Origin of the sequence: Rhizobium sp. R635 (genome assembly GCF_002211285.1) — a bacterium.
GTDB lineage: Bacteria > Pseudomonadota > Alphaproteobacteria > Rhizobiales > Rhizobiaceae > Rhizobium.
In genome coordinates, this window is the sequence record NZ_LOKX01000010.1 from 1 (window position 1) to 57,671 (window position 57,671).

General features: G+C 62.4%; 48 protein-coding genes, 3 pseudogenes and 1 riboswitch (1 of these 52 running past the window's edge). Of the genes and pseudogenes, 16 read left to right on the forward strand and 35 right to left on the reverse strand.

Annotation, left to right across the window (positions count from 1 at the left end; genetic code table 11):
• Window positions 1–187: pseudogene (locus ATY78_RS09530) on the reverse strand (5-aminolevulinate synthase); the annotation flags it as partial.
• A gap of 325 nt (window positions 188–512) precedes the next feature.
• Here ATY78_RS09530 and ATY78_RS09535 point away from each other — a divergent pair.
• The 3 genes from ATY78_RS09535 to ATY78_RS09545 all read left to right on the forward strand — a co-directional run bounded on the left by ATY78_RS09535 (window position 513) and on the right by ATY78_RS09545 (window position 9,033).
• A complete protein-coding gene (locus tag ATY78_RS09535; protein WP_088682102.1) occupies window positions 513–770 on the forward strand; it encodes a YMGG-like glycine zipper-containing protein in 258 nt (85 codons plus the stop codon).
• A gap of 170 nt (window positions 771–940) precedes the next feature.
• On the forward strand, window positions 941–2,869 hold the full coding sequence (locus ATY78_RS09540; RefSeq protein ID WP_190237427.1) for an autotransporter assembly complex family protein: 1,929 nt from the start codon (window positions 941–943) through the stop codon (window positions 2,867–2,869).
• 62 nt (window positions 2,870–2,931) lie between these two features.
• Window positions 2,932–9,033 (forward strand): translocation/assembly module TamB domain-containing protein, encoded by a 6,102-nt coding sequence (locus ATY78_RS09545; protein WP_088682207.1) that lies wholly within the window; start codon window positions 2,932–2,934, stop codon window positions 9,031–9,033.
• Between the two features lie 6 nt (window positions 9,034–9,039).
• Here the strand turns inward: ATY78_RS09545 and ATY78_RS09550 are convergent, their stop codons facing one another.
• Window positions 9,040–9,477, reverse strand: coding sequence for an Lrp/AsnC family transcriptional regulator (locus tag ATY78_RS09550; RefSeq protein WP_170960055.1), 438 nt, complete (start codon window positions 9,475–9,477; stop codon window positions 9,040–9,042).
• Window positions 9,478–9,599: 122 nt separating this feature from the next.
• Between ATY78_RS09550 and rocF the strand changes: the two genes are divergently transcribed.
• From rocF to ATY78_RS09570, 4 genes are all read left to right on the forward strand, one after another.
• On the forward strand, window positions 9,600–10,535 hold the full coding sequence (rocF, locus tag ATY78_RS09555) for an arginase (RefSeq protein WP_088682103.1): 936 nt from the start codon (window positions 9,600–9,602) through the stop codon (window positions 10,533–10,535).
• 15 nt (window positions 10,536–10,550) lie between these two features.
• On the forward strand, window positions 10,551–11,750 hold the full coding sequence (gene rocD / locus ATY78_RS09560; protein WP_088682104.1) for an ornithine--oxo-acid transaminase: 1,200 nt from the start codon (window positions 10,551–10,553) through the stop codon (window positions 11,748–11,750).
• Window positions 11,751–11,892: 142 nt separating this feature from the next.
• Window positions 11,893–12,369, forward strand: a complete 477-nt coding sequence (locus ATY78_RS09565) for a chemotaxis protein CheW (RefSeq protein ID WP_088682105.1) — start codon at window positions 11,893–11,895, stop codon at window positions 12,367–12,369.
• A gap of 296 nt (window positions 12,370–12,665) precedes the next feature.
• Window positions 12,666–14,426 carry a PAS domain-containing methyl-accepting chemotaxis protein gene (locus ATY78_RS09570; protein WP_088682106.1) on the forward strand — a complete coding sequence of 587 codons (1,761 nt, stop codon included), beginning with the start codon at window positions 12,666–12,668 and terminating at the stop codon, window positions 14,424–14,426.
• Window positions 14,427–14,497: 71 nt separating this feature from the next.
• Here ATY78_RS09570 and ATY78_RS09575 read toward each other — a convergent pair whose 3' ends face one another.
• From ATY78_RS09575 to soxR, 10 genes are all read right to left on the reverse strand, one after another.
• On the reverse strand, window positions 14,498–16,156 hold the full coding sequence (locus ATY78_RS09575) for an OFA family MFS transporter (RefSeq protein ID WP_088682107.1): 1,659 nt from the start codon (window positions 16,154–16,156) through the stop codon (window positions 14,498–14,500).
• A 184-nt stretch (window positions 16,157–16,340) separates the two neighbouring features.
• Window positions 16,341–16,586: a formate dehydrogenase subunit delta gene (locus tag ATY78_RS09580; RefSeq protein ID WP_088682108.1), complete on the reverse strand. Its 246-nt coding sequence runs from the start codon at window positions 16,584–16,586 to the stop codon at window positions 16,341–16,343.
• Entirely contained in the window at window positions 16,576–17,400 is an 825-nt protein-coding gene (gene fdhD / locus ATY78_RS09585; protein ID WP_088682109.1) for a formate dehydrogenase accessory sulfurtransferase FdhD, read from the reverse strand. The genes ATY78_RS09580 and fdhD overlap by 11 nt, the downstream gene beginning before the upstream one ends.
• Before the next feature lie 74 nt (window positions 17,401–17,474).
• Window positions 17,475–20,354: a formate dehydrogenase subunit alpha gene (gene fdhF / locus ATY78_RS09590; protein ID WP_088682110.1), complete on the reverse strand. Its 2,880-nt coding sequence runs from the start codon at window positions 20,352–20,354 to the stop codon at window positions 17,475–17,477.
• Between the two features lie 66 nt (window positions 20,355–20,420).
• Window positions 20,421–21,977: an NADH-quinone oxidoreductase subunit NuoF gene (locus ATY78_RS09595; protein ID WP_088682111.1), complete on the reverse strand. Its 1,557-nt coding sequence runs from the start codon at window positions 21,975–21,977 to the stop codon at window positions 20,421–20,423.
• Window positions 21,974–22,453 (reverse strand): formate dehydrogenase subunit gamma, encoded by a 480-nt coding sequence (locus tag ATY78_RS09600; protein ID WP_088682112.1) that lies wholly within the window; start codon window positions 22,451–22,453, stop codon window positions 21,974–21,976. The genes ATY78_RS09595 and ATY78_RS09600 overlap by 4 nt, the downstream gene beginning before the upstream one ends.
• Window positions 22,454–22,582: 129 nt before the next feature.
• A complete protein-coding gene (locus tag ATY78_RS09605; RefSeq protein ID WP_088682113.1) occupies window positions 22,583–23,479 on the reverse strand; it encodes a LysR family transcriptional regulator in 897 nt (298 codons plus the stop codon).
• 44 nt (window positions 23,480–23,523) lie between these two features.
• On the reverse strand, window positions 23,524–23,865 hold the full coding sequence (locus ATY78_RS09610; protein WP_088682114.1) for a metalloregulator ArsR/SmtB family transcription factor: 342 nt from the start codon (window positions 23,863–23,865) through the stop codon (window positions 23,524–23,526).
• 103 nt (window positions 23,866–23,968) lie between these two features.
• Window positions 23,969–24,739 carry an SDR family oxidoreductase gene (locus ATY78_RS09615; protein ID WP_088682115.1) on the reverse strand — a complete coding sequence of 257 codons (771 nt, stop codon included), beginning with the start codon at window positions 24,737–24,739 and terminating at the stop codon, window positions 23,969–23,971.
• Window positions 24,740–24,856: 117 nt separating this feature from the next.
• Complete coding sequence (soxR, locus tag ATY78_RS09620) at window positions 24,857–25,321, reverse strand: redox-sensitive transcriptional activator SoxR (RefSeq protein ID WP_088682116.1); 465 nt, start codon at window positions 25,319–25,321, stop codon at window positions 24,857–24,859.
• 239 nt (window positions 25,322–25,560) lie between these two features.
• Window positions 25,561–25,674, forward strand: a riboswitch (TPP riboswitch).
• Here soxR and ATY78_RS28970 point away from each other — a divergent pair.
• The 6 genes and pseudogenes from ATY78_RS28970 to ATY78_RS09645 form a co-directional block, all read left to right on the forward strand.
• Window positions 25,664–25,777: pseudogene (locus ATY78_RS28970) on the forward strand (HMP/thiamine-binding protein); the annotation flags it as partial. It overlaps the preceding riboswitch by 11 nt.
• Window positions 25,778–25,791: 14 nt before the next feature.
• Window positions 25,792–26,598, forward strand: a complete 807-nt coding sequence (locus ATY78_RS09625) for an ABC transporter permease (RefSeq protein ID WP_088682117.1) — start codon at window positions 25,792–25,794, stop codon at window positions 26,596–26,598.
• A pseudogene (locus ATY78_RS09630) lies at window positions 26,595–27,406 on the forward strand (ABC transporter ATP-binding protein). The gene ATY78_RS09625 and the pseudogene ATY78_RS09630 overlap by 4 nt, the downstream one beginning before the upstream one ends.
• Window positions 27,407–27,422: 16 nt before the next feature.
• Window positions 27,423–28,433, forward strand: coding sequence for an ABC transporter substrate-binding protein (locus ATY78_RS09635; RefSeq protein ID WP_088682118.1), 1,011 nt, complete (start codon window positions 27,423–27,425; stop codon window positions 28,431–28,433).
• A 194-nt stretch (window positions 28,434–28,627) separates the two neighbouring features.
• A complete protein-coding gene (locus tag ATY78_RS09640) occupies window positions 28,628–29,848 on the forward strand; it encodes an acyltransferase (RefSeq protein WP_088682208.1) in 1,221 nt (406 codons plus the stop codon).
• A gap of 167 nt (window positions 29,849–30,015) precedes the next feature.
• Window positions 30,016–30,753: a sugar transferase gene (locus tag ATY78_RS09645; protein WP_088682119.1), complete on the forward strand. Its 738-nt coding sequence runs from the start codon at window positions 30,016–30,018 to the stop codon at window positions 30,751–30,753.
• 152 nt (window positions 30,754–30,905) lie between these two features.
• On the opposite strand, the gene ATY78_RS09650 is transcribed toward ATY78_RS09645, so the two are convergent.
• The 8 genes from ATY78_RS09650 to ATY78_RS09685 all read right to left on the reverse strand — a co-directional run bounded on the left by ATY78_RS09650 (window position 30,906) and on the right by ATY78_RS09685 (window position 38,983).
• The gene (locus tag ATY78_RS09650) at window positions 30,906–31,313 is read right to left on the reverse strand and encodes a F0F1 ATP synthase subunit epsilon (protein WP_088682120.1); all 408 of its coding nucleotides are present in this window, start codon (window positions 31,311–31,313) and stop codon (window positions 30,906–30,908) included.
• Window positions 31,313–31,552: a hypothetical protein gene (locus ATY78_RS09655; RefSeq protein ID WP_088682121.1), complete on the reverse strand. Its 240-nt coding sequence runs from the start codon at window positions 31,550–31,552 to the stop codon at window positions 31,313–31,315. The genes ATY78_RS09650 and ATY78_RS09655 overlap by 1 nt, the downstream gene beginning before the upstream one ends.
• Window positions 31,552–32,979 carry a F0F1 ATP synthase subunit beta gene (gene atpD, locus ATY78_RS09660; RefSeq protein ID WP_088682122.1) on the reverse strand — a complete coding sequence of 476 codons (1,428 nt, stop codon included), beginning with the start codon at window positions 32,977–32,979 and terminating at the stop codon, window positions 31,552–31,554. Before atpD ends, ATY78_RS09655 begins: the two co-directional genes overlap by 1 nt.
• A gap of 22 nt (window positions 32,980–33,001) precedes the next feature.
• Entirely contained in the window at window positions 33,002–33,886 is an 885-nt protein-coding gene (locus ATY78_RS09665) for a F0F1 ATP synthase subunit gamma (RefSeq protein ID WP_088682123.1), read from the reverse strand.
• Between the two features lie 26 nt (window positions 33,887–33,912).
• Window positions 33,913–35,442 carry a F0F1 ATP synthase subunit alpha gene (atpA, locus tag ATY78_RS09670; protein WP_088682124.1) on the reverse strand — a complete coding sequence of 510 codons (1,530 nt, stop codon included), beginning with the start codon at window positions 35,440–35,442 and terminating at the stop codon, window positions 33,913–33,915.
• The gene (locus ATY78_RS09675) at window positions 35,442–36,008 is read right to left on the reverse strand and encodes a F0F1 ATP synthase subunit delta (RefSeq protein ID WP_088682125.1); all 567 of its coding nucleotides are present in this window, start codon (window positions 36,006–36,008) and stop codon (window positions 35,442–35,444) included. Before ATY78_RS09675 ends, atpA begins: the two co-directional genes overlap by 1 nt.
• A gap of 255 nt (window positions 36,009–36,263) precedes the next feature.
• A complete protein-coding gene (locus ATY78_RS09680) occupies window positions 36,264–36,653 on the reverse strand; it encodes a DUF4345 domain-containing protein (protein WP_088682126.1) in 390 nt (129 codons plus the stop codon).
• 113 nt (window positions 36,654–36,766) lie between these two features.
• Window positions 36,767–38,983, reverse strand: a complete 2,217-nt coding sequence (locus ATY78_RS09685; RefSeq protein ID WP_088682127.1) for a primosomal protein N' — start codon at window positions 38,981–38,983, stop codon at window positions 36,767–36,769.
• Between the two features lie 153 nt (window positions 38,984–39,136).
• On the opposite strand from ATY78_RS09685, the gene ATY78_RS09690 reads away from it, so the two are divergent.
• The gene (locus tag ATY78_RS09690) at window positions 39,137–40,069 is read left to right on the forward strand and encodes a dihydrodipicolinate synthase family protein (protein ID WP_088682128.1); all 933 of its coding nucleotides are present in this window, start codon (window positions 39,137–39,139) and stop codon (window positions 40,067–40,069) included.
• Between the two features lie 63 nt (window positions 40,070–40,132).
• Here ATY78_RS09690 and ATY78_RS09695 read toward each other — a convergent pair whose 3' ends face one another.
• Complete coding sequence (locus tag ATY78_RS09695) at window positions 40,133–41,086, reverse strand: 1-acyl-sn-glycerol-3-phosphate acyltransferase (RefSeq protein ID WP_088682129.1); 954 nt, start codon at window positions 41,084–41,086, stop codon at window positions 40,133–40,135.
• A 140-nt stretch (window positions 41,087–41,226) separates the two neighbouring features.
• Between ATY78_RS09695 and ATY78_RS09700 the strand changes: the two genes are divergently transcribed.
• Together ATY78_RS09700 and ATY78_RS09705 are read left to right on the forward strand one after the other, a co-directional pair.
• Complete coding sequence (locus tag ATY78_RS09700) at window positions 41,227–42,162, forward strand: tyrosine recombinase XerC (RefSeq protein ID WP_088682130.1); 936 nt, start codon at window positions 41,227–41,229, stop codon at window positions 42,160–42,162.
• A gap of 143 nt (window positions 42,163–42,305) precedes the next feature.
• Window positions 42,306–43,382: a TraB/GumN family protein gene (locus ATY78_RS09705; protein ID WP_088682131.1), complete on the forward strand. Its 1,077-nt coding sequence runs from the start codon at window positions 42,306–42,308 to the stop codon at window positions 43,380–43,382.
• Between the two features lie 12 nt (window positions 43,383–43,394).
• On the opposite strand, the gene ATY78_RS09710 is transcribed toward ATY78_RS09705, so the two are convergent.
• From ATY78_RS09710 to ATY78_RS09775, 14 genes are all read right to left on the reverse strand, one after another.
• Window positions 43,395–43,895, reverse strand: coding sequence for a cytochrome b/b6 domain-containing protein (locus ATY78_RS09710; protein WP_088682132.1), 501 nt, complete (start codon window positions 43,893–43,895; stop codon window positions 43,395–43,397).
• A 103-nt stretch (window positions 43,896–43,998) separates the two neighbouring features.
• Entirely contained in the window at window positions 43,999–45,405 is a 1,407-nt protein-coding gene (gene lpdA, locus ATY78_RS09715; RefSeq protein WP_088682133.1) for a dihydrolipoyl dehydrogenase, read from the reverse strand.
• Between the two features lie 24 nt (window positions 45,406–45,429).
• Window positions 45,430–46,068 carry a LysE family transporter gene (locus tag ATY78_RS09720; protein WP_088682134.1) on the reverse strand — a complete coding sequence of 213 codons (639 nt, stop codon included), beginning with the start codon at window positions 46,066–46,068 and terminating at the stop codon, window positions 45,430–45,432.
• 20 nt (window positions 46,069–46,088) lie between these two features.
• Window positions 46,089–46,841: an SDR family oxidoreductase gene (locus ATY78_RS09725; protein ID WP_088682135.1), complete on the reverse strand. Its 753-nt coding sequence runs from the start codon at window positions 46,839–46,841 to the stop codon at window positions 46,089–46,091.
• Complete coding sequence (locus ATY78_RS09730; protein ID WP_088682136.1) at window positions 46,838–47,368, reverse strand: hypothetical protein; 531 nt, start codon at window positions 47,366–47,368, stop codon at window positions 46,838–46,840. Before ATY78_RS09730 ends, ATY78_RS09725 begins: the two co-directional genes overlap by 4 nt.
• A complete protein-coding gene (locus ATY78_RS09735; RefSeq protein ID WP_088682137.1) occupies window positions 47,365–48,114 on the reverse strand; it encodes a DUF4241 domain-containing protein in 750 nt (249 codons plus the stop codon). Before ATY78_RS09735 ends, ATY78_RS09730 begins: the two co-directional genes overlap by 4 nt.
• Before the next feature lie 13 nt (window positions 48,115–48,127).
• Entirely contained in the window at window positions 48,128–49,378 is a 1,251-nt protein-coding gene (gene odhB, locus ATY78_RS09740; protein WP_088682138.1) for a 2-oxoglutarate dehydrogenase complex dihydrolipoyllysine-residue succinyltransferase, read from the reverse strand.
• A 39-nt stretch (window positions 49,379–49,417) separates the two neighbouring features.
• Window positions 49,418–49,726, reverse strand: a complete 309-nt coding sequence (locus tag ATY78_RS09745) for a YciI family protein (RefSeq protein ID WP_088682139.1) — start codon at window positions 49,724–49,726, stop codon at window positions 49,418–49,420.
• A gap of 15 nt (window positions 49,727–49,741) precedes the next feature.
• Window positions 49,742–52,726 (reverse strand): 2-oxoglutarate dehydrogenase E1 component, encoded by a 2,985-nt coding sequence (locus ATY78_RS09750; RefSeq protein ID WP_088682209.1) that lies wholly within the window; start codon window positions 52,724–52,726, stop codon window positions 49,742–49,744.
• Window positions 52,727–52,894: 168 nt separating this feature from the next.
• Entirely contained in the window at window positions 52,895–53,797 is a 903-nt protein-coding gene (gene sucD, locus ATY78_RS09755; RefSeq protein WP_008528022.1) for a succinate--CoA ligase subunit alpha, read from the reverse strand.
• A gap of 18 nt (window positions 53,798–53,815) precedes the next feature.
• Window positions 53,816–55,009, reverse strand: coding sequence for an ADP-forming succinate--CoA ligase subunit beta (sucC, locus tag ATY78_RS09760; RefSeq protein WP_088682140.1), 1,194 nt, complete (start codon window positions 55,007–55,009; stop codon window positions 53,816–53,818).
• 35 nt (window positions 55,010–55,044) lie between these two features.
• Window positions 55,045–56,007 (reverse strand): malate dehydrogenase, encoded by a 963-nt coding sequence (mdh, locus tag ATY78_RS09765; RefSeq protein ID WP_010034465.1) that lies wholly within the window; start codon window positions 56,005–56,007, stop codon window positions 55,045–55,047.
• Between the two features lie 174 nt (window positions 56,008–56,181).
• Entirely contained in the window at window positions 56,182–57,345 is a 1,164-nt protein-coding gene (gene zapE, locus ATY78_RS09770) for a cell division protein ZapE (RefSeq protein WP_088682141.1), read from the reverse strand.
• 78 nt (window positions 57,346–57,423) lie between these two features.
• Window positions 57,424–57,671: the final stretch of a protease inhibitor Inh/omp19 family protein gene (locus ATY78_RS09775; RefSeq protein WP_088682142.1), read on the reverse strand. Its footprint extends 268 nt past the window's final position; only the last 248 of its 516 coding nucleotides appear in the window; its start codon lies off the right edge, out of view; the stop codon is at window positions 57,424–57,426.

Genomic DNA, 57,671 nt, shown 5'->3' on the forward strand with positions numbered 1-57,671 from the left:
TGGGATTCTGGCCCATGCCGAGATAGTCGTTGGAGCACCAGACCGTGACGTCCTTTTCGCCATCGGCCGTATGGCGCGTCGCACGCGGGAAGTGGCCGCGGTGACGCTCGAGATCGGCAAAAACGCGGTAACGGCCCTCGGCATGAAGCCCGTCCAGCTCGTTTTTGAAAAATGCTTCGAAATCCATCATATGCTCCAGTATCGCGCGGCCGTTCTTGCCGACCGGACGTCCGCGCGTCAATGCTTACCCTTTGCTTTAACATCAACTGCGGCAAAAGGCCCAGTTTTTTGAATGATTCCAGATAAAAAATATGCGTGCGATCATCCATGAGTTCGATAGGACGCATGCCGATGGAAAGTCGCAAAACCGCGGCCCCGCGACGACGCCAGTCTTGCAAAAAAATCGGGGCAAAGGTGGACAACCCTTTCTTCCGACATAGTTTTCGGGCTAGCGTGCCAAAAAAACAATAGGGACGGCCTATGCCCATTGGGCGACAACCCAGGAGAAAGTAATGAAGAAAGCTGTCATACTCGCATTGATCGGCCTGTCGATCGCAAGCTGCACGCCGACCCAGCAGGGCGCCGGCATCGGCGCTGCATCTGGTGCCGTCATCGGCGGCGTCGCCACTGGCAATGTCCGTGGCGCGGCGGTCGGCGCCGCGATTGGCGGCGTCTCCGGCGCCCTCATCGGCAGCGTCGCCGAACAGCCCGGCCAGTGCTACTATCGCGACCGCTACGGCCGCCGCTACATCGACACTTGCCCGCGCTGAGCGTGCTCGCAAACCGGCAAAATCAGGAAATCCCGGACACACATCCGGGATTTTTTGTGCTAAATTAGCGCGTTGGCAATTTAAAATGGTACACCCCGCGCGATTTTGTCGCTAAGCTGTTCACGGCTGGGCAACGAAGCTTCATTGTAGGCGTAAACCAAAAGCGGCGGATGCGGATCAGAGGGACAGGCCCGAAAACAGGTACTGCGTATCGGCGAACAGGCACCATGATGGTGGTCGCAGCGGCGGCTGCATTCTCACCGGTCCTGATCGGCGATGCTTACGCCTTTAAGCTTTTCGGCATCACCATCTTCGGCAAAGAGGAAGACGAAGGCGAACAGGTCCCCGATCCTGTGCGCTATCACGTCGACCTCAAGGCCGAGACCGCCGACCCCGACCTCAAGGAAGCGCTGGAAAACAGTTCCCGTCTCATCAGCGACCAGAAGCAGCCGGTTTCCGGCGATCTCGGCGTCGTCGTCAAGGCGCGCGACGACCGCGAACGGCTGATCGCCACACTGTATGAAAAAGCCCGCTACGGCGGCGTGGTGACGATCACCATTGACGGCAAGAACATCGACGACCTGCCCCCCAATCCGACATTCGACCGCTCCGGCCCCATCCCGGTCACCGTCGATATCACTCCCGGCCCCGTCTTCAGGGTCAAGGAGGTGCAGTTCGGCGGCGACGCCGCCAGCCGCAATCCCGCCGACTACGATCTCGCCCCGGGCGCTGAGGCCGGCTCGCTCGCCATCATCAAGGCCGGCGACAGGATCGTCGAACAGTTGAAGAGCGAAGGCAGGCCCTTCGCCAAATTGACGGAGCGCAAGGTCGTCGCCGATCACAGGAACGATACGGTCGATATCGTCCTTGCCGCAGAAGGCGGTCCCGTCGCCCCGATCGGCGATGTCGGCGTCACCGGTGAAAAAACCGTCAAGCCTGCGTTCATCCAGCGCTATTCCCGGCTGAACAAGGGCGAGGCCTACTCCCCCGAAGCGCTGAAGAAGGCCGGCGATCGCCTTCGCGCCCTCGGCGTCTTTTCGAGCGTCACCATCCATGAAGGTGACGCGCTGGCGCCGGATGGCACCTTGCCGATGACGATCGAAGTGTCGGAAGGCAAGAGGCGTTATTTCGGCGTCGGCGCACAATATTCCACCATCGACGGCTTCGGCGTTCAGGGCTATTGGGGCCACCGCAATCTGTTCGGCGAAGCCGAGACGCTGAGGATCGAGGGATCGGTTTCGCGGCTCGGCGAAACGACGGATGTCGGCAATCTCGACTATTCCGCCGGCATCCTCTTCACCAAGCCCGGCGCCTTCTTCCCCGCCGCCACGCTGAAGGCCGGCATCATCGCCAAGACCGAAAACCCGGATGCCTATAATGCGACGCTCGTCACCGCCTCGCTCGGCCTTTCCTACGAACTGACCGACCAGGACACGATCTCGGCGAGCGGCGAGGTCAGCTGGGAGCGCGACGACGACGCCTTCGGTACGAACGACTATCTGACGGTCGCCCTGCCGATCCAGTATGACCGCGATGCGCGCAACGACAAGTTCAACCCGACGGAAGGCTATCGCGCCACACTTTCGGCAAAGCCCGGCTACGAGATCTTCAACGCCACCCCTTACGCGGCGTTCGAAGGCTCGGTCTCCGGCTACCTGCCGTTCGGCGCCGAAGACCGTCTTGTGCTAGCCGGCAAGGTCGCCGCGGGTGTGTTGATCGGCGGCGGCGGGATCGAAGACATTCCCGCTACACAGCGCTTTTTCGCCGGCGGCGGCGGCTCCGTGCGCGGATACGGCTACCAGGAAATCTCGCCCTATAACGACGATGGCGAGGCCACCGGCGGCCGCTCTTATGTGACCGGTTCGCTGGAAGCCCGCATCCAGATTACCGAGACGATCGGCATCGTGCCCTTCGTCGATGTCGGTACGGTATCGGACAGCACCTTCCCGGGTTTTTCCGATATCCGCGCCGGCGCCGGCGCAGGAATACGATATGCCACGCCTTTCGGCCCGCTGCGGCTTGATTTTGCCGTGCCGCTGAACAAGTACGAAGATGGCACAGATTATGGAATTTATGCCGGCATCGGCCAATCCTTCTAGGATTGCCGATTCCGGTTCGTTCCGATCCATGGCCGCATGAAAACGGGGTAGTGTCCGCGCTGATGCAAACGCTGGCAAAAATCGTCAACTGGATCATACGGCTCACCGGCTATGCCGTGGGCGTCACCTTGATTCTCGCTGTCGCAGCACTTGCGATCTTCGGCTTCACGAGTTTCGGCGCCCGCATCGTCACCGAAAGGATCGCCTCCACCCTTTCCAACCGCGACATGACGATCGAGGTTCGCGAACCGGAAGGCCTTTTGACCGGTGGGCTTCGCGCCGCCGAGATCTCCCTCTCCGATACCAAAGGCGTCTTCGCCGAAATTCACGGCATCGCCATCGACTGGAATCCGCTGGCGCTGCTGACCGGAACCTTCCACGCCAAACGCTTCGAGATCGATGCGATCAGCGTGCTGCGCAAGCCGGTGCGCACCCTGCCCTCGCGGCCCGCCGCTGAAAATTCCGGCGGCTTCGGCCTTCCGATCAAGATCGATATAGACCATGTCGCCCTGCCCGATATCAAACTGGCCGAACCCTTGGCCGGGCGCGCCTTCGCGCTTGCCGCGGAAGGAAGCCTGTCGGCGAATGCCGACGGCGGCGAGGCCGTCGTCAACGTCAGCCGCCACGCCGTCCCGGATGCCAAGCTTGCCGCCGACATCGCCTATGCGCCGGCCGAAAACCGGCTGCAACTGAAAGCTGCGCTTTCCGAGCCGAAGGGCGGGCTGGTGGCGGGCCTTCTCGGCCTGCCGGGCGAGCCTGCGGTCAAAATCGATCTCAACGGTCAGGGGCCCATATCCGACTGGACGGGTAAACTGCAGGCCGCGCTCGACGGACAGCAGCGCGCCGCGATCGAGGGCCGGCATGCCATCAGCGCAGACGGGCTCCACCACCTCGATCTCAAGGGCGGCGGCGACCTCAGCTCGCTCCTTCCGTCGGCGTTCCGGCCGCTTTTTGCCGGCCAGACCAATATCGATCTCGCCGCCACCTTCGACAACCGCGGCAAGATCGATATCCAGACCGGCAACCTTGCCACCGGCAGCGTCGTGATCGCCGCATCGGGCACGCTCGATCCGGCCGGCAACAACAGCCTCAACGCCAATCTGCTCGGAACATCCGGCCCGGTCGATTTTCGCTGGCCGCTCGCCGAGGGCGACGCGCGCTTCCTGATATCGGGCCTCAATCTGGCCCTGACAGGCGATGCGCAGGCGGCCCGGCTGAACGTCAGCGGCTCGCTCGATTCCGCCACCCTCCCGCAGGCCAATATCGGCAATGTCAAGCTGACGGCAAAGAGCGACGCCTTCAATCTGGCGGCTCGTTCCGGCAGCGTTCAGCTGCGCCTCGTTGCGGGCGACGCGACCTTTACCGATCCCAACCTCAATCGCGCGGTCCAGGCCCCTGTCACGATCGCCGCGCCCCTGCAGGTCTCGCCCGACACCATCGGCTTCAACGGCACAACCGTCGAAAGCGCCAATATCAACGGCAGTCTCAACGGCTCCTATCGGCTGGCGGACCAAGCGCTGACGGGCAACGTCAAGCTCACCATCGAACCGGCTGCGCTGCCGGCTGCGGTGACCGGCAAATTCGACGGGCCGATCTCGCTCGAAAGCCAGGTGGCCGGCACCATCCCGTCGAAATTCGCCTTCAGCAACATCGTCCTGACATCGGGTACGCTCGAAGCCGCCGGCAATGTCGCGCTCGACGGCACCGCGTTGAACGCCGATCTCTCCGGCCGGCTGCCGGATGTCGGCAAGCTCATGGCGGGCGCGAGCGGCGCGGCAGGTTATGCATTGAGAATAGGCGGCGAGCTGCCGGCCATCTCAGTGACCGCCAATCTCAAGGCCCCCAGCCTTGCGATGGCCGACCGCGAGCTCGCCAACCTCAATGTCGACCTGTCGGGTGTCGTTGATCCCAAGGCGCCGCAGGGCAAGATCGCCGCCACCGGCACGATCGACGGCCAGCCGATCGGCATCAACGGCGACGTCCTCTCGAAGGACGGCAAGATCAGTATTCCGGCACTGACCGCCGATATCGGCGGCAACCGGCTGACGGGCAATCTGGAACTGTCGCCCTCTCTGGAGCCGGCAGGCGCGTTGACGTTCGATTTCCCCAATATCGGCTTGCTCGCCGCTCTCGGCGGGCAGAAGGCCGAAGGCGATCTCAAGGGTTCGCTCGGCATCAGCAGCGACAGCGGCAGGATCGGGCTTAAACTGCTTGCATCAGGCAGCTCGGTCCGCCGCGATACGCTTGCGATCGTCAAGCCGGATATCGATGTCACGATCAGCGATCTCGCCGCCCTTGCTGCAAACGGCACGGTCAAGGCCGAAGAGTTGAGCGCCGGAACCAACAGGCTTGCCGGCCTTTCGCTCGCCTTTACCAAACAGCAGGACCGCACCGACTTCGACCTCGATGCCGCCTATGACGGCAATCCCGTAATGGCGGACGGCAATGTCGAGACTTCTGGCGGCAATATTGGCCTCAACCTCGATCGGTTCTCGGCAAGCCCCCGCAACATTCCGATCGAGCTTGCCGCCCCGACGCGGGTCACAGTCACCGGCGGCGCCGCCAATCTGGACGGACTGACATTGAAGACCGGGGCCGGTTCGGTGTCGGTCACCGGCTCTGCCGGCGAGACGCTGAAAATCGATGCCGATATCCACGAGCTGCCTGCAGCCCTCGCCAATGGTTTCGTACCGAACCTTTCGGCCGGCGGCACGATTTCCGGAAAGATTGCCATAACCGGAACGCCGGCGGCGCCCGTGGCCGACTTCAAGCTCGACTGGAAGGATGCGACGACAGGTCAGATCAAGGGCGCGGGCCTTGGGCCGCTCGGCATCACCGCCGGCGGCAAATTCGCCGACAAGAGGCTCGATTTCGACACGGCGGTCCGCGGTGAAGAGGGCCTTTCGCTCAAGGCTGCCGGCAATGTCGGGCTCGCCGACCCTGCAGCCCCGGTTCTCGCTGTCAACGCCGATATCCTCAACCTGCCGGCCCGCCTCGCCAACGGCTTCGTTCCCGATCTCGCCGCCGAAGGCGTGATAACGGGAAAAGTGACCGCCTCCGGCTCAGTAAACGCTCCAGCCGCCGATTTCGATCTCGATTGGAAAAGCGCTGCGACAAGCCACACACGGCGCGCCGGCCTCGCCGATCTCGCTTTGAAGGCATCGGGACGATTCGCCGACAGCAAGCTCGATTTCAACGCGGCGATAACGGGCGCCGAGAAACTCTCATTGAAAGCAGCCGGCAATGTCGCCGTCACAGGCACGACGATCGGCAACGTCAAGGTCGATGCGACGCTGGCGAATGTTCCGGCAAGCATCGCAAACAGCTTCGTTCCCGATCTTGCCGCCGAAGGCGCGATCTCAGGAAAGCTCTCGGCCGCAGGCTCGCTTTCCGGCCCGACCGCGAATTTCGACCTCGATTGGAAAAACGCTGCGGTCAGCCACACCAAGCGCGCCGGCCTTGCCGGCCTCGGCGTGACCGCGTCCGGAAAATTCGCCGACAATAAGCTTGATTTCAACGCGGCGGCAAATGGCGACAAGGGCCTGTCGCTCAAGGCTGTCGGCAATGTCGCCCTTGCCGGCACGGCTGTCGACAGCATGAAAGTCGATGCCGAGATCGCCAATATTCCCGCCGGCCTCGCAAACGCCTTCGTTCCGGATCTCGCCGCCGGCGGCACGATTTCGGGCACCTTATCGGCCTCCGGCACCCCTGCCGCACCGACCGCCGACTTCAAGCTCGGCTGGGCCGATGCCGCGACCAGCCACACGAGAAGCGCTCATCTCTCGGATCTCACGCTGGCCACATCGGGACGCTTCGCCGATAACCGGCTCGATTTCAGTGCCGATCTCGGCGGCGGGGGCGGTCTCTCCCTGAAGGCCACCGGCAATGTCGCCGTGGAGGGCGCCTCGGTTCGCAACCTCGACGTCAAGGCCGATCTTGCCAATCTGCCCGCGGCCCTTGCCAACGGTTTCGTGCCGGGCCTTGCCGCAGAAGGCACGGTATCCGGAACGGCATCCGCCTCAGGAACGCTTCCGAAACCTGCCGTCGATTTCAAGCTCGACTGGAAGAACGCCGCAACCGCACAGACCAGGAGCAGCGGCCTTTCGGACCTCACTGCCGCGGCATCCGGGAAATTCGTCAATGACAGGGTCGATTTCGATGCCAATCTGGCCGGCAAGGACGGCGTGCTGGCGAAAGCGAAGGGCGGTGTGACGATCGCGGGAGCGGCCATTCGTGATCTTTCGATCAATGCCGATATCCCCGCCCTGCCGGCAAATCTCGCAAATGCCTTCGTCCCCGGTCTCGGCGCCGAAGGCACGCTTTCGGCAAGCGCGATCACCTCCGGCACGCCGGCCGATCCGATCGTCGATTTCAAGCTCGACTGGAAGGATGCCGCGACCAGTCATACCAAGGCTGCCGGCCTTTCCCGCCTTACACTGGTGGCATCGGGAAAATACGCCGGCGACAGGCTGGATTTCGATGCGAACCTTACCGGCGGCGGCGGCATTGCTGTGAAAGCCGCCGGCAATCTTGCGATCGCAGGCACGACGATCCGCTCGGTCGACGTCACCGCCGATGCCGACAATGTCCCGGCCGGCATCGCCAACGGCTTCGTTCCGGGTCTTGGCGCCGAAGGTGCCGTCTCGGCAACCGCAAAGGCGACCGGCGCGCTATCGGCGCCCTCCGTCGACTTCAAGGTCGACTGGAAGAACGCCGCCACCAGCCAGACGAAAGGCGCCGGCCTCTCGCCCTTCACCATCGGCGCGTCAGGCAAGCTTGCCGGAAACAAGCTGACGGTCGACACCAGCCTTGCCGGTGACGCCGGCATGTCGCTGAAAGGCGGCGGCAGCGTGGTGATGTCAGGCAATCGCGCCATCGACATGCGCTTCAATGGCAATCTTCCCTTCGCCGTCCTTGGCGCGCCGCTTGCCGAGCAGGGCTTCGTCGCCGATGGCGTCGCCACGGTCGACCTCCGGATCGGCGGAACGGCGGCCGCACCCGTCATTAACGGCACCGTTGCGACCAATGGCGCCAAGCTCGTCGACGTCCGGCGCAACCTTGCCGTCAACAATTTCGCGGCGACCGTGACCTTCAACGGCAGCCAGGCCGTGATCTCCCGCCTCAGCGGCAATCTTGGCGGCGGCGGCACGATTTCGGCGAGCGGCACGATCGGCATTCAGCCGGCCGGCGGCTTCCCCGCCGATATTTCGATCAAGCTCGACAAGGCTGTTTATGTCGACGGAACCCTCGTCGTCTCGACCGTCAGCGGCACGCTCGGCCTGCGCGGGCCGATCACGAGCGCCACGCTGAGCGGCAAGCTTCAGCTGGAAAAGACGTCGATCACGGTCCCGGAAAAACTGCCGACCTCGCTCCGGGAAATCGACATCCGGCATAAGAATGCGCCGCGGGCCGTGCTTGCGCAATTGCGCGATGAAAGTGAACGGAAACCGGGGGAGAAATCCTCGGTGATCACCCTCGATCTTCAGATCGACGCACCTTCGCATATCTTCGCGCGCGGCCGCGGCATCGATGCCGAACTCGGCGGCAGCGTCACGATCCGCGGCACGGCGGCTGCACCCATCGTCACCGGCGGTTTCACCATGCGCCGCGGCCGGTTGACCATCCTCAACCGCCGCCTGGATTTCTCCGACAAGAGCAGGATCACCTTTGCCGGCGACCTGACGCCGGCGCTCGACATGGAGGCGACCTCCACCTCCGGCACGACGACGCTCACCGTCGATGTCGCCGGCCTCGCCACCGATCCCGCAATCACCTTCTCCTCCTCACCCCAGCTGCCGCAGGACGAGGTTCTGGCGCAGTTGATCTTCGGCCAGTCGATGTCGAAGCTCTCGCCGGTGCAGATCGCCCAGCTCGCCGACGCCGTCAGCCAGCTGGCCGGCAACCGCTCCACCTCGCTTTTCGAAGGCCTGCGCAACCAGCTCGGCGTCGACGATTTCGACGTCAGCACCGATTCCAAGGGCCAGACAAGCGTCAGCGTCGGCCGCTATCTCAACGACCGCACCTATTTCGAACTGCAGCAGGGCGGATCGGCCGGCGCCAAAGCGATCATCAACCTCGATGTCGGCCGCGGCGTCAAGCTGCGGGGAGGCGCCGGTGGCAACGGCGAAGGCGAAGCGGGAATCGTCTATGAACGTGAGTATTAAGCCGGCTTAAAAGCCTGTCTTGCTCGTCTTGAGAAGAATATTGGTCTCCGTCGAGTTGATGCCGTTGATCAGGCGGATACGGCGTAGCGTCTCGTCGAAAGAGGCAAGATCGCGATCCTCCAGCTCGGCGACGAAATCCCATTTGCCGTTGGTGCTGTGGAGCGCGCGCACCTGCGGCAGGCCGCGCAGCTGATCGGCCACCCTGTCGGCGAGCTTGCCGAGCACCTCGATCATGACGATGGCGCGCACGCCGGCGGACCGCGTCTCATGACTGGTGCGAATCGTGAAGCCGACGATGGTGCCGCTGGCGACCAGCCGGTCGATTCGGGCGGCCACCGTCGCCCGGGATGCCCCTGTCATCGCTGCAAGCGAGGAAACGGAAATCCGGGCATTGTGGCGAAGGGCGCTCAGAAGTTCGGTATCGAGATCGTCCACGCTGATCACTTTGTCAAAATAGCTTTATCAATCTGCGCAATCATAATCCATTTCTGGCACTTTTCCATCTTTTTGCTAGCAGCCCTTTATCCCACTATCGGCCAAAACCGGCCTCAACACGGAGCCCTCGCATGAATGTCCAATCGCGATCTGTCACCCTCATCGGCGCACCGCTGGAAGAAGGCTCCGGCCGCAGAGGCGCCGCCATGGGTCCCGCGGCGCTGCGCATTGCCGGTGTCGACCAGACGCTGATCGATCTCGGCCATGACGTCGCGGACAACGGCGATCTCTCCATCGTGCCGGCGATGGATCTGCCGAACCATCCGAAAGCCCATAATCTGAGGATCGTCGGCGCCTTCACCCGCGCGCTCGAAAGCAGCGTCTATGAGGTCGCCGCCTCCGGCCGCTTTCCCCTCATTCTCGGCGGCGACCATAGCCTTTCCATGGGCAGCGTCTCCGGAATGGCCCGTTATGCCGCCAGCAAAGGCCGCCCGCTCTTCGTGCTCTGGCTCGATGCCCATGCCGATTTCAACTCCCCCGCCACCTCGCCCTCCGGCAATATTCACGGCATGCCGGTCGCCTTCTTCTGCGGCGAGGCTGAGTTCGCCGAGATCCTGCCGAAGGACCGTCCCTTCGTCGATCCGAAGAATGTCTTCCAGGTCGGCATTCGTTCGGTCGATGCGCGCGAGCGCGAGGAAATTCACAAACACGGCGTCAACGTCTTCGACATGCGCGCGATCGACGAGCAGGGCATCGGCGCGATCATGCGGGATATTCTCGCTGTCGTCGCCAAGGCCAATGGCCTGCTGCATGTCAGCCTCGATCTCGATTTCCTCGACCCCGACATCGCCCCCGGCGTTGGCACGACGGTGCCCGGTGGTGCGACCTTCCGCGAGGCTCACCTCGTCATGGAAATGCTGTCGGACAGCGGCCTCGTCTCGTCGCTCGACCTCGTCGAGCTCAATCCGTTTCTCGACGATCGCGGCAAGAGCGCCCGCATCCTGGTGGAGCTGACGGCAAGCCTCTTCGGCCGCCGCATCTTCGATCGTCCGACACGCGCCGCATAGGGAGGGAAAACCGCCATGAACACTTCGGAAAAACTGATCGCCACGGAACAGCGGCTCGGCGCCCACAATTACAAGCCGCTCGACGTGGTGCTGACGCGCGGCGAAGGCGTTTATGTCTGGGATACCGACGGCAATCGTTATCTCGACTGTCTCTCGGCCTATTCCGCCGTCAACCAGGGCCATTGCCATCCGAAGATCCTCGCCGCCATGGTCGAGCAGGCAGGCAGATTGACGCTCACCTCCCGCGCCTTCCGCAACGACCAGCTCGCTCATCTCTATGAAGAGCTTGCGGCGCTGACCGGCTCGCACAAGATCCTGCCGATGAATTCCGGCGCCGAAGCCGTGGAAACCGCCATCAAGGCGGTGCGCAAATGGGGATACGAGGTCAAGGGCGTGCCGGAGGGCAAGGCGGAGATCATCGTCTGCGCCGACAATTTCCATGGCCGCACGCTGAGCATCGTCAGCTTCTCCACCGATCCCGACGCCCGCACCGGCTTCGGCCCCTATACGCCGGGCTTCCGCACCGTTCCCTTTGGCGATGCCGAGGCATTCGAGGCGGCGATCAACGGCAATACCGTCGCCGCCCTGATCGAGCCGATCCAGGGCGAAGCCGGCGTCATCATCCCGCCGGCCGGTTATTTCACCCGCATCCGCGAACTCTGCACGGATAACAACGTCACCCTGATCCTCGACGAGATCCAGACCGGCCTCGGCCGCACCGGCAAGCTGCTGGCGGAAGAGCACGAAGGCATCGAGGCCGACGTGACGCTGATCGGCAAGGCGCTTTCCGGCGGCTTCTATCCCGTATCGGCCGTGCTTTCCAATTCCGAGGTCCTGGGCGTGCTGAAACCCGGCCAGCACGGCTCGACCTTCGGCGGCAATCCGCTGGCCTGCGCAGTGGCGCGCACCGCACTCAAGGTTCTGGTTGAAGAGGGCATGATCGAGAACGCCGCTGTTATGGGCGAGTATTTCCTCGAAGGCTTGAGGTCGATCCGCTCGAACATCGTCAGAGACGTTCGCGGCCGTGGCCTGATGATGGCGATCGAACTGGAGCCCGAAGCCGGCGGCGCGCGGCAATATTGCCATGCCCTCAAGGAGCGCGGCCTTCTCGCCAAGGATACCCACGACCATACGATTCGTCTCGCTCCGCCGCTCGTCATAACAAGGGAGCAGGTCGATTGGGCGGTCTCTGAGATCGAAAAGACGATAAGTTAAGGTAAACCGGGGCTGAAAACCGTCGCAAACTCGTTTCCGATTTAGATTTGGGCAACACTCTTCCGTTAATGTCGTCGCTAACCGTCACGATGCTTTGCGAGCGCAAAGCCATCGCGGCTTACGACAGTTGGGAAGAATTCTAATGGCCACGATCAATTCCACTAGCTTCAGCGGCGATACGCTCGAGATCATTGCCTTCCGCCTGCATGATCAGGAATTCTGCGTCAAGACCACGACCATCCGCGAAATCCGCGGCTGGGCGCCGTCGACGCCGATCCCGCATGCTCCGGCCGATGTGATCGGCGTGATGAACCTGCGTGGCTCGGTCATCCCGATCATCGATCTCGCCTACAAGCTCGGGATGAAGAGCACGGTTGCCAACGAACGCAGCGCCATCGTCGTCGCCGAAGTTCACAACATGGTCATCGGCATGCTCGTCGACCGCGTCTCGGACATTCTCACCATCTCCTCCAGCCAGGTCCAGCCGGTGCCTGAGGTAACCGCTTCTTTCGACCGCGCCTATTGCGAAGGCATCATCGCTTCGGAAAATGGCATGATCTGCTTCCTGAACCTCGCCAAGATGTTCAAGGAAAACGAGACGGACGAACTGGCGGCGTGATCCGGCCAACATCTCGAATTCGGAAAACCGCCCCTTTCGGGCGGTTTTTTATTGGGCATTGCACGTAAATTTAGAACGTCCATCATTTTTCAACTTTATATAATATAAGAAGTCGCTTTTATATTGAATATTAACCATGACCTACCATTATGATTGCAAAGCAGGACGATGAAACGTTTTCCGGCGGTCGGTGCACAAAATCAATTTTTGATTGCATATCCGCATCGGCATTCCTCATCCGACATGCCGCATTACCAAGTCGAGCAGCGGATGCTGAGCATCTCAGAGGGACATGAATGTTTAATCTATCCTCCGATTCGAAATACATTCTTGATGCCATCTCCAGATCGCAGGCGATCATCGAATTCGATCTCAAGGGAAATATCCTGACGGCCAACGAGAATTTCTGCCGTGCGCTTGGCTATAGCCTGAACGAAATCCTCGGCAAGCATCACAGCATGTTCTGCGACACGGCCTATACCGCAACCCAGGACTACCGCGAATTCTGGGCACGGCTCGGACGCGGCGAATATGATGCCGGCGCCTACAAGCGCTTTGCCAAGGGCAACAGGGAGATATGGATCCAGGCATCCTACAATCCGGTTTTCAAGGGCGGCAAACCATTCAAGGTCGTTAAATTCGCGGCCGATATCACGGCGGCGAAAAGGCAGGCGGTCGAGGATGCCGGTAAATTGGCGGCGATCTCGCGCTCGCAGGCGGTGATCGAATTCACCCCAGCGGGCGAGATCCTGACAGCCAACGAGAGTTTCTGCGACGCCATGGGGTATTCGCTGACCGAGATTACCGGCAAGCACCACAGCATATTCTGCGATCCTGCCTACGCCAGGACCGAGGACTATGCCAATTTCTGGAAACGGCTGGCGCGAGGCGAATTCATTGCCAATGAGTTCGTCCGATTCGGCAAGGGCGGCCGGCAAATCTGGATACAGGCGGCCTATAACCCGATCCTCGATGCCGATGGCAAAGTCTATAAGGTCGTCAAATTCGCGACCGACGTCACCGAGCGCATGAGCGCCATTTCCCTGCTCGGCACCGCGCTGCGCGACCTCTCCGAGGGCAATCTGACACGGACGGTCGACACGGCCTTCGTTCCGTCGATGGAACAGTTGCGGCACGATTTCAACACGGCGATCGGCGACCTTGCCCAAACCATGAAGACAATCGGCGAGAACGCCAGTGCGATCGCCGCAGGTTCCCGCGAGATCGGCGCATCGGCCGACACCTTCTCGAAGCGGACGGAACAGCAAGCCGCATCGATCGAGGAGACGGCCGCCGCGCTGGAAGAGATCACCACCACCGTCAACGATTCCAGCCGTCGCGCCGATGAAGCCGGCCGCCTCGTCGCCAAGACGAAACAGGGCGCGGAACAATCCGGCGTCGTGGTCCGCAACGCCGTCGCGGCCATGGGCCAGATCGAACAGTCCTCGCGCGAGATCAACAACATCATCGGCGTGATCGACGACATCGCCTTCCAGACCAATCTCCTGGCGCTGAACGCCGGCGTCGAGGCGGCGCGCGCCGGCGAAGCCGGAAAGGGCTTCGCGGTCGTGGCCCAAGAGGTTCGCGAGCTTGCCCAACGCTCCGCCAAGGCCGCCAAGGAAATCAAGGCGCTGATCAACACCTCGAGCGAACTCGTCAGAAACGGCGTCGGCCTCGTCGGCCAGACCGGTCAGGCGCTCGAAGAGATCGTCGCGCAGGTCGGCGATATCGACGGCAATGTCGAGGCGATCGTCAGGGCATCGAAGGAACAGGCAGTCGGCCTCAAGGAAATAAACCAGGCGGTCAACACGATGGACCAGGCAACGCAGCAGAATGCGGCAATGGTCGAGGAGAGCACGGCCGCCAGCCACAGCCTTGCCAGGGAAGCCGAAACCCTGCGCGTCCTGCTGGCGAAATTCCGGCTGCCGGGCCAGGTCCAGGCCGTCAGCAGACCCGAGGCAAGGCAGACGGGATCGCCGGCGCTGCACCTCGTTGCACGTGTCGCCAAAGCCCACGGCGCTGCCGCAGCAAATACCCAGAGCTGGGAAGAGTTCTGATTTCCCATCGCTATCCGGTCAAGCTGCAATAGAGCGCGCCGTCCCGAGACCGGGCGGCGCGCTTTGATCGCTTACCCGAAGAGGGCGAAGGTCGCCTTCAGTGTTACCCAGACACCCCAGAGCAGCGGAATGCCGACGACGGCCCAGGCGAGCATCGCCTTGGCGTCAAGCCCGCCGGTGCCGATGCCGAAGGAGCCGGTCGGCCCGGCATTGACCGCAGCCGACTTCGCCTGCAGCGCCGCGACCTCGTCATCCCCCATGAACCACTTCTCCGGCAGCGGCCTGATCAGCGCATTGGCGACGAGCCCGAGCGCCAGCATGCCGGCGAGGATATACATGGTGCCGGTATAGAGGGCCGGTCCGGGCGCGACGCCGGCGGCGATCTGCGCCTCGCGGATATAGTTTACGACGACAGGACCGACGATGCCGGCCGTTGCCCAGGCGGTCAGCAGCCGGCCGTGAATGGCACCGACGAACTGCGTGCCGAAGATATCGGCGAGATAGGCCGGAATGGTCGCGAAGCCGCCGCCATACATCGACAGGATGACGCCAAAGGCGAGAACGAACAGCGCCTTGTTGCCCATTCCCGCGAAGGTCGGTGCCAGGGCATAAAGCGCAATGCCTATGATGAAGAAGCTGTAATAGGTGTTCTTGCGGCCGATCTTGTCGGAAAGCGACGCCCAGAAGAACCGCCCGCCGATATTGAAGAGCGACAGCAGGCCGGCAAAACCGGCAGCGATCGTGGCGATCGATGCCTTCTGCCCGGCATCGAGCTGAGCGAAGCCGACATCAGGCAGGCCGATCAGCGAACCGGCGAAAATTTCCTGCAGCATCGGCGAGGCCATGCCGATGACGCCGATGCCGGCCGAGACGTTGAGGCAGAGCACGGCCCAGATGAGCCAGAACTGCTTGGTCTTGTGAGCGTCGCGCAGGTGAACGTGCCTGGTCGTGATCATCGTGCTCTTGGCGGCGGGTGGGGTCCAACCGTCAGGACGCCAGCCGGCCGGCGGAATGCGGTAGCCGAAGGCGCCGCCCATCATGAAGACGAAATAGATCGCCGCCATGACGATGAAGGTCTGCCAGACGCCGACCGACGTATCGGTCTTGAAGGCATTCATCAGCAGGTTGGCAAGCGGAGCGCCGATCATCGCGCCGCCACCGAAGCCCATGATCGCCATGCCGGTCGCCATGCCGCGCCGGTCGGGAAACCATTTGATCAGCGTCGAGACCGGCGAGATGTAACCGAGACCAAGACCGATGCCGCCGATGACGCCGGCGCCAAGCCACATCAGCCAGAGCTGATGGGTGATGACGCCGACGGCGGCAAGCACGATGCCGCCGCACCAGCAGCAGGCGGAAACGACGCCCGCCTTGCGCGGGCCCGCCCGCTCCAGCCAGCCGCCCCAGATGGCGGCGGACGAGCCGAGCAGAACGAAGAACAGCGTATAGATCCAGCCAAGATCGGCGACGCGCCAGTCGCAGGTCGTGGTAAAGAGCGCCGAGGCGAGCGTCAGGTCAGGGCAGGCCGTTGAAGCCGTGATCCCAAGCGACTTGGAAAGCGGCAGCCAGAACACGCTGAAACCATAGGCCATGCCGATGCAGAGATGGATGGCAAGCGCGGCCGGCGGCACCAGCCACCTGTTGAACCCGGGTCTTGCGACGATCCTTTCGCGATCAAGCAGGCCTGAGCCCGCCAACGCTCCGTCTGTACGTGTTTGCGCTGCAGTCATGAACAACTCCTCCTTGTTTCAGACCTGGCTGTGATTGGTGCGTCGCCCGTTTTTCAGGCGCGCAAAGGACGCTGTAACACTCGAACTTCCACTTATTTTAAATCGATTATATTTCATGATGTATGCAGTGGCGCATGCGTAGGCAGCATGCTGCTGCCTCCCCTCCGGCATACGCCACTTTGGATTACCGGACCTGGTTTGCTTCCGCCTCCGGCTTGCGGATCATGGGAGCGGCCTGAAGCACGAGCGCATCCAGGCCGTTTTCCTCATTCTCGAGAATTTCAAACAATTGCCGCCGCATGCGCGGCTCCCAAAATTTATTGATGTGAGTGGCAACCCCCTGCACGGCCTCGTCCGCCGGCTGGCTCTTGAAGAAGGTTGCAATCTGATTTGCCATGTAAACGAGCTTGGTCTTGGTATCATGCGACATCGGCGATGCTTCCGGGCGAGATGCGGTGCGGGTGGGTGAAAATCTCGAAATCCTCGCCGCGCACCAGCGCGACGAGCGTCATGCCGGCCTCTTCGGCCGTGCGGATGGCAAGGGCAGTCGGCGCTGAAATGGCGATGAGCACCGGGCTGCCGAGGATCGCCGCCTTCTGCACCATCTCAACGGAAAGCCGGCTGGTGACGACGACGGCGCCATTCCCGCCCCTTTCGCCGGAACGGATGATGGCGCCGCAGAGTTTGTCCAGCGCATTGTGCCGGCCGACATCTTCGCGCACAGCGACCAAGCCTCCGCCGGGAAGATAGAAGCCGGCTCCGTGCACGGCCCGCGTCTCCCGATGCAGCGGCTGCGCTTCGTTCAGAAGCGAAACGGCACGCACGATATCCGCATGCGACAGCGCCAGCGCCGATGCCGAGACGTCAGGCACCGCCCGCACCGCCTGCTCGATCGATTCGACGCCGCAGAGCCCGCAGCCGACCGGCCCCGCCATGCTGCGGCGGCGCGCCCGCAGCCGGTCGGCGACGTCGTCGGCAAGGCTCACCTGCACGTCGATGCCCTGCTCGCCCGCAACGACTTCAATCCCCGATATCTCCGTCCGCTCGGTGATGATTCCTTCAGTCAGGCTGAACCCGACCGCAAAATCCTCAAGATCAGCAGGCGTCGCCATCATCACCGCATGCGTACTGCCGCCATAGGAAAAGGCGATCGGCACTTCCTCCGGCACGATGCGCGAACCGCTATGCATGATGCCGTTGCGGCGGGCGGTTTCGGGGGCGCGGGCGGTGGTTGCGAAGGTCATGAGGCATGCCTCCTCTTCTCCGCGCTGGGGAGAAGGGAGGATCTTGCCGTCAACGCCAGCCCGCACCCCCATCGTCACTCCGCTGCTTCGAGCTTGCCGGCGATGCGGCGCGATTGCCGTGCCTGCTCGTCATATTCGAGCTGCCACTCGCTCGGCCCGTTGGAGGGCGAGACCTGCACCGCCGTCACCTTATATTCCGGGCAGTTCGTCGCCCAGTCGGAGAAGTCGGTGGTGATGACGTTCGCCTGCGTCGTCGGGTGATGGAAGGTCGTGTAGACGACACCCGGCGCGACGCGATCGGTGATCAAAGCCCTCAGCGTCGTGTCGCCGGAACGGCTGACGAGCTTCACCCAGTCGCCGTCACGAATGCCGCGCTGTTCGGCGTCATGCGCGTGAATTTCCAGCCGGTCCTCCGCATGCCAGGCGACATTCTCGGTCCGGCGCGTCTGCGCCCCGACATTGTACTGGCTGAGGATTCGCCCGGTGGTGAGCAGCAGCGGAAAGCGAGGGCCGGTGCGTTCGTCGGTCGCCACATATTCGGTGCGGATGAATTTGCCCTTGCCGCGCACGAAACCATCCACATGCATGATCGGCGAGCCGAGCGGGGTCTTTTCGTTGCAGGGCCACTGCACGGAGCCGATCTTGTCGAGATAATCGTAGGAAACAAGCGCGAAACTCGGTGTGGTCGCGGCAATCTCGTCCATGATCTCGGACGGATGGCTGTAATTCCAGCCGAGCCCCATCGCCTGGGCAAGCTTCTGCGTCACTTCCCAGTCGCCATAACCGTTGCGCGGCGACATCACCTTGCGCACACGGTTGATGCGACGCTCGGCATTGGTGAAGGTGCCGTCCTTTTCGAGGAAGGTCGAGCCCGGCAGGAAGACATGGGCGTAGTTGGCGGTCTCGTTGAGGAAGAGATCCTGCACGACGACGCATTCCATGGCCGCGAGCCCCGCCGCGACATGTTTCGTATCGGGATCGGACTGGAGAATGTCCTCGCCCTGGATGTAAATGCCCTTGAAGGAGCCGTCGACCGCCGCATCCAGCATGTTCGGGATGCGCAGGCCCGGCTCGTTGTTGAGTTTTACGCCCCAGAGCTTCTCGAAGATATCACGCGTCGCATCGTCGGAAATGTGCCGGTAGCCCGGCAACTCGTGCGGGAAGGAGCCCATGTCGCAGGAGCCCTGCACGTTGTTCTGGCCGCGCAGCGGGTTCACGCCGACGCCGGGGCGGCCGATATTGCCGGTCACCATGGCGAGGTTGGCGATCGCAATGACGGTGGTCGAGCCCTGGCTGTGTTCGGTGACGCCGAGACCATAATAGATCGCGCCGTTGCCGCCCTTGGCATAGAGCCTTGCCGCACCGCGCAGATCGGCGGCCGGCACGCCGGTGAATATCTCGGTCTGCTCCGGGCTGTGCCGCGGTTCGGCGACGAAGGCGGCCCAGTCCTCGAACTCCGACCAGTCGCAGCGCTCGCGGATGAACCTCTCGTCATAAAGCCCTTCGGTGACGATCACATGCGCCAGCGCCGTCATGACCGCGACATTGGTGCCGGGCTTCAGCGGCAGGTGATAGGAAGCCTCGACATGCGGCGACCGGACGATATCGGTGCGGCGCGGATCGATGACGATGAGCTTGGCGCCCTGGCGCAGCCGCTTCTTCAACCGCGAGCCGAACACCGGATGCCCGTCCGTCGGATTGGCGCCGATCACGATGACGACATCCGAATGCTCGACGCTGTCGAAATTCTGCGTTCCCGCCGACGTCCCGAATGTCTGGCCGAGGCCATAACCGGTCGGCGAATGGCAGACGCGGGCGCAGGTATCGACATTGTTGTTGCCGAAACCGGCGCGGATCAGCTTCTGCACCAGATAGGTTTCCTCATTGGTGCAGCGTGAAGAGGTGATGCCGCCGATCGCTTCGCGGCCATATTGATACTGGATGCGGCGAAACTCCGACGCGACATGCGCGAAAGCCTCGTCCCAACTGACTTCACGCCAGGGATCGCTGACCTTTTCGCGGATCATCGGGTTGAGAATGCGGTCCTTGTGGGTGGAATAGCCGTAGGCGAAGCGGCCCTTGACGCAGGAATGCCCGCGATTGGCCTCGCCGTCTTTCCACGGCACCATGCGCACCAGTTCCTCGCCGCGCATTTCCGCCTTGAAGGAGCAGCCGACGCCGCAATAGGCGCAGGTGGTCACCGCCGAATGCTCTGGCTGGCCGATCTGGATGACCGACTTTTCAGTCAGCGTCGCCGTCGGGCAAGCCTGGACGCAGGCGCCGCAGGAAACGCACTCGGAATCGATGAAATGCTCGTGCATGCCGGGCGAAACGCGGGAACCGAAACCACGCCCCTCGATCGTCAGCGCGAAAGTGCCCTGCACTTCCTCGCAGGCGCGCACGCAGCGCGAACAGACGATGCACTTGGAGGGATCATAGGTGAAATAGGGATTGGACTCGTCCTTCGGCATCCATTTCAGATTGATGTCGCCGTTGTTGCGGGCCTTGACGTGATTGTCGCCCTCATAGCCGTAGCGCACGTCGCGCAGGCCGACGGCGCCCGCCATGTCCTGCAATTCGCAATCGCCGTTGGCCGCACAGGTGAGACAGTCGAGCGGATGGTCGGAGATATAGAGCTCCATCACGCCGCGGCGGATATCCTTGAGCCGGCCCGTCTGCGTGTGCACCACCATATTTGCCGCCACCGGCGTCGTGCAGGAGGAAGGCGTGCCGTTGCGGCCTTCGATCTCGACGAGACAGAGACGGCAGGAGCCGAAGGCATCGACCATGTCGGTGGCGCAGAGTTTCGGCACCTTGATGCCAGCCTCCATCGAGGCGCGCATGATGGACGTGCCCTCCGGCACGCTGATCCGCTGTCCGTCGATGGTGAGCGTCACCATGGCTTCCGATTTCGAAGCGGGAGTGCCGTAGTCGATTTCATGGATGAGAGACATGGTCGGCCTCCTGTACGGAAATGGAATTGGGCAGGTTGGGGCATACGGCTGCGGCTTGGAAGATCATCACTCAGCAGCCTCCACGATCGGCGCCGGCGAAAAATCCTCCGGGAAATGCGTCATCGCGCTCATGACGGGATAGGGCGTGAAACCGCCAAGCGCACAGAGCGAACCGAACTTCATCGTGTTGCAGAGATCGGCCAGCAGCGCCCGGTTCTTCTCCGGCTCGATGCCATGCGCGATCTTGTCGGCCGTCTCGACGCCGCGGGTCGAGCCGATGCGGCAGGGCGTGCACTTGCCGCAGCTTTCGACCGCGCAGAATTCCATGGCGAAACGCGCCTGCTTCAGCATGTCGGCCGTGTCGTCGAAGACGACGATGCCGGCATGGCCGATCAGTCCGTCCTTGGCGGCGAAAGCCTCGTAGTCGAACGGCGTATCGAACAGAGCCCGCGGGAAATAGGCGCCGAGCGGGCCGCCAACCTGCACGGCCTTGACCGGCCGGCCAGTCGCCGTACCGCCGCCGATCCGGTCGACGATATCGCCGAGCGACAGACCGAAGGCGGTCTCATAGAGCCCGCCATATCGGACATTTCCGGCGATCTGCAGCGGGATCGTGCCGCGCGAACGGCCCATGCCGAAATCGCGGTAGAAGGCGGCGCCCTTTTCCATGATGACGGGCACCGACGCCAGCGAAATCACGTTATTGATAACAGTCGGACAGTCGAACAATCCCTTATGTGCCGGCAGCGGCGGCTTGGCGCGCACAACGCCGCGCTTGCCTTCGAGGCTGTTCAGCAGCGCCGTCTCTTCGCCGCAGACATAGGCGCCCGCACCGGTGCGAACCTCCATATCAAAAGCACGGCCGGAACCGAGCACCGATAGCCCGAGAATACCGGCCTGCCGGGCGATACCGATCGCCGCCGTCATCGCTGCGATCGCATGCGGATATTCCGAACGCGTATAGACGAAACCCTTCGTCGCCCCAGTCGCAAGTCCAGCGATCGCCATGCCTTCGATCAGCACGAAGGGATCGCCTTCCATGATCATCCGGTCGGCAAAGGTGCCGCTGTCGCCTTCGTCGGCGTTGCAGACGATATATTTGCGGTCGCCGACGGCATCGAGAACGGTCTTCCACTTGATGCCTGTGGGGAAACCGGCGCCGCCGCGTCCGCGCAGGCCGGAATCGGTGACTTCCTTGACGACGTCGGCCGACGTCATCGAAACGGCGCGGCGAAGGCCGGCAAGGCCGCCATGCGCCTCGTAATCGGCAAGCGAAAGCGGATCGGTGATGCCGCAGCGGGCAAAGGTCAGGCGGGTCTGTTCCTTCAGGAACGGGAGGTCTTCAACCTCCCCGAGACAGAGCGGGTGATTGCCATCGCTCATCATTCCAGCGTCGAACAGGGCGGGCACGTCCGTAGCTTTCACCGGCCCGTAGCCGATGCGCTTGCCGGCAAGTTCGACCTCGACCAACGGCTCCAGCCAGAACATTCCGCGCGAGCCGTTGCGCACGATTTCTGCATCGAGGCCGCGGGCGGCGATCTCCTGGGCAATCGCCTTTGCCACCTTTTCGGCCCCGAGCGCCAGCGCAGCGGCGTCGCGCGGAACATAAATCTTGATCGTCATCGGCGTGCCTCCGCGACGAGTTCCGCCGTCATCTGATCATCGACCCGGCCGTGAACCTCGCCGTCGAGCATTGCCGCCGGCGCGCAGGCGCAGAGCCCGAGACAGTAGACCGGCTCCAGCGTCACGCTGCCATCGAGGGTCGTCTGGTGAAAATCGATGCCGAGCAGTTTCTTCACACGCTCGGCCACCGCATCGCCGCCCATCGACTGACAGGCCTCGGCGCGACAGAGCTTCAGCACATGCCGGCCGGCGGGATGATCGCGATAATCGTGATAAAAGGTCATCACGCCATGCACTTCGGCGCGCGAGAGGTTCAATTCCTCCGCGATGACAGGCAGGGCTTCCTGCGGCACATAGCCGAATTCTTCCTGTACCTCGTGCAGAATGGGAAGAAGCGGCCCTTCGAGGAAGCGAAGATCGGCGACGATGGAACGGGTACGCGCTGCAATATCGCCTTCGGCGATATGAATGGTCATAAGGCAGCCCTCCCACGGCTTGCTCGTTGCAAAATGGCGGCCTCCCCAGCCGAACGCCATTCGTTGGGCAGCATCTCAGGGAAGCAGCCGGCGATCAATAAAGCTATCGCGTGGATTGATAGGATTTTTCTATTGAAGCTCTTCCTCCTGCACGAGCACTCTCGCTTCGTGCAGCAGCGCCGAGACGAGCGGCGTGAAGGGCTCGCGATAAGGCGCGACGAGGCCGACCAGATGATGGGCCTCCGGCTCGACGATCGGAATCATTCGGATTTCAATGGGAAAACCGAAGGATTTTGCGACATTGCGCGGCATGATGCTCGCCCAGCGCCCGGTCCGGACATGCGAGAACAGCACGATCATCGAGTTGGATTCGAGTGTCGGATGCACTGTGGCGCCGGCTTCGATCAAGTGCCGGTTGATGATGCGGCGGTTTTGCATGTCCGCGGTCAATAGACAAAGCCGAAGATCGCCGACCTCCCGCCAGGTGACGCTGTCGCGATCGGAGAGCGGGCTGCCCGCGGCCGTGATCAGATTGTAGCGCTCGGCATAGAGAGGAACGGTGGTGACGCGGCCGAGCGGCTCGTTTTCGAGATAGGTGATGCCCGCATCGATTTCGAGATTTTCGAGCATGCTCAGCACCTGCAGCGAATTGCGCGAGACGATCGAGAAGGTGACGCCGGGATGCCGCTCCTGAAAGGGCGTGGTGATGCGCGAGAGCATGGCGAGCGCTGTCGGAATGGCGGCAAGGCGGATGTGGCCGGAAAGACCGCGGCGTGCGGCGCGCATCTCCTCGCGCATGGTGCGGGTATCGCCGACGATGCGCCGGGCCCATTCGAGCACGCGCTGCCCCTCCGGCGTCAGCCCCTGAAACCTGGAGCCGCGCTGCACCAGCATGACGCCGAGCTGGTCTTCGAGCTGCCGGATGGCAGCCGAAAGCGTCGGCTGCGAAATTCCGCACTCCTCGGCTGCGCGGCCGAAATGCTTTTCATTGGCAAGGGCGATAAAGAATTCCAGCTTGTCGATCATCCCCTTATCTTCGACATAGCAGCCGCACTCCGCAAGGGCGGGAGCTAACTGTTTTCTGCAGCCGGGAAAAGTTCGAACAGCGTTTCGAGGAAGGCAAGCACGCTGACATTGCCGATGCTGTAATAGACCATCCTGCCCTCGCGGCGCGTATTGACCAAGCCTTCGAGCCTCAAACGCGCAAGCTGCTGCGAAACCATCGCCTGCTGAATGCCGAGGATGGTTTCGATTTGGCCCACCGTCCGCTCCTCATTCGCCAATATGCAGAGGATCAGAAGGCGGGTCTGGTGCGCCAGCGCTTTTAGAAGATCGCTCGCTTCATGGGCTTTTCCAGCGAGTTTGTGCAACTCCTGGCCGGTCATCCCCGGCTCCGGTTTAGGCAACGGCATTCGAAATCTCGGAAGGGAAGCGATGAGGTAGATCAGTACAATAGCATATTCGCAGAAACGAATTGGCCGAAAGTCATGAAATGCCAAAAAAGGTCCAAACAAATCAGCAGATAAGCTGACCGCCGTTGATTTCGATTACTTGACCGGTGATGTATCCCGACAGCGACGGAGCCGCCAGGAACAGATAGGCCGGCGCGCAATCCTCCGCCGTTCCGAGCCGCTGCAGGGGGATGGATTTTCTGGTCTGCTCCAGCTTCTCGCGGGAGGAATAGCGCTCGTGGAAATCGGTTTCGATCGTTCCCGGCGAGACGCAGTTGACGCGGATTCCGTCCGGCGCGAGCTCGCGCGCCAGCGCCTTGGAATAGGTCGCCACGAAAGCTTTCGACGCCGAATAGATCGAGGAACCGGGGCTGCCGCCGGTCAGCGCCGAAATCGAAACCGTGTTGACGATGGCAGCCCCCTGAGCCGCCTTCAACGCCGGCAGCAACGCCCGCGTCAGCGCCACCACCGATGTCTGGTTCAGTCGCACGACCGCCTCATAATCCGCATCGGTGAGCGTGCCGGCCGGAAAACGGCCGAGCATGGTGCCGGCATTGTTGACGAGGACATGCACCTCGTCGAAGAAGGCGAGCACATCTTCAGCAAATCCTGCCGCCCCGTTCGAAGCGGAAAAATCCGCATGCAGCAGCAGCGCCCGCCTTTCGGATTCCGCCGTCAGCAGGGAATCCGGCAGATCTCGTCCCGGCTTGCGTCCGGTATGGACGATCACCCTCGCTCCGCAGTCCAGAAATTGCCGGGCGACTTCAAGACCGATGCCGCGACCGGCCCCGGTCACGACGACATTGCGATTTTCAAAAAGCCTGGGGTGGAACACGAAGCCGTCCTCCTTGCGGACAGGGCCGCCGGGTGTGTCATTCGCCTTAACATATGGGTATGTCACGCAAAAGAAAGGCGTGCATCGATCTTTCCCCGGAGATTGGTCCCCCAGAGATCAGCGCCCGGCCTGCAGCAGCAGCGCGCCCGATCCCTCCTTGCCGAGCCGGTCGCCGGGATTGCGCAGCGGACAGCTCTCCACCGACAGGCAGCCGCAGCCGATGCATCCGCTCAGGTGGTCGCGCAGCAGGCTGAGCTGCCTGATTCGCGCGTCGAGATCATCCTTCCAGAGCGCCGACAGCGTGTGCCAGTCGGCGGCCGTCGGCGTGCGCCCCTGCGGCAGGGATTCGAACGCCGCCTGGATCTCCGACAGCGGAATGCCGACTCGCTGCGCCACCTTGATGATCCCGAGCCGGCGAAGCACGTCGCGCCCGTAACGCCGCTGATTGCCGCGGGTACGGATGCTCGAGATCAGCCCTTTGGTCTCGTAAAAATGCAGCGCCGAGACGGCAAGACCACTGCGCTCCGCCACTTCGCCGACTGTCAGGAGCCTGCCGAGCGGGGTTGCGGGAATCCTGTCCATCGCCTCTTGACCTCAATATTAGTTGAGGTTTTATAAGTCGTACTCCTGCAATCGTAAAGTCCGATCGCGCCGCCCGAGGCAGAGAACTCCGGTTCCGTTCCCGGCAGGTACGGAACCTCGAGGAACACCCGGACGGAGCCCCGTCCGGGTGTTTTTGCTTCATAGCAGGCCCATCCCGACCGCGCGGACGGGTCTGCAAATTTGCGGTTGCGGGAAGAAAACCCCGGTGATATTTTCCGCGCCGATTACAGGGGAGCTCCGTATTGCCGGGGCTGAGATGTGAGGCACGAGCTTCCGGACCCTTCAAAGCTGATCTGGGTAATGCCAGCGGAGCGAGGTCCAATGTTCTCAGGCGCGCAAGTGTCACTCTATCCGATGCCCGGCAGTTTCACCGGCATCACTCTCAGCCCGCCCGATATCCTCTTTGCCGCCATGTGCGATCTCTTCGTCACGGCCGAAATCGAACGTTGATGACATCGCCGCAACCATCGGATTCACGTTTCTCCGCGCTCCGCGCCACCCTCTATCGGGGCATGCCCGCCTTGCTCGCCGGCTGCGCCTTTCTGGCCGCCTGGGAAATTTATGTCGATCTCTCCGGCATCAAGCCCTCCATCCTGCCGGCGCCCTCGCGCATCGTCATCCAGGGCTGGCTGAACCGTCAGGCGCTGATGGCAAACACCTGGCCGACGCTCGGCGCGACGCTCGGCGGTTTCGCGCTGTCGCTGGCCTTCGCATTCGTCTCCTCGATCCTCATGGATTTCGTGCCCTTCATGCGCCGCGCATTGCTGCCGATCTTCATTGCCAGCCAGACCCTGCCGCTGGTGGCGATCGCCCCCCTCGTCGTGCTCTGGTTCGGTTTCGGCCTGTTGCCGAAGATATTGCTGGTGGCGCTCGTGACCTTCTTCCCGCTGCTCGTCGCGCTCTTACAGGGCTATGAATCGACCGACCGCGACATCGCTGAACTCTTGAACTCGATGAAGGCGAGCCGCTGGCGCATTTTCCGCCTGGCGCGGCTTCCCTCTTCGCTGCCCTATTTCTTCGCCGGCCTGAGAATCTCGATCACATATGCCGTCGTCGGCGCGATCTTTGCCGAATATGCCGGCGCCGCGAGCGGCCTCGGCATCTATATCCTCAACGCCAAGAACAATTTCCGCCCCGATCTCGTGCTCGCCGCCGTCATCGTCAGCGCCGTGCTGACACTCTGCCTCTTCGGGCTGACGCTGATGATCCAGCGTTTCGTCATGCCCTGGCAGCCATCCCAGGAGCGGCGCCGATGACCGGTCACATGCTTGAACTGCGCAACATCTCGAAATCCTTCGACGGCATGAAGGTTCTGGGCGATATCTCGCTTGATGTCGCAAGCGGCGAGTTCGTTTCGATCGTCGGCCCGTCCGGCTCCGGAAAATCGACGGTGCTGCGACTGCTGACACAGGCGCTGCGCCCCGATTCCGGCAGCATGCTTTTCAACGGTGCAGCGCTGGAAGAGACGCCGCATTCCTTCGCCTTCATGCCGCAACGCGATGCGCTGATGCCCTGGCGCCGGATCATCGACAATGCTGCACTTGGGCTCGAGGTAAAGGGCATGAGCCGTCGGGCCGCCCGCGCGGCTGTCGCCCCCCTCTTCGAGCGGTTCGGCCTTGCCGGCTTCGAACATCACTATCCCTCAGCGCTATCGGGCGGCATGCGCCAGCGTGCCGCGCTGCTGCGCACCGTCGTTCAGACCCAGGACATGCTTCTGCTCGACGAACCTTTCGGCGCGCTCGACGCGCTGACGCGCACGCAGATCCAGGAGTGGCTGCAGGGCATGTGGACCGAACATCGCTGGACGGCGCTGCTGATCACCCACGATGTCCGCGAGGCGGTGTTTCTTTCCGACCGCATCTACGTGCTCTCCGCCCGGCCGGCGCGTGTCATCCGCGAATTCCGCGTTCCCCTGCCCCGCCCGAGAAGCATCGCCGATCTCGGCTCGCCGTCGGCCCAGGCGATCGAGACTGAAATCCTGCAAACCCTGCTTCATCCGCTGGAACAGGATGATTTTAGGCCGTCGGCCTAAAATCTGAATCCTTTCCTAATTTAAAGAGTTAAACCTGAGGAGGTCACCATGCTGCTTCTCACCCGTCGACAGACGATCTTCGCCGCTCTCGCCGCAAGCCTCGCCGGCCGCACCGCCTTCGCCCAGTCGGCACCCGCAAAGGTTCGCATCGCGCTCGACTGGACGCCCAATACCAACCATATCGGCATCTACGTGGCCCAAGCGAAAGGCTACTATGCCGCCGCCGGCCTCGATGTCGAAATTCTTCCCTTCACGGACACCAGCGCCGGAACGCTCGTATCCAACGGCGTCGCCGATTTCGGCATCAGCAGCGAGATCGAGGCCCTCACGCAGCGCGCCGGCGGCGGTGACGTGAAGATGGTTTACGGCGTCGTCCAGACGGAAACCGCACGCCTGATCTTCAAGGGCGGACGCGACGACATCAAGAGCCCTAAAGATCTCGACGGCAAGACCTATGGCGGCTTTGGCGGCGCCTGGGAAAGCGCGCTGGTCTCCGCGATGATCCGCAACGACGGCGGCAAGGGCGACGTCAAGACCGTCACCCTCGGCACCTCCGCCTATGAAGCGCTGGACAACGGCTCGATCGATTTCACGCTCGAGATCTACACCTGGGAAGGCATCGCCGCCGAGCTGGAAAACCGCAAGATCGGCCGCTTCCACTACTCCGATTATGGCATTCCCGACGAGCAGACGACGGTCATCGTCTCCAGCGACGCCTATCTCTCGGCCAGTCGCGAACACGCCCGCGCCTTCATCCAGGCGACGCGCCAGGGTTACGCCTACTCCGTCGACCATCCCGATGAAGCCTGCGACCTGCTGATCTCCGGCAGCAACGGCGCACTGATGAATACGGAACTGGTCAAGGCTTCTCAGAAGGCGCTGATCGAGGGACACTTCCTGAAGTCCGAGGCTGGCGTGATCGGCACGCTCGATCCGGCAAAGGCCGATGCCATCGGCAGCTTCCTGCTCGATAACGGCATCCTGGTCGATGCGAACGGCGCCGCACTCAAGGAAAAGCCGGACTTTTCCGCCTATTACACCAACGAACTTCTCGACTGAGTTCGCACGACAATCTTGCATCGGCCCGAAGATCGTTTCTGATTTTCGGGCCGATGCGTTCGAGCATGATGACGAAAAGCGTGAACGGTTTTCGATCCATACCCTGCTCCCACTATTTGACGTGGAACAGGATGTTCCAGCCTTGTCCGCCGCGGCTTTCCGCGGCAAAGTCTTCGGACAAGGCGAGGGACGGAATGCGACAAGAGGAGAGATTGGCCGGGGCAGACTTCTTGCGTGCGGCGGCCTGTCTGCTGGTGCTCGTCCACCATCTCGTGCTTCGGCTGGATATGCGCAGGATTCCGGACGAATTTGCCCCAGCCGCACATATCGCCCGCTTCGGCAATTTCGGCGTTGCCATCTTCTTCGTGCTGAGTGGTTTTCTTCTTGCCCGTCCCTTCTGGCGCGCGCTCGACGCGGACGGCGACATGCCGAGTCTGCGGTCGTACTCGATCCGGAGGGCGGCGCGCATCGCTCCGGGCTTCTGGGTCGCAGCCACCGTCGGCTTTGCCCTCAGCCTGACCTTGCTTGCCCTGCCGCTGACGCCGGAGCTTGCGCTCCGCTACGTCTCCGGCATGCTGTTCATGAGCCAGTGGCATTGGCGCACGCTCTTTCCCGTCGAAACCGATGGGCCGCTCTGGTCGATTCCTTTCGAGGTCACCAGCTATGTGCTCCTGCCCGCCTGTTTCTTCCTGCTGTTTCGTTTGCCCGTCCTGAGACAGCGTCCGTTGCTCGCCCGCGCCGCCTGGCTTTGCGTCATCGGCGGCGTGCTCCTGGCCCATGCGCTGATCCTGACCTTCTTTGCGCTCGACGACATCGGGCGCGGCTGGCAATACGGGCTGCAGGGCGGAGCGAAGGAATGGATGCCCAAATATAATCCGATCGGCTTCTTCGCTCTCTTCGCCCTCGGCGCCCTTGCCGCAGGCATCGAGGTCATGCTCCTAGAAAAGCGCTCCGTCTGGTTCGATGCCGCGGCACTCCTCGCCCTCGTCATCGCCGCCTACCGCCTCGTCATCTCGCCGGGCGGCACTCCCGAAGCTTACGGCTGGCTCGACATCCCCTATGGCTTCCCGGTCTTTCCCCTGGCGGTCGCGACAGCTCTCGTTTCGCTGAGCCATTCGCGGCACCTGGGCAGACTGCTCGACAACCCTCCCGTCCGTTACACGGCAAAGATCTCCTTCGGCATCTATATCTGGCAGGAGGTCATCCTGATATTGGTCCAGAAGCTCGACCCCGGCTCGTTCGGCGCTTCCACGGAAAATGTCATGACCGGCTGGCTTCAGTCTTGCGGGCTGGCCGCAGCGCTCGTCTTCCTGATCGCGACCCTCAGCTACTATCTGCTGGAGAGGCCCGCGATCCACTTCGGCAACCGGATGTCGAGCCGGCAACCCAATCGAGCTACTCCTTTTAAAGTATAAATCCCCCGCCACCTCAACTAGAGGCATTAAGGTTAACGGAAAATACTCCCATTTTTGGCGTCTTCATGCTTACTAATTTCTTATTTATACCCATGACAAACGATAGCTGAGGATGTATTTGTCTCGCTGCGGTTCAGTGTCAGGCATAAACTTGTGGACCTTATGTAATGAATGCTTTTACTTCGAAGAGGAACGCGCGCTTCGATGCGTCATTGCGTCAGGACAGAATCAAGGCACTGGTTGTAGCGAATTCCAACATTCGCCAGCCGGACAGCTTTCCTGTTTCGGAAAGAAAGATAGGGCAGCGATTGATGGTGAAACGATTTATCGACATCATCGTCTCGGCCGGCGCTCTGATCGTGCTGGCGCCGCTTTTTCTGGTGATCGCACTTTTCATCAAACTCGACGATGGTGGCCCCGTGTTCTTCCGCCAGCTTCGCTGGGGTTTGAAAGGCCGGAAGATCACGGTCCTCAAGTTCCGCTCGATGCGCAAGGAAGCCTGCGACCCGAGCGGCATCCAACAGACCGTAAAAGGCGACAGCCGGCTGACCGGCATCGGCGCCGTGCTCCGCAAGACCAATATCGACGAACTGCCGCAGCTTTTGAACGTCCTCAGGGGCGACATGTCCCTGGTCGGCCCGCGCTGCCATGCCATCAACATGCGGGCGGCCGGCAGGCTCTACGAGGAGCTCGTTCCGGACTACCACCACCGCCACATCATGCGCCCTGGCATCACTGGCCTTGCGCAGACGCGCGGCTGGCGCGGCCCGACGGCACGGCCGCTGCAGGCCCGCGCCCGCATCGCCTGCGACATCTATTATGTCAAAAATTTCAGCCTGCTGCTCGACTTGAAGATCCTGTTCAAGACACTCGTCATCGAGCTGCGCGGCGGCACCGGCTTCTAAGAGCCCCATAGTAGCGCCAAGCCAAAGCGGCCATTACCCGCCGCCATTCGTTTCAAGCCGTTCGACGCCGCCGCTCCCATATCCGATGGAAGAAAGCAGAAACAAAAAAGCGGCCGTAGAGGCCGCTTTTCATCGATGCCGTCGAGTGGCGTTCAGTCTTGCTGGACGATGCCGCGCAGGTGTGTCAGTTCCATGATGAAGTGCTCGAGCTTCGACTTGTGCTCGTGATGCTCGGCATCCTCGAGTTCCTTCTTCGCCGCTTCGATACGGCGGGTCAGTTCGTCCTTGTTGAGCTCTTCCACCGGTACGGCAGATTCCGCAAGCAGCGTGCAGCCGGTCGGCAGAATATCGGCGAAGCCGCCGAACACGACATAGTCCTGCTTCTTTCCGGAAGCCGAACGCACGCTCACGACACCCGGCTTGACGGTCGTCATCGTCGGCGCATGGTGCGCCATCACGGTCATCTCGCCTTCGGTCGCGGGAATGACGACCTCAGTCACCATCTCCGACAGCAGCAGACGCTCCGGCGAAACGAGCTCAAAGTTGAAATTGTCAGCCATCAGTGACTTACCTTCTCGGCTATGGCTTTTGCATCTTGCAATTTGGTCCCGCAGAACGGGCAGTGCAGTATCGCCTGATCGAGATATCCGAGGCCTTCCTCGGTCTGAACCAACCCCACGACCATCATGATCACGCCGTTATCGGCACGGTAGACGGTCGGCGCGGCGGGCTCCGGAAGTTCCGCTACGACCCCTTTGAGGGAGTCGCAGCAGAATATCTCGTCCTGAGCATCGTTCATCAAGCAGCAGCGAGCTTCTTGGCCTTTTCGATGGCTTCATCGATCGAGCCGACCATGTAGAAGGCAGCTTCCGGCAGATTGTCGTATTCGCCGTTGACGAGGCCCTTGAAGCCCTTGATCGTGTCTTCGAGAGCAACGAGCTTGCCCGGCGAGCCGGTGAAGACTTCGGCGACGAAGAACGGCTGCGACAGGAAGCGCTCGATCTTGCGGGCGCGGGCAACCGACAGCTTGTCCTCTTCGGACAGTTCGTCCATGCCCAGGATGGCGATGATGTCCTGCAGGGCCTTGTAGCGCTGCAGCGTCGACTGAACCTTACGGGCGATTTCGTAGTGCTCTTCGCCGACAACGAGCGGGTCGAGCATGCGCGAGGTCGAGTCGAGCGGATCGACGGCCGGATAGATGCCCTTTTCAGCGATCGAACGCGACAGAACCGTCGTTGCGTCCAAGTGGGCGAACGAGGTTGCCGGTGCCGGGTCGGTCAAGTCGTCGGCCGGAACGTAAATGGCCTGGACCGAGGTGATCGAGCCCGTCGTCGTCGTGGTGATGCGTTCCTGCATCTGGCCCATGTCGGTTGCGAGCGTCGGCTGATAGCCCACGGCCGAAGGAATACGGCCGAGCAGAGCCGACACTTCCGAACCAGCCTGCGTGAAGCGGAAGATGTTGTCGACGAAGAACAGAACGTCCTGGCCCTGGTCGCGGAAATGTTCTGCGACGGTCAGGCCGGTCAGAGCGACGCGAGCGCGGGCGCCCGGCGGTTCGTTCATCTGGCCGTAAACGAGCGCAGCCTTGGAGCCTTCGCCGCCGCCGTGCTTGTTGACGCCCGATTCGATCATTTCGTGGTAAAGGTCGTTGCCTTCGCGGGTACGTTCACCCACGCCTGCGAAAACCGAGTAACCACCGTGCGCCTTGGCGACGTTGTTGATCAGTTCCATGATGAGAACGGTCTTGCCGACGCCGGCGCCGCCGAACAGGCCGATCTTGCCGCCCTTTGCGTAAGGAGCGAGAAGGTCGACGACCTTGATGCCGGTGACGAGGATCTGCGCTTCCGTGGACTGCTCGACGTAAGCCGGAGCGTCCTGGTGGATGGCGCGCTTGTGAGCGGTGTTCAGCGGGCCTGCTTCGTCGACCGGCTCGCCGATGACGTTCATGATGCGGCCGAGCGTTTCATCGCCGACCGGAACCGAAATCGGAGCGCCGGTATCGATGACCTGCTGGCCACGAACGAGACCTTCGCTCGAGTCCATCGCGATGGTGCGAACTTCGTTTTCGCCCAGATGCTGAGCGACTTCGAGAACCAGACGGTTGCCGTTGTTGTCGGTTTCAAGTGCGTTCAAAATCGCCGGCAGTTCGCCTTCGAAAGCAACGTCGACGACGGCGCCGATAACCTGGGTGACTTTGCCGACAGAGCGGGTAGCTGCCTCAGCCATTTTCTTACCCTCTTTTCCTAACTCAGAGCGCTTCCGCGCCCGAAATGATTTCAATCAGTTCCTTGGTGATCTGAGCCTGACGCTGACGGTTGTAGTTCAGCGTCAGCTTGTTGATCATCTCACCGGCATTGCGCGTCGCATTGTCCATCGCGCTCATCTTGGCACCCATCTCGCCCGCGACGTTCTCCAGGAGAGCGCGGAAGATCTGGACGGAGATATTGCGCGGGATCAGGTCGTCGAGGATCGACGCCGGATCCGGCTCGTATTCGTAGACGGCGCCTGCATGTTCTGCATCCTCGGCGACGGCTTCCGGAGCCTTGGCCGGAATGAGCTGCTGCGCGGTCGGGACCTGTGAGATGACCGACTTGAACTCGGAGTAGAACAGCGTGCAGACGTCGAACTCGCCGGCAGCGAACATATCGATGACGCGCTTGCCGATCTGGTCGGCATTCTCGAAACCGATCTTCTTGACTTCGCGCAGTTCCTTGCGCTCGATGATCAGCGACGCATATTCACGGCGCAGGATGTCGTAACCCTTCTTGCCGACGGTGAAAATCTTCACCGTCTTGCCTTCGGCCAGCAGCTTGCGGACATGGTCACGCGCAAAGCGCGCAATCTGCGAGTTGAAGCCGCCGCAAAGACCGCGTTCAGCCGTGCAGACCACCAGCAGGTGAACCTGGTCCTTGCCGGTGCCTGTCATCAGCGCCGGCGCACCATCCGCATCGGTGACGGCCTTGGCGATGTTCGCCAGAACCGCACCCATGCGCTGCGAATAGGGCCGGGCGGCCTCGGCCGCCTCCTGCGCACGCCGAAGCTTCGCCGCGGCGACCATTTTCATCGCCTTGGTGATCTTCTGCGTCGCCTTGACGGAGGCGATCCGGTTTTTCAGATCCTTAAGTGAAGGCATCCGTTATCCGTCCTAACTAGGCCCGATTACTGGAAAGACTTGGCGAAGCTATCGAGAGCAGCGGTGAGCTTGCCCCGGGTATCGTCGCTGATTGCCTTTTCCGTGCGGATCGCGTCGAGGATGGCCGAGCCTTCCGAACGCAGGTACGAGAGCAGACCCTGCTCGAACTTGCCGACCTGAGCGACCGGCAGCTTGTCGAGGTAGCCGTTGACGCCTGCGAAGATCACGGCGACCTGCTCTTCCGTCTTCAGCGGCGAGAACTGCGGCTGCTTCAGGAGTTCGGTCAGGCGTGCACCGCGGTTCAGCAGGCGCTGGGTCGCAGCGTCGAGGTCCGAACCGAACTGGGCGAAGGCGGCCATTTCGCGATACTGGGCGAGTTCGCCCTTGATCGAGCCGGCAACCTGCTTCATCGCCTTGATCTGAGCCGAAGAACCGACGCGGGAAACCGACAGACCGACGTTAACGGCCGGACGGATGCCCTGGTAGAACAGGTCGGTTTCGAGGAAGATCTGGCCGTCGGTGATCGAGATCACGTTGGTCGGAATGAAGGCCGAAACGTCGTTGCCCTGCGTTTCGATGACCGGCAGAGCGGTCAGCGAACCGGCGCCCTTGTCGTCGTTCATCTTTGCCGCGCGCTCGAGGAGACGCGAATGCAGGTAGAAAACGTCGCCCGGATAGGCTTCGCGGCCCGGCGGGCGGCGCAGCAGCAGCGACATCTGGCGATAAGCGACAGCCTGCTTGGACAGGTCGTCATAGCCGATCAGGGCGTGCTGGGCGTTGTCGCGGAAGTATTCGCCCATTGCGCAGCCTGCGAACGGAGCGAGGAACTGCATCGGAGCCGGGTCGGAAGCCGTCGCGGCGACGATGATCGAGTATTTCAGGGCGCCGCGCTCTTCGAGAACCTTGACGAACTGGGCAACGGTGGAGCGCTTCTGGCCGACGGCGACGTAGACGCAGTAAAGCTTGTCGTTGTCAGGGCCGTTGTCGTGAATCGGCTTCTGGTTCAGGAACGTGTCGAGCAGGATCGCGGTCTTGCCGGTCTGGCGGTCGCCGATGACGAGCTCGCGCTGGCCGCGGCCGACCGGGATGAGGGCGTCGATGGCCTTGAGGCCGGTCGACATCGGCTCATGAACCGACTTGCGCGGAATGATGCCCGGAGCCTTGACGTCGACGCGCGCACGGCGGGTCGCGTTGATCGGGCCCTTGCCGTCGATCGGGTTGCCGAGCGCGTCGACGACGCGGCCGAGCAGTTCAGGACCGATCGGAACGTCGACGATAGCGCCCGTGCGCTTGACGGTGTCGCCTTCCTTGATGTCGCGGTCGGAGCCGAAAATAACGACACCGACATTGTCAGATTCAAGGTTCAGGGCCATGCCGCGGATGCCGCCGGGGAACTCGACCATTTCACCGGCCTGGACATTGTCCAGACCGTAAACGCGAGCGATACCGTCACCGACGGAGAGAACCTGGCCGACTTCCGAGACTTCTGCCTCTTTGCCGAAATTTTTGATCTGGTCTTTGAGAATTGCGGAAATTTCCGCGGCGCGGATATCCATCAGCCGACCTCTTTCAATGCAAGCTTAAGGGTAGAGAGTTTGGTACGAAGAGACGTATCAATCTGACGGGACCCGACCTTGACGATCAGACCACCAAGAATTGACGGATCAACCGTGACGGCAATCGCCACGTCTTTGCCGGTGACGCCCTTCAGCGCCGCCTTCAATTCATTTTCCTGCTCTGCGGAGAGAGCATGGGCCGAGGTGACCTCGGCGGAAATTTCGCCGCGATGATTGGCGGCGATGATGCGGAAGGCCTTGATCATGCCCGGCAGGGCGAACAGGCGGCGGTTACGCGCCACGACCTTCAGGAAATTGGCGAAGAAGCCCGAGATGCCGGCCTTTTCGCTGATGGCGACGATTGCCTTCAGCTGGTCCTCGGCGGAGAAAACCGGGCTCAGGATAAAGCGCTTCAAATCATCGCTCTCATCCAGCATCGCCTGGAAACGGTCAAGATCTGCAGTTACGGTAGCGACGGCGCCCTCTTCGAGCGCGAGCTCGAAAAGCGACGAGGCATAGCGCTCTGCAACACCAGAAGTAAGCTGGGACGTGTCTGCCACTGGCACAAATTTCCCTGATTTCAACCCAAAATCCGGCTCTCGGCGGACGCCGAACCTATGATCTTGAATTCGTTTTGATTTCCCCCAGAAATCACAAGAGAAGCCTCTTGCTTCTTCCGAAATTCGGGGTCCGTCTAACATAGGATGTTCGGACTCGCAACACGCGTAATGCCCGAATACGCCTTTCACATGAATTTCTGTCCGCAAAATTGCGGAATGACTTTGAAGCAGGCCCGGGAAACCGCCCGCAGGCCACGAAATTCACGTCTGGAAGAAGCCGAAAACATAAAGCAGCGGCAATGCGGCCAAGGCGACCTGCACAACCAGGAGTAAATAGTTGACGATATTACTCCCCTTATCGGACAGGATCGAGATGATACGGGCAAAGGCGGCCATCACAAAGGAAGCGCCGAGCGCCATGTAGATCCAGCTCTGGGCGAGCATGATCGCCGAGGCCCCGAAGCCGAGATAGAAACCGCCCATCGAGCGCGCCTCACCGAAACCTTCCGGCCGCCCTTCCCGCGCCTGCAGGCCGAGAAGACGCAGGGCGTGGCCCGGCGCGAACATCATGACGAAACCCGCCAGCGCCGTGAAAGCCGCGGAGCAGAACGCCAGCTGCTCGCCAAGCTCGGTCGGAAAATAGAGTTCCATGCATCAGCCCCAAATCACTCGCGAATCGCTGTTTTATGGCACGAGCCGAAAAAGGAGGAAATGGCGACAACGTCAGAAAAGTGACCGGCTGGCACTCCAAAGCAGGCTGGTAGCTAGAGGAAGCTCTGCGGATCGATATCGAGCTGCACCTGCACCGATCCGCGCTCCTTCGGCGCTTGCGACAGCATCGCCCGCAGGAAACCCTGCATGTCCGAATTCCGCCGCCCATGCACCAGAAGGCGGAAGCGGTGACGGCCGCGCACCAGCGCGAGCGGCGCCTCCGCCGGGCCGAGCACGGAGATGCCGGAGACCTGCGGAGCGGCGTTTCGCATGCCGCGCGCATGGTTTTCGGCGTCGTGGCGCGTTTCGGCCGAAACGATGATCGAGGCGAGCCTGCCGAAGGGCGGCAGCGCGGCGCGTTCGCGCTCGGTGATCTCACGGTCGTAGAAGGCGCCGGAATCCCCTGACACGATCGCCTGCATGACGGGATGCTGCGGCTGGTAGGTCTGCAGCAGCCCATGGCTCTTGAGGCCGGTGCGCCCGGCGCGGCCGGTCACCTGCGACAGCAGCTGGAAGGTGCGCTCGGCTGCGCGGGGATCGCCATTGGCAAGGCCGAGATCGGCGTCGACGATGCCGACCAGCGTCATCAGCGGAAAATTGTGCCCCTTGGCGACGAGCTGTGTGCCGATGACGATATCCGCCTCACCCTTGGCGATCGCTTCCAGCTCCAGCCGCAGCCGCTTCACTCCGCCCATGATATCGGAGGAGAGAACGATGGTGCGGGCCTCGGGAAAATGCCGCTCCACCTCTTCGGCGATCCGCTCGACACCCGGGCCGCAGGCGACCAGATGGTCGAGCGTGCCGCATTCCGGGCAGGCTTCCGGGGTGCGCTCGGCATGGCCGCATTGATGGCATTGCAGCTGCTTGCGGAAGCGGTGCTCCACCAGCCAGCTCGAACATTGCGGGCATTGGAACCGGTGGCCGCAGACCCGGCAGAGCGTCAGCGGCGCATAGCCCCGCCGGTTGAGAAAGAGCAGCGCCTGTTCGCGTTTCTCCACCGTCTTGCCGATCGCCCGGATCAAGACCGGCGACAGGAAGCCGCCGCGCTCCGGCGCGTGCCTGCGCATATCGATGAGATGCAGATCGGGCAGCGCGGCATCGCCGAATCGTGTCGGCAGATGGACCGTGCTGTAGCGGCCGCTCTGCCCGTTGACCTGGCTTTCGACCGATGGCGTCGCCGACACCAGGATGACGGGAAAATCGCCGATGCGGCCGCGCACGACGGCCATGTCGCGGGCATTGTAGAAGACGCGGTCCTCCTGCTTGTAGGCGGGGTCGTGCTCCTCGTCGACGATGATGAGGCCGAGATCCTCGAAGGGCAGAAAGAGCGCCGAGCGCGCACCGGCCACGACGCGCACTTCGCCGGTCACCGCCTGGCGCCAGACTTTCTCACGCGTGCGCGGCGCCAGATCGGAATGCCATTCGGCCGGCTTTGCGCCGAAGCGATCCTGGAAGCGCTCCAGGAAGCTGGCCGTCAGCGCGATTTCCGGCAGCAGGATCAGCACCTGCTTGCCGCGCTTCAACGTCTCGGCAACCGCTTCGAAATAGACCTCGGTCTTGCCGGAACCGGTCACTCCGTCGATCAGCGATACCGAAAATTCGCCCTTGCGGACATCGTCGACGATCTCCGAAGCCGCCTGCCTCTGCGGCCCTTCGAGGCGGGCGGCGGCAAAATCGGGATCCGGCACTGCCACGACCGCCGGCGGCGGCAGAAACACCGTCTCGAAGATGCCGAGCGTGATCAACCCGTCGACGACACTCGTCGAAACACCGGCGGCATGTGCCAGGCCGCTGCGCGTCCAGGATAAGCCGTCGGAGGCGGCATCGAGAACCCGGGCGCGCGCCGGCGTCATCCGCTCCGGTTCGCCGCCGACGAGCTTCAGCCCCTCCACCATCGGCTCCGGTTCAAAGGCGTTCGGCGCCCTCAGCGCCATGCGGGCGACGAGGCCGGGAGGCGAAAGCGTATAGGTCGCCACCCAGTCGATGAAATCCCGCATCTCCTTGGCAAGCGGCGGGCAGTCGAAGACGTGGCTGATCGGCCTGAGCTTCTTCGGATCGACGCCATCCTCGCCACCGTCCCAGACGACGCCGATCACCTGCCGCGGCCCGAGCGGCACCTGCACGACCGAGCCGGGCTCGACCGCCATGCCCTCCGGCACGGAATAGGAATAGGGTTTCGGCGCCGGCATCGGCACCAGCACCGGAACCGTGCGGTTCGCGGGCGGTGCCTCGAAAAGCGCGCCAAAGAGATCGGACGAATCTGTGCTCATCGCGCGAGACCATGCCCGCAAATCATTGGAATTGGAACCGCAAAGACGGACATGCGCGCCAGGCAACGGACGTGGATAAGGGTTGCTGGGCACGCGATGGAGCGCATAGATTGCCGGGACGATTTATTCGACCGCTGAATCGGAGAGGAACGAATGGCTAGACTGACCGAAGATGCCAAGGGTGTCTATGTAATCGCCGTAACACCCTTCACCGACGACGGCGCGCTGGATCTTGCCAGCGTCGACAGCATGGTCGATTTCTACGAGAGCGCCGGCGTCACCGGCCTGACGGTCCTCGGCCAGCTCGGCGAAGCACCGAAGCTGACGGCCGAGGAATCGCGCCTGGTGGTCGAGCGTGTGCTGAAGCGCCTCGACGGGCGTCTTCCCGTCGTCGTCGGCGTGTCGGCTCCAGGGCTTGCGCCGATGCGCGAACTTGCCGAAGCCGTCATGGGCGCGGGCGCCGCGGGCGTCATGGTCGCGCCGCCCTGGACCGTCAGGACCGACGATCAGGCCTTCTCCTTTTACCAGTCGGTCGGCGAAGCGCTTGGTGACACGCCCTTCGTGCTGCAGGATTATCCGCTCACGACGAATGTGACGATCGCGCCTGGTGTCATCGAGCGCATCGTCAGGGACGTGCCCAATTGCGTCATGCTCAAGCATGAGGATTGGCCGGGCCTTGCGAAGATATCAGCGCTTCGCGCCGCCAGCGGCAGCGGCGCCATGCGGCGCATCTCGATCCTCTGCGGCAATGGCGGGCTTTTCCTGCCCGAAGAAATGGGACGCGGCGCCGATGGAGCCATGACCGGCTTCTGCTATCCCGAGATGATGGTCGGCGTCGTCGAAGCCTATGGCGCCGGCAACCCCGATCGCGCTCATGAGATCTTCGACGCCTATCTGCCGCTCGCCCGCTATGAACAGCAGCAGGGCATCGGCCTCGCCTGCCGCAAATATGTGCTTGCCAAGCGCGGCGTCATCAAGTCGGCCGCCCTGCGCAAGCCGGGCGCCAAGCTCTCGGCGCTCGATATCGCCGATGTCGAGCGGCTGCTGGCGCGCCAGGCCCTCCGCCTCAAGGAGATCGGGGCATGACGCCCGGCAAGAGTGACGATTTCATGATAACAGGTGACGGGTCTGCCACATGCGCCGGCTTGTTTAGACGGCAGGAACCGGCATCTCCCGGCCTTCCACTGCTTCAACCGGCAGGCCGACCGGTATGAAGGTCGCGTCACCACCTGCCGAGAGATCGTGCACCGTATGCCTCTCCAGCACCTTCGTCACCTCGTTGAGGTCGCCGTCCAGATGTTCGGCCGGAATGAGATTGCCGATCACGAAATCGAAGCGGTCGCCGCGTTTGTTCAGCAGTTCGTGAAAAACGGTCATGTCGCGAAGTTCCGTCGACCATTTCGCCAGCCAATAGAACAGGCCGGAATTGCGCGCCGTCATATGGACGGGAAGGATCGGCAGATTGTATTTGCGCGCCAGCCCGACGGCCGAGGTCTTCCAGGGGCGTTCGTTCAGCCGGCCGTTCGCCCAGTAGGCGATGCGGCCCGAGGGAAAGAGCACCGTCGCCTTGCCTTCCCTCACCGCATGGTTCGTCAGCTGCAGCGTCTCGCGCGCCTTGAGCTTGCTCTTGTGCTCCTCCCGCCATTCCACAGGGATGATCATCTCGGCAAAGCGCGGATTGACCCGGATCGCGTCGCGGTTGGCGAAGAACATCATATCCGGCCGGCGCGCTTTCAGGAGATCGAAGACAGCGACGCCGTCGGCAATGCCTGTGGGATGATTGCTGACGAGGATGAAGCCGCCGCTACTGGGAATGCGTTCGCCATTGGCGACGCCGATATCGAGCTTCAGCACGTCGCTCAGATATTCGAACGACTGGAAACCCGGCATCTTGGCAACCGCATTGGCGAATTCGATCGCCTTGCCGTAGCGCAGCAGCGTGTAGAGGAACGGCCGCATCGCAGGCCAGAGCGGATGTTTCACGATCCTCTGGCCGCGTTCGGCAATCAGCGTATCGACGATGTGACCAGGTCTTCCATGCGAGACGAGAGCGATCGCTTCCGCGAGCTGTCCGAAAGCCGTCATGGAATCGCGCCGTGCCATGAAAGATCCTGTCTATGGGGCATAAAGCTATCGCAGTAGAATATGATCTGGGGATGACAAAGGTTTGGCCGGCATTAGCAATTCCATAACCGTTCCTGCTTCAAATTGGCGGACTTGAAGGCAAATTCAAGGCCAGAGACGTGAACGAACTCTTGATCATCGCCGATCCGCGCCTGATGGCCGAGCGGGCCGCGTGGCTCGAAAACCTCGCCCGCGAGCGCCGCCTTTCCGAGCATACGCTCGATGCCTATGAGCGCGACACCCGCCAGTTCCTGACCTTCCTGACCGGCCATCTCGCCGGGCCGGCCACACTCGCCGATATCAGGGAATTGCGCCCTGCCGATTTCCGCGCATTCCTCGCGGCCCGGCGCAAGCAGGGCTCCGGCGCCCGCTCGCTCGGCCGCAATCTCGCCGGCCTCCGCTCGCTGCTACGCCATCTCGAAAAGAAAGGGCTGGTCAATGCTGCCGGCGCCGGCGCGATCCGCTCGCCGAAACAGCCGAAATCGCTGCCCAAGCCGCTCTCCGACACGCAGGCGATCACCGTCGTCAGCGACGAAGCCCAGCTCCATGACGAACCTTGGATCGCAGCGCGCGATGCGGCTGTCATGACGCTGCTCTACGGCTGCGGCCTGCGCATCTCCGAAGCGCTGGATCTCACCCCCGCCGACCTGCAAAAGGGCGCAACGGCGCTGCGCATCACCGGCAAAGGCAACAAGACGCGGCTTGTGCCGCTGCTCTCAGTGGTTTTCGACGCCGTCGAGAAATATCGCACGCTCTGCCCGTACCATCTCGAAAGCGGCGAACCGCTGTTTCGCGGCGCCCGCGGCGGCAGGCTGCAGCCGGCGATCATCCAGCGGGCCATGCAGAAGCTGCGCAGCGCCTTCGGCCTGCCGGAGACGGCGACGCCCCATGCGCTTCGTCACTCCTTCGCCACCCACCTGCTCGCCGGCGGCGGCGATCTGCGCACCATCCAGGAACTGCTCGGCCATGCCAGCCTTTCCACGACGCAGGTCTATACCGGCGTCGATGCGTCGCGGCTGCTGGAGGTGTATGATCGCGCCCATCCGCGGGCCTAGTGCATGTCGCCCAAAAGTGTGCAGCGGTTTTGGGACAACGACATGCATATGGGCATAAGTTTTCGTTAACGCATTCTCTTAAAGGAATATGCGCAAGCCGGGCGTAGAGCATGAAACGCATAAGGCATGTAGGGAATACCATCGTGACGACATCAATCGGCCGCCGGACGTTTCATCTCGTAGCGCCGGGCAACCTGCTGCTCTGGTTGATCGCAGCCTTTCACATGCTGCTTCTCGCAGCCCTGTTTGCCGGTCTTTTGACTGCACGGCCGGCGACCGCCGCCGAGGAGGCCTGCACCGGCCGGAACCTGATGGCCGAGCTGCGGCAGAACGACCCGGCCCGCTATGCCGAGGCGCTGAAGGAAGCCGATGCGACGCCAAACGGCAAGGGCATCTTCTGGAAGATCGAGAAGCCGGGTATCCGGCCTTCCTGGCTGCTCGGCAGCATGCATGTCACCGACCCGCGCGTGCTTGCCCTGCCGCCGCGCGCCCAGGCCGCTCACGACGCAGCCGATACGATCATCATCGAATCCGACGAGATTCTCGATGAACGCAAAGCAACCGCCGCCCTGCTCGCAAGGCCTGAGCTGACGATGTTCACCGACGGCACGACGATCGACAAGCTGCTCTCGCCGGAGGATTACCAGCGCCTGGAAGCCGGCCTCAAGCAGCGCGGCATCCCGCTCGGCGCCGTCTCCCGCATGCGGCCGTGGATGATCTCAAGCGCCGTCGCCCTGCCGGCCTGCGAAATCGCCCGCAAGGCGAAAGGCGTGAAATTTCTTGACCAGAAGATCGCGGCCGACGCTGCTGCCGAAGGCAAGACGGTCAAGGGGCTGGAAACCCTTGCCGAGCAGATCCAGGCCATGGCCGACCTGCCGGTCGAATTTCATATGAAGTCGCTGATCGAGACGCTGGAACTCGGCGACAAGATGAACGACGTCGTCGAAACGATGACCGATCTCTATCTTTCCGGCGATATCGGCATGACGATGCCGATGCTGAAGACCGTGACGCCGGAAGACGAGGGCGACACCAGCGACTATGCCGCCTTCGAACAGCGCGTCATCCTCGACCGTAACCAGGTAATGGCCGAACGTGCGGCCCCCATTCTCGACGGCGGCAACGTCTTCATGGCCGTCGGCGCCCTGCACCTGCCCGGCGAACAAGGCGTCGTCGAACTGCTGCGCAAGCAGGGCTTTACCGTCACCGCGGTCAACTGAACCGGGAGACGGTCAGCCGAGCGTCATGCGGCGCAGCACATTGCTTTTCCAATAGAACTGATGGACGAGCGCGCCGGCGACATGGGCCGCGATCAGCGCCCAGAGAACGATCTTCAGGACATCCGCGTGGAGGAAACCGGCAGGATCGATGCCGAAATAGTAGGCGGCAATGCCAGAAAGCGGCATCGCGAAGATCAGGATATAGAGCCCTGAATGGGCAAGCTTCGCCGCGAGACGGAAGATCGCCGGCTCCCGAGAAACCTCGGGCGGCACACCCTTGATAAAGCGCAGACAGAGCCGGAGGACGGCGAGCAGCAGAATGGCGATGCCGACATAGGCATGGATATTGGCCGACGCGATCTGCTCGGGTGTCGGCACCTGGCCTCTGCGAACGAGCCGGTGCCAGATGTTCATTCCGTCGGGAAAGAGCAGGTTGAAGAAGATCAGCAGCGCCACCGCCCAGTGAAGGAAACGCTGGCTGAGACTGTAGCTCATGATGGATGACTGCTGCATTTCTTGATCCCCGCCAGATGCCCCAACTTTGCTCTAGGCAACAACTAAAACAGCCGCTTGCCTTCCGGCAAGCGGCTGCGCGCTTCATTACGAAGATGTAAGCTTACATATGGATCGGCTTGAAGAAGGTCGCGAGCGCGGCTTCCTTCACGGCTTCGGACATCGTCGGATGCGCATGGCAGGACCGGCCAAGATCTTCCGACGAACCGCCGAACTCCATCAGAACGGCGATCTCGTGGATCATTTCGCCGGCGCCGAAGCCGACGATATGGCCGCCGAGAACGCGGTCGGTTTCCTTGTCGGCGAGGATCTTGACGAAACCGTCGGTCGCCAGCATCGCGCGGGCGCGGCCGTTTGCCGTGAACGGGAACTTGCCGACCTTATAGGCGACGCCTGCCGCCTTCAGCTCTTCCTCGGTCTTGCCGACAGACGCGACTTCCGGCTGGGTATAGACGACGCTCGGGATGACCTCGTAATTGACGTGGCCATGCTGGCCGGCGAGGATTTCGGCCAGCGCCACGCCCTCGTCTTCCGCCTTGTGCGCCAGCATCGGCCCCTTCACCACGTCGCCGATCGCATAGATGCCGGCGACATTGGTCTTGAAGTGACCGTCGATCTCGACGCGGCCGCGATTGTCGAGCGCCACACCTGCCTCTTCGAGGCCGAGACCCGCCGTATAAGGCTTGCGGCCGGTGGCGATCAGCACGGCGTCGGCTTCGAGCGTCACGGCGTCGCCGCCCTTGACCGGTTCGAAAGTGACCTTGGCGCCCTTGCCGCCCTTTTCGACGCCGGTGACTTTGGCGCCGAGATTGAAATCGATACCCTGCTTGGCCAGCATGCGCTGGAACTGCTTGGAAACTTCGCCGTCCATGCCGCCGAGGATGGTGTCGAGATATTCGACGACGGTGACCTTGGCGCCGAGGCGCGACCAGACCGAGCCGAGTTCGAGGCCGATGACGCCGCCGCCGACGACGATCAGCGTTTCCGGCACCTTCTCCAGCGCGATGCCGCCGGTGGAGGAAATGATGGTCTTTTCATCGATCTCGACCTGCACGCCGGGAATGCCGGCGACATCGGAGCCGGTGGCGATGACGATGTTCTTGCTCTCGATCTCCTGCACCTTGCCGTCCTCGGCGGTGACGGAAACCTTGCCGGCCGAGACGATCTTGCCGGTGCCCTGGAAGGTATCGATCTTGTTCTTCTTGAAGAGGAAGGCGACGCCGTCGACGTTCGACTTCACCGTCGCATCCTTATGCGCCATCATATTGGCGAGGTTGAGCGTCGGCGCCGGCACGTCGATGCCGAGCGTGCCCAATCCATGGCCGGCCTGATGGAACATTTCGGAAGCATGCAGCAGCGCCTTGGACGGGATGCAGCCGACGTTCAGGCAGGTGCCGCCATAGGTCGCGCGCTTTTCGACGACGGCGACCTTGAGGCCGAGCTGGGCTGCCTTGACGGCGCAGACGTAGCCGCCAGGGCCGGTTCCGATAATGATGACATCGTAGGACATTGCTTTTTCCCTTTGGATTATCGTTTAGTCGGCCGCGCGCGTAAGCGCGAGGCGGAAGCCGAAGCCGACGAGTGCTGCTCCGGTAATGCGGTTGAACCATTTGCCGCTGGCGATGAAGCGGTCACGGATCGCCTTGACCGTGAAGAAATAGGAGACGCCGGCAAACCACGCGACCAGCGCCGTCGCCATGCCGATGCCGTAGGAGAACTGGATCAGAACAGGCGTGTCGTGATGCACCAGCGTCGAAAACAGCGACAGGAAGAACAGCACCGGCTTCGGGTTCAGCGCATTGGTGATGAAGCCCATGCCGAGGCATTTCAGCATCGAGACCGGCTTGCGGTCTTCGGCCGTTACCTCGATCTCGCTCACCTTGAAACCAGGCTCGCGGAACGACTTGATGCCGAGATAGACGAGATAGGCGACACCCGCCCATTTGATCATCGCAAACAGCATCAGCGATTTCGACACGATGAGGCCGAGGCCGAGAATGGTGTAGCTGATATGGAAGAGCAGGGAAAAGCCCATGCCGAGCCCGGTCATGATGGCGGCGCGACGCCCGTGCACGATGCTCTGGCGCAGGATAACGGCGAAATCGGCGCCCGGCACGACGATGAAGATCGAGAAAACGGCCATCAGGCCAAGGAATTCGAGAATATACTGCATATCGTTTTTGCCCTGTCCTTCTAACGGCCGCCGCTCACATTGAGGATCGCGCCGGTTATATAGGAAGCCGAAGGAGAGAGAAGGTAGAGGATCGCATCCGCCACCTCTTCGGGCGTACCGGTGCGCTGCATCGGGATCGACGGCGCCATTTCGCGCGGCCGGTCCGGCAGCCCGCCAGAAGCATGGATATCGGTTTCGATGATGCCTGGCCTGACCGCATTCACGCGGACGTCCTCGGCGGCGACCTCGCGCGCGAGCCCGACGGTGAACGTATCGATGGCGGCCTTCGAGGCGGCATAATCGACATACTGCGCCGGAGAACCGAGAACCGCAGCCATCGACGAGATGTTGACGATCGCGCCGCCGCGGCCGTTATGACGGCTCGACATGCGGCGTACCGCCTCTGCCGCGCAGAGTATGGAGCCGGTCACGTTGATCCGCAGCATGCGCTCGATCCGCTCCGCCGCCATCTCGTCGACCCGCTGCGGATAATCGACGATGCCGGCATTGTTGACGAGCCCGTCGAGCCGGCCGAAATGGCGGTCGACGGCCGCAAACATCGAGACGATATCGGCGGCATTGCCGACATCGCCCTCGATTGCCAGCGCCTCGCCGCCGGCCTCGGTGATCGACGCAACGACAGCGTCGGCAGCCGCGCGGTTTGAGGCATAGTTCACCGCGACACGCCAGCCCTGGCGTGCGGCAAGGCGCGAGACGGCAGCGCCGATGCCCCGGCTGCCGCCGGTCACGAGAACGACAGGTGCACCGCTCATGTCGCGCATTCCTTGAAAACAAGCACGTCCCAGGGCGCCACGGAAGCCTTGCCCTCGCCCCAGGCACTGGATTCACGGATGGCCGGGCCAAGGCCGGGCAGCACCAGCTTTTCGGCCGCCACAGCACCCTCGGGCTGGAGATTGTCCATTTCGCCCTTGGCATCCATGCCGTAGACGGCGCCCTGCCAGACCGTACAGGCATTGAGATTCGCGCCCGTCACATCGCCCTCGGGGCAGTTGAACATCAGGATGCCGATCGCGCGTACCGGATCTTCCGACGGCATGACATAACCTTCCATCACGACGGACGTCTTCAGCGCGCTGACCTTGAACTGGTTGCTGGCGGCGGCCGACGCGGAATTCAGCGGCGTGAAGCGCAATTCATAGGCGCCGTCGCGGTCGACATAGACGGCCCCTTCCTGCTTGCATTCGGCGCCGGATGCAGCGGCAGGCGCGGCGAAAAACGCAGCGGCCGCGATTGCAGCCATGCCTTTTCCTCCCGCCATGATGCCGATCTTTCCGCTCATTGTCCCTTCGGCTCTCTCCGCCCGTCGGCATTCTCGATCACGCCGAAATCCGTCAGCAGCACCAGCGGGCGGTCGTCCTTGTCGAGGCCCCAGAAAACCGGGTAGAACCCGTCGCCCCAGCCGCTCCAGAAGACGGCGACATTGCCCTTCTTGCCGGCGACCGGCCGGTGGAGCGCATAGCGGCCCTTGTTGGCATCGAGGTCCGAAGCCAGCACGTCGTCGTAATAATTGAAGTCGGCATCCGGCTTCTGTGCCTGGACCTGCGCCTCGCGCTCGCCGATCAGAGCAAGCGTGTCGGCATCCATGTAGCAGCCGACGCCGGCATCGACGGGATAGCCGAAAATCTCGCCGTCCTTCAGCGTCATCGGATCCTGTCCGGGCAGGACGGCAAGCTCCCAGTGATCCGGCTTGCCCTCGGCAAAGCGCATGCCGGCCGCCGCGATGCGCCCGGAAGCCTGGTAGAGCGTGACCGGATATTCCCCCGGCGCGACCGTCCTTGCGAGCGCCGGACGATCCGGCTGAGCGAGCGGATCGGCCGCGACGATACGGCCGGAGGTCAGCTCGACATTGCCCATGTGGATCACGTTGATCGAGCGCGCGGAGAGTTCGGCATCGCCCAACGCCACCAGCTCGAAATTGCTGCTCGCCTTTCCGGCATCCCAGCCGGCAGCCGATGCGGAGACCGGGGTATGCGCGGCGGCAGCGCAAAGAAGAAGGCGCGCCGCTCGCAAGATCCGGTTCCGCATCGAAAGCGCTCCCTTAGAGATCGAGAACCAGACGTTCCGGATCTTCGAGGCTCTCCTTGACGCGCACGAGGAAGGTGACCGCTTCCTTGCCGTCGACGATGCGGTGATCGTAGGAAAGCGCCAGATACATCATCGGACGGATGACCACCTGGCCGCCGATCGCGACCGGCCGCTCCTGGATCTTGTGCATGCCGAGAATGCCCGACTGCGGTGCGTTGAGGATCGGCGAGGACATCAGCGAGCCGTAGACGCCGCCATTGGTGATGGTGAAAGTGCCGCCCTGCATGTCGGCCATGGCGAGCGAGCCATCGCGGGCAGCCTTGGCAAGACGGCCGAGCTCCTTCTCGATCTCGGCGATCGACATCTGGTCGGCATCACGGATGACCGGAACGACGAGGCCCTTGTCCGTACCGACGGCCATGCCGACATGGCAGTAGTTCTTGTAGATGATGTCGGTGCCGTCGATTTCGGCGTTGACGGCCGGCAGTTCCTTCAGGGCGTGCGTAACGGCCTTGGTGAAGAAGCCCATGAAGCCGAGCTTGACGCCGTGCTTCTTCTCGAAAATGTCCTTGTACTTGTTGCGCAGGTCCATGACCGCCTTCATGTCCACCTCGTTGTAGGTGGTCAGCATGGCGGCAGTGTTCTGCGCGTCCTTGAGGCGCTTGGCGATCGTCTGGCGCAGGCGCGTCATCTTCACGCGCTCTTCGCGCGAGGCATCCTCGACCGTCGACGGGCCGCGCGCAGCAACCGGCGCTGCCGCGGGTACGGCCGCCGGAGCGGAAATGCCCCTGGCGACGGCGGCGATGACGTCGCCCTTCAGCACCTGGCCGCGCTTGCCGCTGCCGTCGACCTGATCGGCGGAAAGGTTGTTTTCAGCGAGCATCTTGGCGGCCGCCGGCGCTGCCGGCATGGTGGAAACGGAAGCGCTCGACGACGCTGCGGCAGCGGCGGCCGGGGCGGCAGGCGCCGGTGCAGCAGGGGCGGCGGCCGGTGCGGCAGCAGCCGGCGCGGCGGCGGCAGCGCCGGCACCTTCGGCGATCTGGCCGAGCAGTGCGCCGAGGCCGACGGTCTCGCCGGCGGCGGCAACGATTTCCGAAAGCGTGCCGGAGACGGGCGCGGGAACTTCGATGGTCACCTTGTCGGTTTCAAGCTCCAGAATCGGCTCGTCGGCCTTGATGGCGTCGCCGACCTTCTTGAACCAGGTGCCGACGGTTGCCTCGCTGACGGATTCACCGAGAGTTGGAACGCGGATTTCTGTGGCCATTGTTCAAATCCTGATTTCGTGTGTTTTCGTTTATGCGTTTCAGACGGCGGGCGGCCGCAAAATGATCGAGGGCATCGGCAGAATATCGAAACGGAAACCGAAACCGGAAGCGATGATCGGATCGGCATCGGCGAGAGCCCGTGCAGCCGCCTGATCCTCGACCTCGACGACCGCCATGCCCCAAGCGCCTTCCCCTTCGAAGACGGGGCCGACCGTGACGGCCGTTCCCGCAAGGGCGTTTCGACGCCAGTATTCGGCATGGCTTTTCATCGCCGCCATTTCCTCCCCGGTCCCGTCATGCGGGAAAGTGGGGCGCGGCGGCGGCAGTCTCAGAAAGAAATAAGCCATTGCGCCCCCCTTGTATTAGCCGCCCAGTGCATCCTCGAGGAATGCCGAGAGCTGCGAAAGATGCTTGGACATCAGGCCCGTCGCCGGCGAGGCGGCGGCCGGACGGCCGGTATAGCGGACACGCTGGTATTTCGCATCGATATGGGCAAGCACCCATTCGAGGAACGGGTCGATGAACGACCATGCGCCCATGTTCTTCGGCTCTTCCTGGCACCAGACCATCTCGGCACCACGGAAGCGCGACAACTCGTTGATGAGTGCCTTTGCCGGGAACGGATAGAGCTGTTCGACGCGCAGCAGGTAGATATCGTCGATACCGCGCTTTTCCCGCTCTTCCAGAAGATCGTAATAGACCTTGCCGGAGCACATGACGACGCGTCGGATCTTGTTGTCTTTCTGCAGCTTGATCGGGCCGTCCTTGATCACCTCGGCATCGTCCCAGAGCAGGCGGTGGAAGGCGGATTCGCCCGCGAGTTCCGCAAGCGTCGAGACCGCCCGCTTGTGGCGCAGCAGCGACTTCGGCGTCATCAGGATCAGCGGCTTGCGGAAGTCGCGCTTCAGCTGACGGCGCAGGATGTGGAAGTAGTTCGCCGGCGTCGTGACGTTGGCGACCTGCATGTTGTCTTCCGCACAGAGTTGCAGGAAGCGTTCCAGGCGAGCCGAAGAGTGCTCCGGACCCTGACCTTCATAACCGTGCGGCAGCAGGCAGACGAGGCCCGACATGCGCAGCCACTTGCGTTCGCCCGACGAGATGAACTGGTCGAAGACGACCTGCGCGCCGTTGGCAAAATCGCCGAACTGCGCTTCCCAAAGCGTCAGCGCATTCGGGCGAGCCAGCGAGTAGCCGTATTCGAAGCCGAGAACGGCTTCTTCCGAAAGCATCGAATTGATGACTTCGTAACGGGCCTGCGTCGGCGCGAGATTGGCGAGCGGAATATAGCGTTCTTCGGTCTCCTGATCGTAGAGAACCGAATGGCGCTGCGAGAAGGTGCCGCGTTCGCAATCCTGGCCGGACAGGCGGATCTTGTGGCCTTCGACGACGAGCGAACCGAAGGCGAGAGCTTCGGCCATCGCCCAGTCGAGGCCTTCGCCGGTGCCGATCATGTTGGCGCGGTTTTCCATGAAGCGCTGGATCGTGCGATGCGCGTTGAAACCTGCCGGGATCTCGGAGAGCTTGCGGCCGATCTCCTTCAAGGTCTTCATCGGCACGGCGGTCTTGCCGCGGCGCTGTTCGTCCTGATTGTCGGCCGTGCGCAGACCGGACCATTCGCCGTCCAGCCAGTCGGCCTTATTCGGCTTGTAGTGCTGGCCGGCATCGAACTCCTGTTCGAGATGCGCGCGCCAATCAGCCTTCATCTTCTCCACTTCGCCATCGGTGAGCAGGCCTTCGGCGACGAGACGCGCGGCATAGAGCTGCAGCACGGTCTTGTGGCCGCGGATCACCTTGTACATCTTCGGCTGCGTGAAGGATGGCTCGTCGCCTTCATTATGGCCGTAGCGACGGTAGCAGAACATGTCGAGCACCACAGGCTTGTGGAACTTCATGCGGAATTCGGTGGCGATCTTGGCCGCGTAGACCACCGCTTCCGGATCGTCGCCGTTGACGTGCAGGATCGGTGCTTCGATCATCTTGGCGACGTCGGACGGATAGGGCGACGAGCGCGAGAAGGCCGGGTTCGTGGTGAAGCCGATCTGGTTGTTGATGATGACGTGCATCGTGCCGGCAACGCGGTGACCGCGCAGACCGGACAGGCCGAGGATTTCGGCGATGACGCCCTGGCCGGCAAAAGCCGCGTCGCCGTGGATCAGGAGCGGCAGGACCTTGGCGCGTTCGGAAAGCGGAATGATGTCGCCGTCCCAGACGGAGGCGCTCATGTCCTGCTTGGCGCGGGCCTTGCCCATGACGACGGGATCGACGATTTCGAGATGCGAAGGGTTCGCGGTCAGCGAAACGTGCACCTTGTTGCCGTCGAATTCGCGGTCGGAGGAGGCGCCGAGATGGTACTTGACGTCGCCGGAACCTTCGACTTCGTCAGGCGCGTAGGAGCCGCCCTTGAATTCGTGGAAGATGGCGCGGTGCGGCTTGCCCATGACCTGGGAGAGCACGTTGAGGCGGCCGCGATGGGCCATGCCGAACACGGCTTCCTTGAGGCCGAGATGGCCGCCGCGCTTCAGGATCTGTTCGAGCGCCGGGATCAGCGATTCACCGCCGTCGAGGCCGAAGCGCTTGGTGCCCTTGAACTTGACGTCGAGGAACTGCTCGTAGCCTTCGGCTTCGACGAGCTTGGCGAGGATCGCCTTCTTGCCTTCCGGGGAGAAGGCCACGCCCTTGTCAGGACCTTCGATGCGCTCCTGGATCCAGGCCTTCTCTTCCGGGTTGGAGATATGCATGAATTCGACGCCGAGCGTCGAGCAGTAGGTGCGTTCGAGGATCTCGATCATCTCGCGGATGGTCGCGTATTCCAGGCCGAGCACGTTGTCGATGAAGATCCTGCGGTCGTAATCGGCTGATGTGAAGCCGTAATTTTCCGGCGACAGCTCGCGATAGTCGTCGACGGCGGCGGCGATGCCGAGCGGATCGAGCTTGGCATGCAGGTGGCCGCGCATGCGGTAGGCGCGGATCATCATGATGGCGCGGACGGAATCGCGCGTCGCCTGCAGCACGTCGGTGCTGTCGGCGGGCTTGCCCTCGGCTGCGGCCTTCGCCTTCACCTTGGTCTCGATCACCTTCTCGACGATGCCCCAGTCGCCGTCGAGCGCCGACACCAGATCGCCGCCGGCTGCCAGCGGCCAGTTCTTCTTGCGCCAGGAGGCACCCTTGGCCGCCTTCTTCACATCGGCAGGATCGTCTTCCAGCGCCTTGAAGAAGGTGCGCCACTGATCGTCCACCGACGCCGGGTCCTCTTCGTAGCGCGCATAGAGCTGCTCGATATAGGCCGCGTTGGCGCCATCCAGAAACGAGGTGATCTGAAACTGCTCGTTGGCTTCTTGCCGTGCCATGGTGATATGCGAACGCTTCCGTCCGCCTCCTGACTTTGATGAATTTGCCGGATCGATCGCCGGCTGCCGCATTCCGATTGCCGCCTGTCCGCGGCGCATCTGCTGGTCTCGTGTGCGAGCCGGGCGGAAGGCGCAGATGCCGTTCCTCCGCCCGGTCTATAGGTGGCTTCAGCCCTTGAGGACTTCAACCAGCGTCTTGCCCAGGCGGGCTGGAGACGGAGACACCTTGATGCCTGCCGATTCCATCGCCGCGATCTTCGATTCGGCGTCGCCCTTGCCGCCCGATACCACGGCGCCGGCATGGCCCATGGTGCGGCCCTTCGGCGCCGTGCGGCCGGCGATGAAGCCGGCCATCGGCTTCTTGCGGCCCTTCTTGGCTTCGTCCTTGAGGAACTGGGCCGCGTCTTCTTCAGCCGAGCCACCGATTTCGCCGATCATGATGATCGAGGTCGTGGCTTCGTCAGCCAGGAACATCTCGAGCACGTCGATGAATTCGGTGCCCTTGACCGGGTCGCCGCCGATGCCGACGGCCGTCGTCTGGCCGAGACCTTCGTTGGAGGTCTGGAAGACGGCTTCGTAGGTCAGCGTGCCCGAGCGGGAAACGATGCCGACCGAACCCTTGCGGAAGATCGAGCCCGGCATGATGCCGATCTTGCACTCTTCCGGCGTCAGGATGCCCGGGCAGTTCGGTCCGAGCAGGCGCGACTTGGAGCGGTCGAGGCGAGCCTTGACGCGCACCATGTCCATGACCGGGATGCCTTCGGTGATGCAGGTGATGAACGGGATCTCGGCGTCGATCGCCTCGATGATCGCATCGGCAGCACCTGCCGGCGGAACGTAGATGACGGTCGCGTCGGCGCCGGTCTTTTCCTTGCCTTCGGCGACGGTTGCGAAGATCGGCAGGCTTTCGCCCTTTGCGCCGGTCCAGGTTTCACCACCCTTCTTCGGGTGGATACCGCCGACCATCTGGGTGCCGTAGTAGGCAAGCGCCTGTTCGGTGTGGAACGTGCCGGTCTTGCCGGTCAGACCCTGAACGAGGACCTTGGTGTCTTTATTGACGAGAATAGACATTCTTTCCGATCCTTCAAATTAGCCGTTGATCGCCGCGACGATCTTCTTGGCCGCATCGTCCAAGTCGTCAGCCGCCGTGATCGCGAGACCCGACTCGTTCAGGATCTTCTTGCCGAGCTCGACATTGGTGCCTTCAAGGCGCACGACGAGCGGAACCTTGAGGCCGACTTCCTTGACCGCGGCAATGACGCCCTCGGCGATGACGTCGCACTTCATGATGCCGCCGAAGATGTTGACGAGGATGCCTTCGACCTTGGGGTCTGCGGTGATGATCTTGAAGGCTGCCGCAACCTTCTCCTTGCCGGCGCCGCCGCCGACGTCGCAAAAGTTGGCCGGCTCCTTGCCGTAGAGCTTGATGATGTCCATCGTCGCCATGGCAAGGCCCGCGCCGTTGACCATGCAGCCGATATTGCCGTCGAGCGCGACATAAGCGAGGTCCCACTTCGAGGCCTCGATTTCCTTGGCATCTTCTTCGGTCTCGTCGCGCAGCGCCCTGACGTCGTCGTGACGGAACAGAGCATTGCCGTCGAAGGACATCTTGGCATCGAGGACGCGCAGATGGCCATTCTTCATGACGATCAGCGGGTTGATTTCGAGAAGCGACATGTCCTTCTCGTTGAAGGCCTTGTAGAGCAGCGGGAAGAGCGACTTGGCGTCTTCTGCGGCAGCACCTTCGAGCTCGAGAGCGGCGGAAATCTTGGCGACGTCGGCCGCCGTCACGCCGGTTTCCGGTTCGATGGCGATCGTCTGGATCTTCTCGGGCGTATCGTGGGCGACGGCTTCGATGTCCATGCCGCCTTCGGTCGAGACGACGAAGGCGACCTTGCCGACCGAACGGTCGACCAGGAGTGAGCAATAGAGTTCGCGGGCAATGTCGGCGCCGTCCTCGATGTAGAGGCGGTTGACCTGCTTGCCGGCTTCGCCGGTCTGCGCGGTCACCAGCGTGTTGCCAAGCATTTCCTTGACGTTGGCAACGACATCTTCGATCGACTTGGCGAGACGCACGCCGCCCTTGGCTTCCGGCGACAGTTCCTTGAACTTGCCCTTGCCGCGGCCGCCCGCATGGATCTGGCTCTTGACCACGTAAAGCGGGCCCGGAAGCGACTTGGCGGCAGCCTCGGCTTCTTCAACCTTGAGAATTGCCACACCTTCGGCAACCGGCGCGCCATAGCCCTTCAGCAGAGCCTTGGCCTGATATTCATGAATGTTCATGGGGTCTATCCCTGTTTCGATTACTTGAGCGCCAATTACTTCAGGGCCGGCGCGATGTTGATGCAGGCTTCGCAAAGACCGGCGACGGCGCCGACGGACTTGTCGAAGGCTTCCTTCTCGGTCTTGTTGAGGTCGATCTCGATGACGCGCTCGACGCCGCCGGCGCCGATGACGGTGGGAACGCCGACATACATGTCCTTGACGCCGTACTGGCCGGTCAGATGGGCCGCGCAGGGCAGGACGCGCTTCTTATCCTTGAGGTAGGATTCGGCCATTTCGATCGCCGAGGCAGCCGGCGCATAATAGGCCGAGCCGGTCTTCAGCAGGCCAACGATTTCGGCGCCGCCGTCACGGGTGCGCTGGATGATTTCTTCGAGGCGCTCCTTGGTGACCCAGCCCATGGTGACGAGATCGGTGAGCGGAATGCCGCCGACCGTCGAGTAGCGGGCGAGCGGCACCATTGTGTCGCCGTGACCACCGAGAACGAAGGCCGTCACGTCCTGAACGGAGACGTTGAACTCTTTGGCGAGGAAGAGACGGAAGCGCGAGGAGTCGAGAACGCCGGCCATGCCGACGACCTTGTTCGCGGGAAGGCCCGAAAACTTCTGCAGCGCCCAGACCATGGCGTCGAGCGGGTTGGTGATGCAGATGACGAAGGCGTTGGGGGCATACTTCTTGATGCCGGCGCCGACCTGCTCCATGACCTTGAGGTTGATGCCGAGGAGATCGTCGCGGCTCATGCCCGGCTTGCGCGGAACGCCGGCGGTGACGATGCAGACATCGGCGCCTTCGATTGCGGAATAGTCGCTGGCGCCGGTCAGGTTGGCGTCGAAGCCTTCGACCGGAGAGGACTGTGCGATGTCGAGGCCCTTGCCCTGGGGAATACCGTCGGCGATGTCGAAGAGGACGATGTCGCCCAGCTCCTTCAGGCCGGCGAGATGCGCCAGCGTGCCACCAATCATGCCAGAACCAATGAGTGCGATCTTGTTACGCGCCATTTCGCTGTTTCCTTTGCGATCAAATTCGTCGAACGACGCTGCGAGGCCGCTCAATGACGCAATCGCATAGACCCAAAGCCAAAAAATGGCAATCCATTAATTTTGATGCAGCATTTTCAATCGTTTAGATACTAAAATTCTTACGTAAACGTAAGATATTTTGTCACTGGATCGTCACTCTGCGGCCCGTTTCTCATGGTGCAGCGCAAGATATTCCGCGCTCCGCATCTCGAACAGGCGCGATGCCGTGCGATCGAATTCGAAGCCTTCGGTGCCCCGGCGATTGAGGAGCAGTTCCTCCGGCATCGCCGCCGCCGATATGTAAAGCCGCACGGCATGATCGTAGAACGTATCGACCAGAATGATGAAGCGCTTGATTTGGTTCCGCTTCTCCGGGCCGAGCAAGGGAACGTGATCGAGGAAGACCGTATCGAAGCGTTCGGCGATGGCGAGAAAATCGACTGCTCCGAGCGGCTTGTCGCAAAGGTCTGTGAAGGAGAAGCGCGCCATGCGGTCGGCGGCGAGCGGCACATGGATGGAGCGCCCCTTCATCGGAATGTCGAGCGGCTGCGCCTTGCGGCCGTGCAGCGCCTGCGTCCAGGACGCCTCCATCGCCATGTCGTTATGCTCGTTGATCGGCACGAGATAGACGGGCTGGCTATTCAGCTTCTCCATCCGGTAATCGGTCGGCGAATCCAGCGTGACGACATCGACATGCTGCTTGAGCAGAGCGACGAAGGGCAGGAAGAGCCCGCGGTTAAGACCGTCCCTGTAGAGATTGTCGGGTTCGACGTTCGAGGTCGCGACCAGCACGCATCCCCGCGCAAAGAGTTCGGAGAACAATCGCGACAGGATCATCGCGTCGGCAATGTCGGTGACCGTGAACTCGTCGAAGCAGAGCAGTTCCGCTTCCTCGTAAAGGGCTGTGGCGACCGGCGGCATCGGGTCCGCCTGCTTCGTTTCGCCGTTCTTGAGCTTCAGCCGGTGCGCCGCGATGCGGTTGTGCACGTCCGCCATGAATTCGTGGAAATGCGCCCGCCGCTTCTTCCTGCACGGCGCCATCGCGAAGAACATGTCCATCAGCATGGTCTTGCCGCGTCCGACGCTGCCGTGGATATAGAGCCCCTTGATGCCGCCGGCGGCTTTCTTCTTCGATGCGAACAGCCAGCCGAGCGCGCTCGATTTTGCCGCCGGCCTTTGCTGCTTCAGCCCGGCAAGCACCCGGTCCAGGCTTTTCGCCACATCCATCTGGGCGGAATCGACCTGCAACGCGCCTGCGAGCGTCAGCGATTTAAGCTGTTCGCAAACGCTGAGCGCATAATCTGGCATTGGCTGCATGAGGGCATATCCGCCTGTCAGTCATCGGCGGAAACCCGCCGGATCATTTACCGCCGGTTTGCTTACCCGCCGGTTCGCTTACCGGCTGAGGCTGATCTGCTGGCCCGTGCTGGTCTGTCCCTCGAAGCGGTTGTCGGCCGTCTTGTAGACGCTGCCGATCTGGTTGCCCGAGCGGTCCTTGAGCAACACCTGCTTGCCGGCAACCTCCCAGGAGCCCATCGCCGTCAACTCGCCGACACAGCCGCGCGTGCCGCCGCGCGAACCGCTGCCGAGATTGGTGAGGGTGAGAAACATGTCGCAGCTGCCGTTGACTCGCCAGCTTCCGA

Coding starts and splice junctions, on each gene's coding strand:
- ATY78_RS09535 (WP_088682102.1), top strand. CDS start 513: ATGAAGAAAGCTGTCATACTCGCATTGATCGGCCTGTCGATCGCAAGC.
- ATY78_RS09540 (WP_190237427.1), top strand. CDS start 941: ATGCGGATCAGAGGGACAGGCCCGAAAACAGGTACTGCGTATCGGCGA.
- ATY78_RS09545 (WP_088682207.1), top strand. CDS start 2,932: ATGCAAACGCTGGCAAAAATCGTCAACTGGATCATACGGCTCACCGGC.
- rocF (WP_088682103.1), top strand. CDS start 9,600: ATGAATGTCCAATCGCGATCTGTCACCCTCATCGGCGCACCGCTGGAA.
- rocD (WP_088682104.1), top strand. CDS start 10,551: ATGAACACTTCGGAAAAACTGATCGCCACGGAACAGCGGCTCGGCGCC.
- ATY78_RS09565 (WP_088682105.1), top strand. CDS start 11,893: ATGGCCACGATCAATTCCACTAGCTTCAGCGGCGATACGCTCGAGATC.
- ATY78_RS09570 (WP_088682106.1), top strand. CDS start 12,666: ATGTTTAATCTATCCTCCGATTCGAAATACATTCTTGATGCCATCTCC.
- ATY78_RS09575 (WP_088682107.1), bottom strand. CDS start 16,156: ATGACTGCAGCGCAAACACGTACAGACGGAGCGTTGGCGGGCTCAGGC.
- ATY78_RS09580 (WP_088682108.1), bottom strand. CDS start 16,586: ATGTCGCATGATACCAAGACCAAGCTCGTTTACATGGCAAATCAGATT.
- fdhD (WP_088682109.1), bottom strand. CDS start 17,400: ATGACCTTCGCAACCACCGCCCGCGCCCCCGAAACCGCCCGCCGCAAC.
- fdhF (WP_088682110.1), bottom strand. CDS start 20,354: ATGTCTCTCATCCATGAAATCGACTACGGCACTCCCGCTTCGAAATCG.
- ATY78_RS09595 (WP_088682111.1), bottom strand. CDS start 21,977: ATGACGATCAAGATTTATGTTCCGCGCGACGCCGCTGCGCTGGCGCTC.
- ATY78_RS09600 (WP_088682112.1), bottom strand. CDS start 22,453: ATGACCATTCATATCGCCGAAGGCGATATTGCAGCGCGTACCCGTTCC.
- ATY78_RS09605 (WP_088682113.1), bottom strand. CDS start 23,479: ATGATCGACAAGCTGGAATTCTTTATCGCCCTTGCCAATGAAAAGCAT.
- ATY78_RS09610 (WP_088682114.1), bottom strand. CDS start 23,865: ATGCCGTTGCCTAAACCGGAGCCGGGGATGACCGGCCAGGAGTTGCAC.
- soxR (WP_088682116.1), bottom strand. CDS start 25,321: ATGGACAGGATTCCCGCAACCCCGCTCGGCAGGCTCCTGACAGTCGGC.
- ATY78_RS09625 (WP_088682117.1), top strand. CDS start 25,792: ATGACATCGCCGCAACCATCGGATTCACGTTTCTCCGCGCTCCGCGCC.
- ATY78_RS09635 (WP_088682118.1), top strand. CDS start 27,423: ATGCTGCTTCTCACCCGTCGACAGACGATCTTCGCCGCTCTCGCCGCA.
- ATY78_RS09640 (WP_088682208.1), top strand. CDS start 28,628: ATGCGACAAGAGGAGAGATTGGCCGGGGCAGACTTCTTGCGTGCGGCG.
- ATY78_RS09645 (WP_088682119.1), top strand. CDS start 30,016: ATGAATGCTTTTACTTCGAAGAGGAACGCGCGCTTCGATGCGTCATTG.
- ATY78_RS09650 (WP_088682120.1), bottom strand. CDS start 31,313: ATGGCTGACAATTTCAACTTTGAGCTCGTTTCGCCGGAGCGTCTGCTG.
- ATY78_RS09655 (WP_088682121.1), bottom strand. CDS start 31,552: ATGAACGATGCTCAGGACGAGATATTCTGCTGCGACTCCCTCAAAGGG.
- atpD (WP_088682122.1), bottom strand. CDS start 32,979: ATGGCTGAGGCAGCTACCCGCTCTGTCGGCAAAGTCACCCAGGTTATC.
- ATY78_RS09665 (WP_088682123.1), bottom strand. CDS start 33,886: ATGCCTTCACTTAAGGATCTGAAAAACCGGATCGCCTCCGTCAAGGCG.
- atpA (WP_088682124.1), bottom strand. CDS start 35,442: ATGGATATCCGCGCCGCGGAAATTTCCGCAATTCTCAAAGACCAGATC.
- ATY78_RS09680 (WP_088682126.1), bottom strand. CDS start 36,653: ATGGAACTCTATTTTCCGACCGAGCTTGGCGAGCAGCTGGCGTTCTGC.
- ATY78_RS09685 (WP_088682127.1), bottom strand. CDS start 38,983: ATGAGCACAGATTCGTCCGATCTCTTTGGCGCGCTTTTCGAGGCACCG.
- ATY78_RS09690 (WP_088682128.1), top strand. CDS start 39,137: ATGGCTAGACTGACCGAAGATGCCAAGGGTGTCTATGTAATCGCCGTA.
- ATY78_RS09695 (WP_088682129.1), bottom strand. CDS start 41,086: ATGGCACGGCGCGATTCCATGACGGCTTTCGGACAGCTCGCGGAAGCG.
- ATY78_RS09710 (WP_088682132.1), bottom strand. CDS start 43,895: ATGCAGCAGTCATCCATCATGAGCTACAGTCTCAGCCAGCGTTTCCTT.
- lpdA (WP_088682133.1), bottom strand. CDS start 45,405: ATGTCCTACGATGTCATCATTATCGGAACCGGCCCTGGCGGCTACGTC.
- ATY78_RS09720 (WP_088682134.1), bottom strand. CDS start 46,068: ATGCAGTATATTCTCGAATTCCTTGGCCTGATGGCCGTTTTCTCGATC.
- ATY78_RS09725 (WP_088682135.1), bottom strand. CDS start 46,841: ATGAGCGGTGCACCTGTCGTTCTCGTGACCGGCGGCAGCCGGGGCATC.
- ATY78_RS09730 (WP_088682136.1), bottom strand. CDS start 47,368: ATGAGCGGAAAGATCGGCATCATGGCGGGAGGAAAAGGCATGGCTGCA.
- ATY78_RS09735 (WP_088682137.1), bottom strand. CDS start 48,114: ATGCGGAACCGGATCTTGCGAGCGGCGCGCCTTCTTCTTTGCGCTGCC.
- odhB (WP_088682138.1), bottom strand. CDS start 49,378: ATGGCCACAGAAATCCGCGTTCCAACTCTCGGTGAATCCGTCAGCGAG.
- ATY78_RS09745 (WP_088682139.1), bottom strand. CDS start 49,726: ATGGCTTATTTCTTTCTGAGACTGCCGCCGCCGCGCCCCACTTTCCCG.
- ATY78_RS09750 (WP_088682209.1), bottom strand. CDS start 52,726: ATGGCACGGCAAGAAGCCAACGAGCAGTTTCAGATCACCTCGTTTCTG.
- sucD (WP_008528022.1), bottom strand. CDS start 53,797: ATGTCTATTCTCGTCAATAAAGACACCAAGGTCCTCGTTCAGGGTCTG.
- sucC (WP_088682140.1), bottom strand. CDS start 55,009: ATGAACATTCATGAATATCAGGCCAAGGCTCTGCTGAAGGGCTATGGC.
- mdh (WP_010034465.1), bottom strand. CDS start 56,007: ATGGCGCGTAACAAGATCGCACTCATTGGTTCTGGCATGATTGGTGGC.
- zapE (WP_088682141.1), bottom strand. CDS start 57,345: ATGCAGCCAATGCCAGATTATGCGCTCAGCGTTTGCGAACAGCTTAAA.